This window comes from Lamprobacter modestohalophilus (assembly GCF_016583905.1).
Taxonomy (GTDB): Bacteria; Pseudomonadota; Gammaproteobacteria; order Chromatiales; family Chromatiaceae; genus Lamprobacter; species Lamprobacter modestohalophilus.
The window spans coordinates 1-57,671 of sequence record NZ_NRRY01000012.1 but is presented as its reverse complement, the minus strand read 5'-3'; the positions used below and the strand labels follow the sequence as shown (position 1 = coordinate 57,671).

Sequence of the window (57,671 nt, the reverse complement as noted above, 5' to 3'; positions counted from 1 at the left end):
CTGGGGATCTTGCCGCGTGGCAAAGGTGCCAACCTTGTGATGTATCTGATGCGGATCGAAGAAGCGCACCGCCGGCGCCATGAAAATTGCCCCCGCGGTGAGGTTCCAGAGCCGATGAAACCAGTTGAGCTGCCCGCTGCGATACTGATGGGTCAGCTCGTGGACAAAGGTACCGGCGCGATAGAGGCAGACACAGCTGACAACAAAGCAGAGCGCAAACACAAGACCGCTTGTCCGCAGGCAGAAGATGAAAGCGACCACGAAGCCGGTCATGGACAGCGTGAAATCGCCGAGATAGATCAGCGGATTGGCCTGGTAATATCGACTGTCGATCATCAATTGCCGCCTACTGATTGAAACCACGTTTCGAGCGAGCCGTTGAGCCATGCTCAAGACCATCAATATCCTGAGCACTGCGGCGCTGCCATGGCGCACCGGCACGGCGATCCTGGCACTGCTGCGTGCCCACGCTTTGGCCCAGCGCGGGCTCGATGTCTGCCTCTACCTGCCCTGGATTCCTCCCAAGCAGCAGTTGCGGTTGTTTGGCGATGCCGAATGCCGGGACAACGGAGGATTTCCGACTCCTTCAGCCCAGGCCAGCTACATTCGCTCCCAGTTACCGCAGCCAGCCTGCCCGCGCCTGCTGATCGAATTCTACCCGGCCCGCTACTGGGACGCGCTCGGCTCCATCCTACCGACTGTCGGATTACCGAAACGCCTGCGCCCCTGCGACTGGCTTATTCTCGAGGAGCCAGAGCACCTGAACTGGGCGCAGCCCTGGAACCGCTACCGCGAACGCGCAGCCCGCGTCACCGGCATCGTGCTGACCAACTATCGCTACTATTGCGAACAGGCGTTGCCCCGCTTGCCTCGGGTCGCGGGCTGGCTGGAGCGCTACAATCGCTGGCTGATCGAGCACCGCTGCGATGATGTCATCCTGCTGGCCGACATCCTACCCGATTTGGCCAAGGCCCAACGCCTGCTGATCAGCGGCATTCATCCGGCGTTCTTCGACCATGCGGGGCAAGCGGACAACCGCCAGAACCTCTATTTCATGGGCAAGCTGATCTGGGAGAAAGGCTTTCGCGAGCTTATCGATCTGCTTGCGGACGGAGTAAATCACTGTGCAGATCAAAGCGCAGATCAAAGCGCAGATCGCAGTATCGACGTCTTCGGCATCGGCCGCGACCGGGCAGCGATTGCCGACTATGCACGGGCACGCGGCGTACAGCTCAATTTCCGTGGACTATCCACCGCACCGGCGGCGGATATCGCGCGCTACCGGGTCTTCATCAATGCATCAAAGAGCGAGATGCTCTGCACCACCACGGCAGAAGCCCTCGGCCAGCGCAAGTTCGTCATCCTGCCCCGAGACCCAAGTAACGAGCTCTTCTATCCGTTTCAAAATGCCTTGTGTTACTCCTCACCAGAGGAGTTTCAGGCCTGTCTGCGCCACGCCCTAAGCCATCAGCCTGTCGCGGACCCACTGGAAGCCAGTCTCAGTTGGGATGCCGCTGTCGATCGCTTGCTTGACTATTATGAGCGCGGCTCTGGGCGCAACGATGAGCGCGGCCAGATGTGATCGAACTTGGGCCGGCCCTAAACCTAATCGCCTTGCCCGTTTGCTTTGCGCAGTGCGACACTGCGAAGCTGCTTTCCAGCCCCTGACAACGCACGCTAATCTCCGATGAGCGACGATCTCCATGCCTCCGATTTACTGGCTCGCGAAACGATCGAGAGTATGCGCGATGCGGTGATGTCGATCGATCGCAAGGGCGCCATCATCATGCTGAACCCTGCCGCGGAGCGGCTGCTCGGCATCAAGGCTGAAGAGGTCCTCGGTCGGAGCTTCGCGGAGACCTTTATCGACCGCGGTGATCTGGAAGGCCTGAACGACTGCGTTCTTGACGCGATCTACGACCCCGCCACACCCCACACCGCCGAGATCCAGATCGCAGGCGACGACAGCTCGGTCCTCCACTGGGTGGTGCGCACCAACCTGCTGGCTGGCGAGGCGGGCGAGCCGGTTGGCGTGGTCGCATCGATCGCGGATGTGAGCGAGCGAGTGCGTCTGCTCCAAGAGAACCTGGACGAGGTCCGAAACAGACAGCTGTTCGGCCGCTTCTTTCTTTACGCCCTCGGCGTCATGTCGATCGGCACCATCGTTAACAACTTCATCGCCCGCTCCATTGTTGACGTTGACGTCTATACGCCCGCGTTCACCTGGGGCTATCTCGTCGTCCAGTTTGTTCCGGCGCTCGTGATCATCCGGCTGATGGGATTGACAAGGCAAGACCTCGGCTTGAGCACTAACGGGCTCGGGCGCTCACTCAGAGAAGGGGCGCTGGCTTCATTCCTCTTCGCCGCACTGGTCGCAGCCATCGCGCTGACCCTGCATCATTTCGGCGCACTGCCGGGAAAACCGGGACAATTCGAGTTGTGGCCAACCCTTGGCTATCTCGTTCACAGCTTTGTGCAAGAGCTGGTCGCGCGCGGATTTTTGCAAACCACCTTTCAGCGCTTCCTCGACGACAGCAAAGGCTTCAAATCCGTCCTGCTCACCTCCTCGCTGTTCGGCCTGTTTCACCTACATTTCGGTTTCGCCGCCGTGATCCTCACCATGGTCAGCAGCGTCGTATTCGGCCTCTTCTACCTGCGAAATCCCAACCTGGCCGGCGTCACCCTATTCCACTTCATCGCGGGTGGCTGTGCCTTCTGGTTCGGGCTGTTGTGAGCTAACCGGAGCTCGATGGATCGGCGCCGATTCCGCCACGATCGGGTGAGAGCGATGGCCAATGGTCGCCAAGAATCAGATCACGGTCCCAAGGACAGCCTGGTGGAAATGCAACGTAGTCCAGTGACGTTTCAGCGACCGCCAAGTCGACCGCGTCTGGATAAGCACTTGCGATCAACGCTTCGAGCTGCGCGCCAAGGCTCGGATTCTCAGCCAAGAGGCGCTGGATTGAGCGGCGCTGGGTATTGATGGTCGCGCGCCAGGATTTTCGATACGGATAGTCCGTTTGATAGCGCCACTTCAGCAGATGCCCAATCAGCACGGCCAAACGGCTTTCCAGGGCGCGACGCTCCCGCTTTCCCAAGTCCTCGACCTCCTCGGCAAGATGCGCAATGTCGAGCTCAGTGAAACGACGACCGCGCAGTAGCCTCGCCTGTTCATCGGACCAGGCATAGAAGTCGGTCTCGTAGTCAGTCGTCAACGCTGCAAGGACTCCTCAATAGTCAGCTCTGGTGCTCAGCTTGGCGCTATCCTGTGTTGGACGCAACCTCGGACCACCGCTCTGATCACTCGCCAAGATAGACCTCGATCACACGCGGATCGTTCTGAACCTCATCCATGCTGCCCTCGGCCAACACCGAGCCCTGGTGCAGCACAGTGACACGCTTAGCGATCGAGCGCACGAAGTCCATGTCGTGCTCGACGACGACCACCGTATGCTTGCCAGCAAGCGATGTCAGTAGCTCGGCGGTGCGCTCCATCTCCTGATGGGTCATGCCAGCGACCGGCTCGTCGACCAGCAGCAGATGCGGGTCTTGCATCAACAGCATGCCGATCTCGAGCCATTGCTTCTGCCCGTGCGAGAGCACGCTGGCCTCACGCTGCGCTTGTTCCTGCAGGCCGATGATGCCGAGGACCTCGTCGATGCGATCGCGCTCTTTTCCCGTCAACCGAGCGAGCAGCGTCGGAAAGACGCGCTTGTCCGCCGCCATCGCCAGTTCGAGGTTCTCGAACACGCTGTGGTGCTCGAACACGGTCGGCTTCTGGAACTTGCGCCCGATGCCCACCTCGGCGATCTCGGGCTCGGTCAGTCGCAGCAGGTCGATCTTCTGGCCGAAGAAGGCGCTGCCCGAATCCGGTCGCGTCTTGCCGGTGATGATGTCCATCATCGTCGTCTTGCCAGCGCCATTCGGGCCGATCACGCAGCGCAACTCGCCGGCATTGACATAGAGATTCAGCTCGTTGATCGCCTTAAAGCCGTCGAAGCTGACGTTCAGACCTTCGAGATAGAGGATCGGACCATGACTGACATCCAACTCCAGATCCTTGGCGCGGATCATGAAGTTGAACTGCCGATCGCGCCGGGTCAGCTCCTTGAAGTCCTGCCCGAAGCCTTGCCAGACTTGCATGGGGCCACTGAAGTCGAAGGTGCGATCACTGTGGAGCAGATCCCGGCCCGATCCGCGGCCGGAGTCGCTGTTCGTGCTGTTCGCTTGGCGCCCTGCCTCACCGCTCGAACTGACTGCGCTGCCAGTGGCCGCATCGGCACGCGCGCCCGTTTCGCGATCTGGATGCGGTTCACTCACGGAGCTCATGCGCTCTTCTCCTTCAATGCCGTCGGCTCCGAACGACGCCGGCGCAAGGTCTTCAGCAATCCGGCGATGCCGGCGGGCAGGAACACCGTCACCAGCACGAACAATCCACCGAGCACGAACAACCAGGCCTCGGGGAAGGCGCCGGTGAAGACCGTCTTGCCATAATTGACCAAGACCGCACCGATCACGGCGCCATAAAGGGTCGCTCGGCCCCCAATCGCCACCCAAACCACCAGCTCAATCGAATTCAGCGGCGAGAACTCACCGGGATTGATGATCCCGACCTGGGGCACATAAAGTGCACCCGCCACACCGGCCAGCACCGCCGAGAAGGTCCAGATCGCGAGCTTGACTCGATCCACCCGATAGCCGATGAAGCGTACCCGCGATTCGGCATCACGCACCGCGACCGCAACGCGCCCCAGCTTGGAGGTCACGATCCAACGGCAGGCCCAGTAACCGAGCGCTAGCGCCAGCGCCGAGGCTAGGAACAGTCCGATCCGGGTGCCGTCGGACTGCAGATCGAAACCGAGCAGATCCTTGAAATCGGTCAACCCGTTATTGCCACCAAAGCCCATCTCGTTGCGGAAGAAGGCCAGCATCAGCGCATAGGTCAGGGCCTGGGTGATGATCGAGAGATAGACGCCAGTGACGCGCGAGCGAAACGCCAGCCAGCCAAACACGAACGCAAGCAGCCCAGGAACCAGCAGGATCATCAGCGCCGCGTACCAGAACTGATCGAAGCCCTGCCAGAACCAGGGCAGTTGCTGCCAGTCGAGGAAGACCATGAAATCCGGCAGCAGCGGGTCGCCATAGACCCCGCGGTCGCCGATCTGGCGCATCAGGTACATGCCCATCGCATAGCCGCCGAGGGCAAAGAAGGCGCCGTGGCCAAGACTGAGAATCCCGAGATAACCCCAGACCAAATCGACCGCCACCGCCAGCAGCGCATAGGTCAGATACTTGCCGAGCAGGGTCACCGTGAAGGTGCTGACATGCAGCGGATTACCCTCTGGCACCAGCAGATTCAGGATCGGTACCAGAACCGCGATCAGCGCCAGCACCGCCAGCATGATCTTGCCGCCGGTATCGCCCTTGAGTGGTTGCAACAGGCCCATGTTGAAGGTTCTCAATTCTTAGTCAGCCGCGGCACGGCCCCGCTGCGGGAAGAGTCCGCGCGGGCGTTTCTGGATGAACAGGATGATGAACACCAGCACCAGGATCTTGGCCAGCACAGCCCCGGCCCAAGGCTCCATCAGCTTGTTCGCGACACCCAGCGTCATGCCCGCCACCAGGGTGCCCCAGAGATTGCCGACACCGCCAAACACCACCACCATGAAGGAATCGATGATGTAGGCCTGGCCCATGTTGGGGCCGACATTGGTGAGCTGCGACAGCGCCACGCCCGCAACCCCGGCGATGCCAGCGCCCAGCCCGAAGGTCAGCGCATCGACGCGCGCCGAGCGCACCCCCATCGCGCGCGCCATGGCGCGGTTTTGCGACACCGCCCGCACCTGCAAGCCAAGCGCGGTGCGTTTGAGCACCAGCAACAGCAGCGCAAAGACGATGAGCGCGAAGAGCAGGATGTAGAGCCGGTTATAGGTCAACGCGAGCCCCGGATTCAGCTGCAGTGAGCCGCTCATCCAGCTCGGGTTCTGCACCACCACGTTCTGCGCCGAGATGGTCGTGCGCACCAACTGCTGCAAGATCAGGCTGATACCGAAGGTGGCGAGCAGGGTTTCCAAAGGTCGCCCATAAAGGAAGCGGATCACCGTGCGCTCGATGGCGACGCCAAAGGCACCGGAGACCAGGAAAGCCGCCGGCACTGCCACCAACAGCGACCAGTCGGTCAGCCCCGGCATCGCCTGCTGCACCAGATAGGTGGTGTAGGCGCCGATCATGATCAGCTCGCCGTGGGCCATGTTGATCACGCCCATGACGCCGAAGGTGATCGCCAGCCCAATCGCCGCCAGCACCAGCACAGACCCCAAACTCAAACCAAAGAACAGGGTCTCGATGCTGCTGTTCAGCTGGCGCTTACGGTCGATCGCATCCAACGCCGCTTTCGTCGCGGCGAGTACCCCAGGGTCTTGCTCCGTCTCCAACAAGCCGTTTAGCGCATTTCGCGCCTGAGGATAGAGATTGCCATGCAGCACCTCGATGGCCGCCAGGCGGCTGTCGATGTCCGGCTGTTTGAGGTCGGCGATGGCGACCACTAAGGTCAGCACCTCCGTCACCTGCTGGTCGTCTTCTGCAGCAAGCTGCGTGCGGACGGCGCTGATCACCGCCGGATCATCACTGCCAACCATCTCGCGCGCTGCCCGCAGGCGCAGCGCCGGGTCTGGACTGGCCAGGGTCAGCGCCGCGATCGATGTCCGCAAAGCGCTGCGCATCCGATTGTTGACCGTAATCTTGCGCACATCACGGCGCCCAACCTCGCCGAGGGCCTCGCCGCTCAGCGCATCGGTCAAGGCCCAGCCGCTACTACCTGCCGGCGCCACATAGACGATGCGATCATCGTCCTTTCGATAGTAGAGATCACCAGAAAGCAGGGCTTTCAGCAGCGGGATCGCGCGCGCATCACCGGTTTCGGCGATGGCTTGCGCCGCCGCTTCTTTGACCTTAAACGAGTTATCTGTCAGCTGGGAAACGCGTTCGTCGAACGCGGCGGTCAGATCGGATTCAGATCCTGGTTTGGATGCTGTTGCAGGTGCCGGTGCCGGTTCAGATGCAGATTCCGGTCCAGGCTCAGGCTCTGATTGAGGAGCAGCATCAGAGGCAACTGCGGTCTCGGTGGCTGGGCTAGCTGAGAACTCCGCTGTCGGGCTTGAGGCTGGATCGGTTGACTGATTGTCGGCCGCGCCTGTGGCTGTCATCAGCAACAGCAAGAAGCCAAGCGCCATCGCCAAAGCAGGGTCACTGCCGCCAAACACAAACCTAGACATAGGGCTCATCAACCGCGCGAGGTGATCTAAGGGGTGGACGCTGCCGCGTCATTCGGATCAGGACTGTCCGGCAACTGAAGTGACCAGCGCCATCCCTGGCCTCCGATCCAATGCGGCGTCGACACAAACGCCGGCTGCTCGTTCTAGTGTCTAGACGCCTCGATTTTCAAGGCTACTCGGTCGCGGCTTGCTCGCTGCCAAGGCATTTTTTCGTCTTGATATTATAGTTGCCGCAGTTGATCGGATCGGTCCAATCGCCGATCAGATCCTTAGAGCCTTCCAGATAGTCCGACCAGGCATCACCCGGCACCTCTTCCTCGGTCTGGTAGACGATCGCGAACTGACCGTCATCCTGAATCTCGCCGATCAGCACCGGTTTGGTGATGTGATGATTGGGCAACATCTTAGCAGTCCCGCCGCTAAGATTGCTGGTGGTCAAGCCAACAATCGCGTTCTCGACCGCATCGGTGTCGGTGGTGCCGGCCTTCTCGACCGCCTGCACCCAGAGATCGAAACCGATCTTGTGTGCCTCCATTGGATCGTTGGTGACCCGCTTTGGATCATCGATGAACCCATGCCAGGTCTCGATGAAGGCGTCGTTCTCATCGGTCGGCACGCTCATGAAATAGTTCCAGGCCGCCAGATGGCCGACCAGAGGGCCAGTGTCGATACCGGAGAGTTCCTCCTCACCCACCGAGAAGGCGATGACCGGGATGTCCTCAGCCGAGATGCCCTGATTGCCCAGCTCCTTGTAGAAAGGCACGTTGGCATCGCCGTTGATGGTCGAGACCACCGCGGTCTTCTTGCCCTCGGAGCCGAACTTCTTGATATCGGCGACGATCGACTGCCAATCGGAATGCCCGAATGGCGTGTAGTTGATCATGATGTCCTCTTCCGCCACGCCGTTCTGCTTCAGATAGGCCTCGAGGATCTTGTTGGTGGTGCGCGGATACACGTAGTCGGTGCCCGCCAGCACCCAGCGCTCTACGCCCAGCTCATCCTTCAGATAATCGACCGCCGGGATCGCCTGCTGATTCGGTGCCGCGCCGGTGTAGAAGACGTTCTTTGACGACTCCTCGCCTTCGTACTGCACCGGGTAGAACAGCAAACCGTTCAGCTCCTCGAACACCGGCAGCACCGATTTGCGCGAGACCGAGGTCCAACAGCCAAACACCGCGGCGACCTTTTCCTGCTCAATCAGACCGCGCGCCTTCTCGGCGAACAGCGGCCAGTCCGAGGCCGGATCAACCACCACCGCCTCGAGCTGCTTACCAAGCACCCCGCCCTTCTCGTTCTGCTCCTCGATCAGCATCAGCACCGTATCCTTTAGCGTGGTCTCGCTGATCGCCATGGTCCCAGAGAGCGAGTGCAGCACACCGACCTTGATGGTCTCATCGTCGGCCTGATCCGCTGTAGGTGCGGCATCTTCGGCGAGTCCGGACAGCGACGCGGTCAGCCCGAGCGCAATGCCAGCACTGAGCAGCAGGGGTTTGAAAGACGGGATCGAAATCATCCAGTGTCTCCTAATCATGGTGAGTCTTAGAACATCAGTGGTCGGCCAGAGCTGCCGCCTGGCGGCATTAAGCAAATGCCAGACCAGGAAAATAACCAACTGATATTGAAGGACAAGATCGACTCACAGGAGTGCGGACCGAGGAGCAATGCACCAAACCTGAGCAATCGCCCTCGCCTTGGTGCAGGCCCCTGCACCAGATTGGCAAGCCCCCGAGCTTGATGAACAGCTCCGTCAGGGGCGCAGCACCAAATTGAAATCGCGGAACGGCTCGAAATCTGGTCCGCTCGGCACCGGCAGCGGCGAAGCATCATAGATCGCATTCACGACAGACTGATCGAACATCGGGTTACCGCTGCTGGTCACGATCTGCACCTGATTAGTGATCACCTTGCCGCCCGGCTCGAGCTGCACATTGACGACGGGGGCATTGCCCTCCCAGGTACCCGCTGGGTGCACCCAGAACTGGCGAATGCGCTCCTGAATCGCCGGCACCCAGCGGCTGGCGATCTCCTCGCTCGGCGCGGTTGACGTACTCGATTCGGCAGCGTCGCGCGACGATGCGCTCGGCGCTGACCATCCAACATCAGGCAACAGGCCGGGCAGCAGACCGCGTGCGCCGAACAACATCAGCACCGTAAGTGCATTGGCGAGCAGCACCGCAACGAAGACCGTTACAAACAATTTTCCAGTGCCCATCAGTGGTCCTCTGTGAGTTCAAAGACGCGATGATCATCCCCAACTTCCTTCACAGCAACTAGCACAGCAACCAGCAACCGAGGTCCCAAGATCACCATGCGCATCCTGCACACCATGCTCCGCACCGGCAACCTGCAACGCTCCATCGACTTCTACACCAAACTGCTCGGCATGAGACTGCTGCGCCAGAAAGACTATCCAGCCGGTGAGTTTACCCTTGCCTTCCTCGGCTACGGCGACGAGTCCGAGCAGACCGTCATCGAGCTGACCTACAACTGGGGCGTCGAGCAGTACGACCTCGGCGATGCCTATGGCCATATCGCGATCGAGGTCGAGGATGTCTATGAGGCCGCCGAGCGCATTAAGGCGCAAGGCGGCGAGATCCTCCGCGAGGCGGGCCCGATGAATGCCGGCACCACCATCATCGCCTTCGTCAAAGATCCCGACGGCTATCCGATCGAGCTGATCGGCGCCAAACAAACCGCCGGCTAGATCAGCAGCATCCTCGCGGGTTGCGGCCTAGGCATCAGCCATGGAACGGGCCGCGATCAGCGGCGATCGCGCGCCCAGCTGCGGCAAAATCGCTCGACCCGCCACAACATTGCGCGCAGACTTCGGCATCCGTTCCCACCGAGTCCCGCGCACTTGGCCCATCCCGCCTCTTCCCTGCCGCCCGAACAACCACCCGAGCCCGCCGAGCAGATCGCCGCAACCCTTGCCGAACAGGGCTGGTGCGTCACCGATGGCTTCCTCGCACCACTGCACATCAGCCAACTCCGCCATGAGGCGCAGCAGCGCTGGCAGGCCGGGCGCTTCCGACGCGCCGGCGTTGGCCGCGGCGAGGATCTCGAGGTACGCGACGAGGTCAGAACCGACCGCGTCGACTGGCTCGACCCGAACGACCTCAGCGCTTCCCAGCGGCTCTATTGGAGCCAGCTTGAGCAGTTACGGCTAGCGATCAACCGTAGCCTGTCCCTCGGTCTCTACGAGCTTGAGGCGCACCTGGCCGTCTATCCTCCCGGCACCTATTATCGTAAGCACTTGGACCAGTTTCGCGGCATCGGCGAGCGCACACTGAGCTGCATCCTCTATCTAAACGATGCCTGGCAGGCGCAGGACGGCGGCGCGCTGCGTCTCTATACTGATCCGGATCGCCCTGAGCTGAGCGAACTGATCCTCCCCGAAGGTGGTCGCCTAGTGACCTTCTTCAGCGCCCGGTTTCTGCATGAGGTGGAGCCAGCAACACGCGAGCGCTTCAGCCTCACCGGTTGGTTCAAGCGACGCAGTTAGCCAGCGGCAGAATCACCGTCCATCCAGACTTCTGCAATGGCCAGCCAACCATTCGTGGCTTGCGCATCACCGTCGAAACGATTCTCGGCTTCCTCAGCGCCGGTGAATCACGCGAAGAGATCCTGAGTCAGTATCCCTCCCTCGAGCCTGCAGACATCGATGCTTGCCTGTGCTTCGCCGCCGATCGGCTTGAAGCGATCGCTTAGGCCGCCGCGCCTCTCAAATGCTGGAAGGCCTGTCTGGTCGCAGACCCGACAAAGGACAGTTGCGCGCTGTCAGCCTCCTCACAGAGGCTCTAGCAACCCCGCTCTGACCATCGCCGAATCAACTGCTTAGCCTTAAACTCACACCGGGCACGCCGTTTGCTTATCGACTCCTATACAGCCTAGCGCGTCGCACATGCGACGCCGTCAGACTTTACGGGGATCGAGACATGGTTCAAGCGGTAACCACTCTGAAGACAGAGCGGCGAAAGACAGAGAGCGGGTCAGCCGGCGGCTGTGCATCCAGCGGCTGCGGAAGCAGTTCCGACAAGCTCGCGCACCTGCCAGAAACCATTCGCGCCAAGGTCAACGACCACCCCTGTTTCTCCGAAGACGCCCACCATCACTATGCGCGCATGCATGTGGCGGTAGCGCCGGCCTGCAATATCCAGTGCCACTACTGTAATCGAAAGTACGACTGCTCCAATGAGTCACGCCCAGGCGTGGTCTCTGAGCTGCTGACACCCGAGCAGGCGGTGCAGAAGACCTTAGCCGTCGCCGCCGCGATTCCACAGATGAGCGTGCTCGGCATCGCTGGTCCGGGTGATCCGCTCGCCAACCCGGAGCGAACCCTCGCCACTTTCCGCGCGCTCTCTGAGAAGGCCCCCGACATCAAGCTCTGCGTCTCGACCAACGGCCTCGCGCTGCCGGAGCTGGTCGACGAAATCTGCCAGCACAACATCGACCACGTCACCATCACCATCAACTGTGTCGATCCCGAGATCGGCGCCAAGATCTATCCCTGGATCTTCTGGAACAACCGTCGCATCAAAGGGGTCAAGGCGGCGCGGATCTTGATCGAGCAGCAGCAGAAGGGCTTGGCGATGCTCGCCGAGCGCGGCGTACTGGTGAAGGTCAACTCGGTGCTGATCCCTGGCGTCAACGACGAGCACCTGAAAGAGGTCAGCCGCGTGGTCAAGGCCAAGGGCGCCTTCCTGCACAACGTCATGCCGCTGATCGCCGAGGCCGAACATGGCACCTTCTTCGGCCTGATGGGACAGCGCGGCCCAACCCATGACGAACTGCAGGCCCTGCAAGACGCTTGCAGCGGCGATATGGCGATGATGCGCCATTGCCGACAATGCCGTGCCGATGCCGTTGGCATGCTGGGCGAGGATCGTGGCGCTGAGTTTTCGATCGAGAAGATCGAGCAAATGGACATCGACTACACCGCCGCGATGGAGCGCCGTGCCGCGGTGCATGCCGAGATCGAGGCCAAACGCCAAGCGCAACGCGAGGCGAGCAGGCAGACGACGCAGACCTCAGGTGGCGAGGTCTTCGTGGCCTTCGATTCACTCACTCGCCGACGCCCGGCAGCGCCTTCGACGGAGCCCGACGCGGTGTCCGGCGCGATCTCGGCATCGGCATCGGCATCGGAAGAAACAACACCGCTCTCATCGCACCCAGCAACTCCGCTCGTTGCCGTTCGGACCGCCTCATCACGCGCCAAGGCACAGGCAAGCACGACCAGTCGCCCACTGCGCATCGCCGTCGCCAGCAGCGGCAGCGGGGTGATCAACCAGCACTTCGGGCATGCCCGCGAGTTCTTGGTCTACGAGGCTGACGCCCAAGACGTGCGCTTTATCGGTACGCGCCGGGTCCATGCCTACTGCACGGGTGATGAGACCTGTGGCGAAGCCGAATCAGCGCTCGCCGGCACCCTGCGTGCGCTCGAGGGTTGCGCCGCCGTGCTCTGCTCGAAGATCGGTATCGAGCCCTGGGACGCGCTCGAAGCCGCCGGCATCGCACCGAACGGCGAGCACGCGATGGAGCCGATCGAGACAGCCGTCGCCGCCGTCTACGCCGAGCTCACAGCAAACGGCGCGCTCAACCAGGCGGAACCCATGAGTGCGCTGAGCGCTTGAGCCAGCCCCAACCGAATCAGGAAACACCATGGCTTACCAAATAACCGATGGCTGCGTGAATTGCTGGGCCTGTGAGCCGCTGTGCCCAAGCCATGCGATTCAGGCCGCCAAGCCACACTTCATCATCGACCCAAGCCAGTGCAGCGAATGTGCCGGCGACTTCGCCGAGCCGCAATGCGCGAGCATCTGTCCGATCGAGGGCGCCATCCTCGATGCCAGCGGCATCCCAGTGAATCCGCCCGGTTCGCTGACGGGTATCCCACCCGAGCGCTGGAACACGGCCATGGCCGAGATCCGCGCTCGTTAAGCTGTTATCGGCCCCGTTTGGAGCAACGCCAGCGTGAGCAGCCCCGGTCCTGAACAGACGCGCGAGCAGATAGCCGTGCGCGACGGCAACGCAGTCGAGATCGCACCTGGCGTGCACTGGATCGGCGCATTCGATCCAGGGCTGCGCAACTTCGACATGATCCTGCGCACCGCCAATGGCACCACCTACAACGCCTACGCAGTGCGTGGCAGTGACGGCGTCGCGCTCATCGACACGGTCAAGGCCGAGCTGGCCGATGACTTCTTCGCCCGTCTCGAACAGGTGGCAACGCTCGACGAGATCCGCGTCATCGTGCTCAACCACCTCGAGCCCGATCACACCGGGGCACTGCCGGAATTGCTACGCCGCGCCCCACAAGCACGCCTAATCATCTCAAAACGCGCGCCAGCCATGCTCAAGGCCTTGCTGAAACCGACCGAGGATCAGTTCGACTACGAGCTGGTCGACACCGGTGACGAGATCAGTCTCGGCGACCGCCGCCTGCGCTTCTTGAACACGCCTTACCTACATTGGCCGGACACCCAATGCACCTACCTAGTGGAACAGCAAGTGCTGTTCTCTGGCGATGTGTTCGGTTGTCACTACTGCGACCCGCGCCTGTTCAACGACCGCGTCGGCGACTTCCGCTTCTCCTTCGACTACTACTACGCGCACATCATGCGGCCCTTCAAGGCGCACGTGCGCGATGCGCTCAAGCTGATCGAGCCGCTGCCGCTGAAGCTGATCGCCCCGGCGCATGGCCCGGTCCTGCGCGAGCGACCGCGCCGCTACGTGACGCGCTACCGCGAGCTCTCGAGCAGCGGCGGATCGTTCGATCAATCCTTTGATCAGCCCTTCGACGCAGGCGACCAACCCGCATCACTGATCATCTTCTATCTCAGCGCCTATGGCAGCACCACGCGCATGGCCGAGGCCGTGCAGGCCGGCGCCGAATCCGTCCCCGGCTTGCGCGTGTCGCTCTACGACCTCGAAGGCGGCGAGATCGCCCCCTTCGTCGACCTGATCGAGCAGGCCGACGCCCTCGCCTTCGGCTCGCCAACGGTCAACGGCGACGCCGTCAAGCCGATCTGGGATCTACTCTCGTCGCTAGTTGGGATCAGTCTGCGCGGGAAGATCGGCGCCGCCTTCGGCTCCTATGGCTGGAGCGGCGAGGCGGTGCCGATGATCGAGGATCGCCTGCGCGGCCTGAAGCTGCGGGTGCCAGTGCCGGGCCTGCGCCTCAAGCTGACGCCAACCGCCTCTGAGCTCGACAACTGCCGCGACTTCGGCCGCCAGATCGCCGAGGCAATGACCGGCGACGCCAACCCACCAGACACCGCTAAGCGCGTCATCGATTTCGCCGAGCTGAGTCCTTACCCGGAAGCAGGCGCCTCATCGTCCAAGCTGGCGACGCGCTCTGAACCCTAGAGAGGCTCAACGACAGAAGCGTCGCCAGACGGCGCCCGATGGTTCCACTCCACAACTCCATTTCAACCAAAACTCAAGAGGAATACACGACATGGCCAAGGCAAAAGTGACCTTTCAGGACATCGACCAGACCGTCAACGTCCCCGCCGGCATCCGCGTCATCGACGTCTCCGAGAAGATCGGTGCCGGCATCATCTACGGCTGCCGCGAGGGCGATTGCGGCACCTGCATGATGCACGTCGTCGAAGGCTGGAACAATCTGACCGAGCCTTCGGTGCTCGAAGAAAAGGTCTTGCGCGAGAACATGGCCAGCCGCCACGACCGCCTCGCCTGCCAGGCCCAGATCATCGGCGATTGCACCGTCAAGCCGGCCTAGCGCCACTTCAAGCTTAGCGTCGCAGCACTTCAGCTCATCCCTGCTCATCCCAGCTCACATCAACCCATCCAACGCGGAGCCCCGTCCATGGCACTCGTGACCTTTTCAAACCCAGACTACAAAGACAAGACCGTCTACGCCGTTGCCGGCAGCCACACCGAGACCCTGCTCAAGATCGCAAAGGAGAACAAGATCCCGGTACAATTCGACTGCCAGGACGGCGAATGCGGCCATTGCCTAGTGCGCGTGACCAGCGTCGACGACAAGGACCGCATGGGCTATTTCCTCACCGATAAAGAGCAGACGGTGCTCAAGGAACTCGGCAAGCTCACGCAGGAGCAGATCGACCAGCTGCATGTGGACGACATGCCGAGTGAATGGCGTCTGGCCTGCCAGATGATCGTCCGCGACGAAGACGTCCTAGTCGAGTACTAACCCATGTCCCCGTCGGCTTCGGCCACCTCAGCGCCCATCATCGAAGCGAGCACCAAACGGGTGCCCGCCGCTGGCGGCTGCTCAGGATTAGTGCCGGAGACAACGGCGGAGCGCTGGCGGCACTGGCTCTTGTCCCTTGCCGCCGGCCACCGAAACGACCGTCTTTTGGCCTCAATGCTCGCAAGTCAATGCGTGGGCCTCGGCGCTATGCCAAACTGGCTCGGCCTCAAGCCAGAGGCGTTCAAACAGCTGATCGCCTATCACTTCCCGGCACTGCGACAAACCGCGCTTCCGCAGCCGCAGCGCCAACTCGATCCAGAGCGGACCGACGAGCGGGACGAACTGGTTCGGCTCTTGCTTAAACCAACAGATGACAGATCCGATGGGCCCTCTCAACGCTCAAGCCTGAGGGTGCCAAACGCTCAGCCACAGCGGCAGCCGAGCCCGCAGCAGCGCTGGATGGCCGAGATCATCGCCGCGGGCAGTATGGGAAGCGACCACCTCTGGCAAGACCTCGGCCTCTGGAATCGAGCCGAGTTGAGCCGATTGATGGAACAAAACTTCCCGGCCGTTGCCCTGAAAAACGTCCACGACATGAAGTGGAAGCGGTTCTTGTACAAACAGCTGTGCGAGGCCGAGGGCATCTACACCTGCCGTTCACCCTCCTGCGAGGTCTGCGTCGACTACCATGCTTGTTTCGGGCCTGAGAACTGAATTCCTCCTGCTGGCCGAGAACGGCAGCGGCGATCAGATCAAGCGTCGTGCCATCGGCGCCTATCTGGGCCTTGCCGTCGGCGATGCGCTTGGCGCCACCGTCGAGTTCATGACACCGCGCGAGATCCGCGACCAATTTCGCGAGCATCGCGACATCAAGGGCGGCGGCTGGCTGCGACTGCGCAAGGGACGTGTCACCGACGACACCGAGATGGCGCTCGCGCTCGGCGACAGCATCCTCACTGCCGGCAAGGTCGACGCCCAAGCCGCGGCCGAGGCCTTCAGCAACTGGATGCGCAGCAAGCCCGTCGACATCGGCAATACCGTGCGCCGTGGCATCTCTCATTATCGACGAACCGGTGAGTGGGAATCCCCGGAGAGCGAGTTCGATGCCGGCAACGGCGCCTGCATGCGCTGCCTGCCAGTCGCTTTGGCCACGGTCGGCGCCGACGTCGACGACGTTGCCGAGGCCAATCGACGCCAAGCCCACGTCACCCACAACAACCCAACCTCCGACGCCGGTACCCTCTGCGTGATCCGGATGGTGCAGGCCGGCCTGCTCGGCGGCACGCGCAAAGACCTCAAGCTCTTGGCTGATGGACTGGTCGCCGAAGACCCGATCTACGCCTACGACCGCAAGCGCATCGAGAACCCGAGTGGCTTCATCGCCGACACCCTGCGCACCGTGTTCCAAGCGCTGTTCGCGACCGACGATCTCGAATCGGCGCTCATCGACGTCGTCAACCGTGGCGGCGATGCCGACACCACCGGCGCCATCCTCGGCATGATCGCCGGTGCCCTCTACGGACCTGCCGCCCTCCCCGCGCGCTGGGTGCGTACTCTCGATCCCGAGGTGCGTCAGCATTGCCTGTCGCAGGCCCAGCAACTGCTCAAGCTAGCGCCACTCTGTAGTGCGCGCGCGGCAGCTGGCTAACCCCCCTGCCCGAATCCTCTCCCTCGTCGTCGCCAGGCAGATCGAAGACACGCACATCCTTAGATTCGGCTTGCATGTCGTCTAATACCGGTCGAAGCCTAACGTTACAGGCTAACTCGGGCTGGGCTCCCCTAACGCTCATAATCGGTGAGTGCGGTGGCCTCGCTCGAGGTTGACACCAGGTTAACGTCAATCTCACGCGATTCATTTTCCGGGGTGGCGCCGCGCCATGATCGTTAAGCGCCGCGAGACTCAGGGTGAAATCGTTTGATCGGATCACAGCCATGCAGCCGACCTATTGTCTTTTATAAATCAATAGGCATAGACTATTTCATCAAGCCGACATCGTCACGCGGCTGGCGACGATGATAAAGTCCGCGCGCGCAACCTGTTCACAGAGAGACCTCGTCCTTGGCCACTCCCACGTCACCGCTGTTTTCCGGCCCGGCCAAGGCGCTCATCATCGTCGCCGCCTTCGTGGTCACGGTGGCCGGTATGCGCGCGGCATCCCCGATCCTCGTTCCGCTGCTGCTGGCCATGTTTGTGGCGAGCATTTGCGCGCCGGCCTTCTTCGCGATGCAGCGTCTGCGGATGCCGCCGTTGCTCGCGCTGATGACCCTGCTGCTGGCGTTGGTGGCCCTGTCGCTACTGACCGCGATTATCATCCAAGTGGGTATTGGCGATCTGCGGGATAAGCTTCCGGACTACCAGGCCATCGTTCAACGCCAATTCGAGGAACTGGTCATCTGGTTGAAGACGCTTGAGCCCGACATCGACGATGAGGAGTTCCGTGCGCTGTTCGATTGGCGCTCGGCCTTCGCGTTTCTGCGCTCATCCCTGACCAAGGCCACCGGCTTCGTCGGTCAGACCTTATTCGTACTCTTGCTGACGGCGTTTATCCTGCTCGAGGCGCAATACCTTCCGTGCAAGCTGCACGGCATTCCTGAGTTCTCGCCGGCGTTCTGGCGACAGTTCGATCAGATCCTCAGCGATGTGCGCCGCTACATGAGCATGAAGACCCTCACCAGCGCCATTACCGGCGGCCTGGTGCTGCTCTGGGTAATGGCGCTCGATGTCAACTTCGCGCCCTTGCTCGGCTTTTTAGCCTTTGTCCTGAACTACATCCCGATTATCGGCTCGGTGATCGCTGGTGTGCCGGGCGTCGCACTGGCACTGGTCGAGCAAGGCCCCGGGACAGCGCTGCTGTGCGCGCTCGGCTACATCGCCATCAATGCTGGCATTAGCAACATTCTGGAGCCTCGTTTGATGGGACGCGGACTTGGACTCTCACCCTTGGTGGTCATCGTCTCGCTGGTCTTCTGGGGCTGGGTGTTCGGGCCGGTCGGCATTCTGCTGTCACTGCCACTGACCAAGATCGCGAAGATCATCATGGAAGGATTCCCTGATTCACGCTGGGTGGCGGCCCTGCTCGGTGGGCCACCCACCACTGAGCCGCCAGCACCGCATCATCCGAACCTCAGGTGCCGGTAACTGCTGGAGGTGCGGACACAAGCAGACGGTGCGCAGATAGGTCATCAATCAGGCGCGGTCGCGATTAAATAGCCGCCGACGTCGGGGCAGCGCCATACCGAGTCTCAAGCCAAACAATGAGGTCGTTCAGCGGCATCGGATGTGCGATCCGATAACCCTGCAACAGGTCACATCCGATTGACTCGAGCCAAGTGCTCTGAGCATCTTGCTCAACCCCTTCGCCGATACTGTCGATGCCCAAGCCCGCGGCAAGTCCAACCACGGCCTTGACGATTTGAGCATCGTCCGGGTCCTCGAGCATGTCCTGCACAAAAGATCGATCGATCTTCAGCGCATCAACATCAAACCGTTTCAGATAGGTGAGTGATGAGTAACCGGTACCGAAGTCATCAAGCGCGAGGCGGACCCCAAATACACCAAGCTTCACTGCATTGTCTTGACACAACGCGTTGTCCAACAGGGTGCTCTCGGTGATCTCGACCTCTATTTGCTCGGGTCTCAGTACGAATCGCTCCAGCGTCGACTCGATCAGGGTCAATAGCTCCGGTTCCTGCAGCTGACGAGCGGAAAGGTTCACGGCCACCCGTACGTCCATGAACCCATGAGCCTCTAATGCCTTGAGCGCAGCGCAGGCCTCACGGAGTACAGGGCCTGTCAGCCGCGTGATGAGTCCGGTCTCTTCCAAGACGGGAACGAATTGGCTCGGTGGCACGGCCAACTCCCCTTGACGCCAGCGCATCAAGGCCTCGATGCCAACCAGACGACCGTCATCTGCTCGCACTTGCGGCTGAAAGTGAAGCACGATTTCTTCGCGCTCGATGGCCTGGCGAAGCTGGCCCTCAAGCGTAAGCCGCCGGCTAGCCGCCTCCTGCAGTTCGGTGGTAAAGAAATGGAACGCGCCGCGCCCGCTGCTTTTCGCCGCATACATCGCGACATCCGCATGCCTGATGAGTGTTTCAAGATCACTCGCATCGTCCGGAAAGAGCGCGATGCCCACGCTCACGGAGATGAAAAGCTCTCGCTCAACTAGGAGGAAGGGCGCATGCAACGCGTCGATGAGCTTGCCTGCGATCGCCTGCGGTGCCATGCCCTCGCGACAATCTTCGATGATCAATGTGAACTCGTCGCCCCCCATCCGGGCAAGCGTGTCGCAGTCTCGCACCGTCGCCTTGAGCCGCTTGGCTGCCAAGCGAAGCAGCGAATCGCCGACATCGTGACCCAAGGCGTCGTTGATCTCCTTAAACCGGTCGAGGTCGAGAAAGAACAGCGCGACGCTACCTTGTTCACGCTTCGCCTTGAGCAGTGCGTGGCTCAGACGGTCGTAGAAGAGGTTCCGGTTCGGTAGCCCTGTCAGCGTATCAAAGTTCGCCAGCCGGGTGAGCTGCCGTTGCACGCGCTGTTGCTCAGTAATGTCTTGGATGGTCCCGAAGCTAGCCTCTACCAAGCCATCATCTGATCGCTCTGATTCTCCCCTCACCAGCATCCTGCGCTGTTTACCGTCGCGGCCTCGGAGGCTGAGTTCAAGCGAGACGGGGGTCTCGAAGCGACCGTGCAAGACACTGGCGAAACGGTCGCGATCTGTGGGCTCCACGAAGGCCAGGAAGTCGTCGATCTGGGCGAGCTTAGCGGTCGGGGCTAAACCGAGCATTCGCTGCACGCCGTGCGACGTCTGGAGTACCTTCTGCGCCGGCCGCCATTCCCAGCTGCCGAACGCGGCGATCTCCTGCGCCCGATGCAAGAGTTGATTCGCTTTCTGCAAGTCTCTTGCCATGCGGTTGAGTGAGTCGGCTAACCGACCAAGCTCATCACTCGTTCGCTCGGGCAATTGATGACTCAGATTGCCGGCTGCGAACTGGGCCTTGATCACCCCTTGGTTCAAAACCTTGCTCCACAGTCAGGTATAAGATATTTACCATCATAAAATCAAAGTGTTACGTGGCGGTCTGCAACGCTGCCAGGCCGGGTGGACCAACCGGTGATCAAGGCCTGCAGAAATATTGGTTACTTCAACTGCCGAAGTGCTGCCGCCATGCATCCGTTCTTCCTCCCGGGAAAAGAAGAAAAATCTATATCCGTTGTTTCGGAATACGGTAGGACTCATGTTTTTTTGGCTCATCCGATCCCTTCACGGTGCCTAAGTGCGGCACGGCCCTCGGCGACAATAGGGGATTGTATTCCCGAGGCTGGGGTCGACGGCAAGCGGATGGCGGGAATCGACGTTGGGGCGAACGTCTGTGGGGCGAAAATCGAGCATGCATAGTGTGATGAGCATGATGTTTCGGGGCCTTCCGTCGCAGTATAGGCGGTTTTCCGAGCGCGGCGCGCGCGCAGCCGCAGACCAGCGGTGGCCTGTCGAAGTCGGCAACGTCGATTTTGCCCAGCGGCCGTTTGTGCTGCGGATTAACCCGGATCAGGACGCACTGGCGCAAGGTGCGCGCTCACACACGCATGAAGCCCTTGGGGAACACATACAACAGGAACCGAGGCAGCAGTTCCTCGCCGCTGAGCGTCATCACCCTGCCTTGCGCCGGTTGCCGTCGGCGTAATCGGTATTGCAGAAGCCGGTATTGCAGAAGCGCGCTCCTTCTCGCTCTAACAGCACTCGACCTCAAGCGCCTCAAGCATCGTCTCCAGCTCGGCCTCATCCCAACGCTCGAGCAGCTCGCGCAGGTGGTTCAGATGGCAATGGATGTGATAGAGCGCATCGTGCTTTGGGCCGTTGCGGCCCTCGAGCTTGGCCTCGAAGTAGCTCCAGAAGGGATCATCGCGCTCGCCGGCGCACATCGCCGTGCGTAAGGCGGTGACGAAGCGCTCTGCGTTACCGTCGCAGTCGATATCGCGGAAGCTGATATAGCGGTCAGGACGCTCGAGCACCTCAGCACCCCGCCTCGGCCGCACCCGTAACCGCATCCGCGGTCGCGCTGTCGTTGGCAGTAAAACCATCGGCAGCAAGCAGGTCGTCGATGTCGGCCTCGACGAGCTGGATGTCCTTCTTCTCGCAGTAACGGCGCTCCTTGTCGGTCGGCTCCGGAATCAGCGCCCAGCCGGCGGGCTCGCCGGCGGCATAGATCACATCCGAGAGCACCATGCGCTCGGTGTCGCGCGTTAGGCGCAGTCCGAGGAACAGGTATTGGCGCCCGACTCGGTATTCCTTGAGGAAGCGCGGTAGCCCGAAGCCACCCATCAGCTCGGTCAGATAGTCGACGAAATCGGCATCCGAGGCAATATAGGTGGCATCCGGGCGCGGACTGCCGAGCGGCTTGAATAGGATCGGCAGCGCCAGGTCGACTTGGTCCTGCTCGATCTCCTGATAGCGACTGCCATCGTAGGCATGGATGCGAAACCGGTAGTCGGTGCCAGCAATCCGTGAGATCCCGCGGATCAGCGTATGCGGCCGATCCGCATAGGACTCCTGTAGCTGGGTATCGCGGTTGATGTCGATGACGTAGTGCGGCGCCAGCTCGGCAAGCCAGTCGTGCAGCGGGGCGCGCGTCCACTGACGCTGGCCATAGGTGTGATCCAGGAACCGGTTGACCGCGCTCCGCCCGCGCTTTAGCTCGACATCCATGGCCGCGCGCGGGAACTCCCACATCAGTCGTTTCGACATCGGCCGGCCTTTGTTCATCGCCAGGATCAGGCTGTCGCTGTCGGCCGGCATCGGCGCCCCTGTCTCGCGCTCGACCACCGGCGCTAACACACCGGGACCGAGATAAGGGATGAGATCGCCGCGGCGCATGGCGCTGGCAAGATCGGAAAGTTCGATGGACATGAGTTTCCTTGGAGGATAGTGAGCAATCCCTAGTTGGCAAGCAAAGCCAATGCCAATGAACCAGACTACAAAGCTCGACACCGAGCGTAAGCGCCAACCAGCGTACAGCAGGCACCGCGGGCACTGCGGGCACTGCGGGCACCGCTTGCGAAGGCGACCTCATGGTGCACGGCTTGCTCAAGCCCGATCGCACAGGGGTGGGCCCGACGCGCGCCTGATACTGCTTGCGGCATCGCGTACTCAGTTTACTTCGCGCTCTGAGTCGCCCGCCGGACAATTCACTCCGCCCTGTTGAGTCCATCTTTTTAACGTGAATCTCAAGCGATTCATTGTCCGAGGCGCCGCCGCGCCATGATCGTTAGGGCCTGGCACCCGAAACCCTGCTTCCGGCTCCAAACTCCCGTTCTGGAAGCTGTTGCAAAGGCTGCAACGCAATCGCCTTGTTCGCTTTACGACAATCGCGGCAGCGTGACGATGCTCGGCAACCGATTCGCTAAGTTGCTGATCCATCGACAAACAGGGGCTCAGACGCCTGTCTTGACGCTCGGTGGCACGGTCTCTGCTATACGGCATCCATCAGCCTGTTGAGGGCATCCATCGACATGCCCATCAGCATGCATCCGTCAGCACACCCTCGCAAACGCTCAGCCACCGAGACCTTTAGGCATGAAGCAAAAAGATATCGCCGCGCTCTTGGACGAGCCCGCCTGTGAGCACAACACTAAGGCCAAGTCCGGTTGCGCCAAGCCCAAGCCCGGCGCCACGGCCGGGGGCTGCGCCTTCGATGGCGCCCAGATCGCGCTGCTGCCGATCGGCGATGTCGCGCACATCGTGCACGGCTCCATCGCCTGCGCCGGCAGCGCTTGGGACAATCGCGGCAGCCGCTCCACCGGCCCAACCCTGTACAAGCTCGGCATGACCACCGACCTGACCGAGCAGGATGTGATCATGGGTCGCGGCGAGAAGCGGCTCTTCCATTCGATCAAGCAGGCGATCGAGAGCTACGACCCGGCGGCGGTCTTCGTCTACAACACCTGCGTGCCGGCGTTGATCGGCGACGACGTCGATGCGGTCTGCAAGGCCGCGGCCGAGCGTTTCGGCAAGCCAGTGGTCTCGGTCGATGCGGCTGGCTTCTACGGCACCAAGAACCTCGGCAACCGCATCGCCGGCGAGACCATGGTCAAGCAGGTCTGTGGTGGCCGCGAGCCCGACCCGATCCCTGCCGGCATCGAGCGTCCCGGCTTCAAGGTGCACGATGTCGCGCTGGTCGGCGAGTACAACATCGCCGGTGAGATGTGGCGCGTGATGCCGCTGTTCGATGAGCTCGGCATCCGCGTGCTCTGCACCCTCTCCGGCGATGCGCGCTTCCACGAGGTGCAGACCATGCACCGCGCGGAGGTCAACATGATGGTCTGCTCCAAGGCGATGATCAACGTCGCCCGCAAGCTCGAGCAGGCCTTCGGTACGCCTTGGTTCGAGGGCAGCTTCTATGGGGTCGCAGACGTCTCGCAGGCGCTGCGTGACTTTGCCCGCCTGATTGCTGATCCAGACCTCAGCGCTCGCACCGAGGCGCTGATCGCCCGCGAGGAGGCGCGCATCGATGCCGAGCTCGAGCCCTGGCGCGAGCGGCTGCGCGGCAAGCGGGTGCTGCTCTACACCGGCGGCGTCAAGTCTTGGTCTGTCGTCTCAGCACTACAGGATCTCGGCATGAGCGTGGTCGCCACCGGCACCCGCAAGTCGACCGAGGACGACAAGGCGCGCATCCGCGAGCTGATGGGCGATGAGGCGGTGATGATCGAGGACGGCAATCCCCGCAATCTGCTCGATCTCTATCGGCAACAGGGTGCCGATCTGCTGGTCGCCGGCGGACGCAATCAGTACACCGCACTGAAGGCGCGCATCCCGTTTTTGGATATCAATCAGGAGCGAGAATTCGGCTACGCCGGTTACGACGGCATGCTTGAGCTGGCGCGGCAGATGTGTCTGACCATCGAGAGCCCAATCTGGGCCGCGGTGCGCAGCGCGCCACCTTGGCGCAGCGCCGGCCAGGGAGCCGCGGCCGATGCGCCGGCTGCGCAATCGCGCGCGAGAGAGACTGGAGCTAACGCCGTAAGTGGCGCCGGAGCCGATACTGGAGCCGGTGCTAAAACCGGAGCCAACACGAATGTCGCTGCGGCATCGTCCCTCACAAGCAGCATCGCAGCATCTCAGGCAGAAACGGAGGCGGCCCATGGCTGATTCCCAACCAAGCGCGCCGGCCACAGTGGCCAAGCTGACCCCATCGATCATCAAGCGCAACAAAGCCCTCTCGGTCGGGCCGCTCAAGGCCAGCGCGACCCTCGGCGCCACCCTCGCCTTCCTCGGCATGCGTCGATCGATCCCAATGCTGCACGGCTCCCAGGGCTGCACCGCATTCGGCAAGATCTTCTTCATCCAGCACTTCCGCGAGCCGATGCCAATCCAGACCACGGCCATGGATCAGGTCAGCACCATCATGGGTGGCGACGAGAGCATCGTCGAAGGACTGGCGACGATCTGCGCCAAGCACCAGCCAGCGTTGATCGGCATCCCGACCACCGGGCTGGTCGAGACCCAGGGCGCTGATGTGCCGCGTGCCATTCAGATGTTCCGCAGTCGGCATCCGGAGTACGCCGAGGTGGCGGTGGTTCCGGTCGCCTCGCCGGACTACAGCGGTTGTCTCGAGACCGGATTCAATAGCGCCGTCAAAGCGATCATTAACGCCCTGGTGCCCAAGGCCACCGCCGCTGGCACGCGTCCCGGGCGTCGGCCGCGGCAGGTCAATGTGCTCGCCGGCTCGGCGCTGACCACCGGCGATCTCGAGCATCTGAAGGATCTGCTCGAGCGTTTTCGGCTGCGCCCAGTGTTGCTGCCTGATCTGGCCGACTCGCTCGATGGTCATCTGGTCGACAACGACTACAGCGCGCTGACCATCGGCGGCACCCCGATTGATGAGCTGGCCACCCTTGGCGACGCGGCAGCGACGCTAGTGATCGGCGGCTCAATGACCGGCGCCGCCGATCTGCTCGCCAAGCGCACCGGGGTTCCGGATCATCGCTTCCCGCACCTGATGGGGCTGGAGGCGATGGATCGCTTCATCAGCACCCTCGCCGAGATCAGTGCGGAGCCAGTCCCGGAGCGCATCGAGCGCCAGCGCTCCCAGCTGCAAGACGCGATGCTCGATGCCCATTTCTCGATCGGCCAAGGCCGGTTCGCGATTGCCGCCGATGCTGACCTGCTGGTCGCCTTCTCGCAGCTGCTCGCGAGCATGGGTGCCGAGACCGTCGCCGCGGTGGCGCCAACCAACGCCCCGAGCCTCGCCGAGGTCGCCGCCGCACAGGTCAAGATCGGCGATCTGGAAGACCTCGAGCAGCTCGCCCGCGCCAACGGCGCCGAGGTGTTGATCACCAATAGTCATGGCACCCACACCGCAGAGCGCCTCGGCATCCCGCTGCTGCGCGCAGGCTTCCCGCAATTCGACCATGTCGGCGGCTGGCAGCGGCAATGGATCGGCTATCAGGGCAGCCGCCAAACCCTGTTCGATCTCGCCAACATCATGCTCGGCCTGCATAAGGGCGAGATCGCGCCCTATCGCTCACGGCTAAAGCAGTGGCCATCGGCTGAGCGCCAGGGCGGATCGTTTGACCCGTCGATTGATCCTGCAATCGGCGCGGCAGTGGCCTGAGACAGTGTCCCACGCCGGCACATTCAGCAAGCAGCCGCCGACAGCGCCACAGCCTGTGCGACGTCCGCATTGCTTGGCCTGGCCGTTCCTCACTGGACCCGAACGCAAGCCAACACCATGACCATGAAACGCCAGCTCAAGCTCGTCGGCAACGACGACACCGACGCGAACGCCATCAAGGTCGCCTTCGCCACCACCGACCGCAAACGCGTCAATCAGCATTTCGGCGCCGCCGAGGGCTTCGCGATCTACCGCGTGTCAGCCAGCGGCTACGAGTTGCTCGAGGTCGCCCAGTTCGGTCGCCTCGACATGGACGGCAACGAGGACAAGCTCGGCGCCAAGATCGAGGCTCTTGCTGGCTGCATCGCGGTCTATTGCCAGGCGATCGGTGCCTCGGCCATCGCCAAGCTGCGCGCGCAAGGCATCCAGCCGATCAAGGTCGCCCCAGAGAGCTTGGTCAGCAGCCAACTCCACGCCCTCAAGCGCGAGCTGCGCGATGGCCCGAGCGCCTGGCTCAAGCGCGCCATCGAGCAGCAGAGTCCACGCAGCGAAAGCCGTTTCGATGCCATGGCGACCGAGGCCTGGGAAGAATGATTCGCGAGAGTCTGAAAGGCCAAAGAACAAGTGGCTGATCGACTCCAGAAGTCAATTTAATAGCAATAAGACACAACGACATAGGAGAAATCTATGACCATCGAGACGCCCGAGGCCCCAACCGCAGCAACGGCCATCGATCCAAATGATCCGGTGCTGGGCACAGAATTCGCCATCGAGATGGTGCGTCAAGTGCGCGCCATCGACCCCTACGGCACCTACGATGATCTCTCAGCCACCGAGGTGCTCGAGCCCTACGTGCTGACGAAGGAAAAGAAGCGCGAAATCCCGATCATTGGTGACCCGGATGAGATTGTCGTCGCCCGCATTCAGGCCTTCTACAACGCCATTGCGGTCCTGATCGAGAAGGAGTGCCGATTGCGCGCAGTGCCCTTATTGCATCTGACCCACGAAGGCTTTGGACGGGTGCTGATCACCGTTGGCAGGCTCGTGGTACTGGATCGCTCTTTGCGCGACGTGCATCGCTTCGGCTTTCCCTCCCTCTCGAAGATGAAGGACGAAGGCGACAAGTTGCTCTCGGTCGCGCTCGAGTTGATCGGCGAGCACAGCCGGGTCGCTGGCCTTTGAGACAGCCCTTTTAGCCAACAGCCAAGCAACCGGGCAAGCCAATCAACCACCTCAGACACCCCGGCACGGCGGGGGTGTCGCGCGGAGGAACGGAGGAACGGATGAGCGAAGACGAGATCAAGGCCCTCGAAAAGGCCATGAAGAAGGCCAAGCGCATCGCCAGCGAACGCGCGAGCGAGTTGCACGACTTGGTCGAGGACCGCCTGCCAGCGGCCTTCGACGAGATCCCGGCCGTGGCACAAGCCACCTACGATGCCTGCCAGGCTTGGGCTGAGGCTAAGGCTCGGCTCGAGCAGGCGCAAACCGCCGATGCCTGACTGCTACACCCGGCACAGCAGGCATCAGTGCAAGTCTTGGCACAGCGCCCGCCGCATGGGCCAATGGCCCGCGCCGCTGGTCGTACCCGTCACGCCCTAAGCAGTCACGCCCCAAGCAGTCACGCCCTAAGCACCTATGGCCCTGAGCCCATAACGACACGGCCATTCCATCAACCACCTTGCGGAGCAAGCCAATGAGCACCATCACCGGACTCACCCGCGGCGGCGTCCAGTGGACCCCGGCCTTCATCGTCGACCTGAATCAGAACAACTGCATCGGCTGTGGCCGTTGCTTCAAGGTCTGCCCGCGCGACGTCTTCGAACTCGTCGATCGCGATGAGCTTGACCTCGGCGATGACGACGATTTTGATGACGACTTCGACGAGGCGCCCGGGATGGTCATGAACCTCAAGAACACCCTCGACTGCATTGGCTGCGAGGCTTGCTCGCGCGTCTGCCCGAAGGCCTGTCTGACGCACGAGCCACAGGCGATTGCGGCCTGACAGCACTTGCGCCTCGGCGGGGCGCGCCGTCGCCTGGCGAGCTGAGATCTCGCACCCGGCACCAGGGCATTTTCATGGCAGCGAAGGCGTTTACAAGAGCCGTCTCGCCTTAGCTCGCCTCCAAGGTCGGATAGTCCGTGTAGCCCTCGGCACCACCGCCATAGAAGGTCTCGGGATTCGGCGGTGTGAGCGGTGCGCCCTCGCGCAGCCGGCGCACCAGGTCCGGGTTGCTGATGAACGGCCGGCCGAATGCGATCACATCGGCCTCATCAGCGGCGATTGCCTGGGAAGCATCCTCTGGGCCATAGCCGTTGTTGAGCATCCAACAGCCGCTGTAGCAGGCCTTCAGGGCGGCATAATCGAAGGGCCGTTGGGCATCCTCTGGGTAGCGCGGTCCGCCGGTTTCACCTTGGATCACATGCACATAGGCGAGCCCGAGCGGGTCGAGCTGAGTCACCAGATGCTCGAACAACGCCTGTGGATCAGTATCGCGCGCGGTATCGTTGAATGTCGTCATCGGACTGATGCGGATGCCGACACGGTTCGCGCCCATCTCGGCGGCGATGGCTTGCATGATCTCGACCACCAAGCGTGCGCGATTGGCGATATTGCCACCATAAGGGCCAGTCCGATCGTTGACAGTGTCGCGCAGGAATTGCTCGAGCAGATAGTTATTCGCCGCGTGCACTTCGACCCCATCGAAACCCGCCTCAAGCGCGCAGCGCGTTGCATGGCGGTAATCTTCGATCAGCCCAGGGATCTCCTCATCGCGCAGCGCCCGTGGCGGCGAAACATCGACGAAGCCTTCTGCCGCAAAGGTCTGCGCATTGGGGCGGCGGTTGGTTGAAGAGACCGGCGCAGCACCGTCGGGTAACAGCGAGCTGTGCGAGATCCGGCCCACGTGCCAGAGCTGCACGAAGATGCGCCCACCGGCTGCATGCACGGCATCGGTGACCTGTTTCCAGGCCGCGATCTGATCGCCGTTATAGATCCCTGGGGTGTCGAGATAGCCTTGCCCCATTGGACTGATCTGGGTCGCCTCGGTGATGATCAGGCCCGCGCTCGCGCGCTGCTGATAGTACTCGACCTGTAAGCTGCCGGGCTTGAGACCGGCGACCGCGCGGTTGCGGGTCAGCGGCGCCATGATGATGCGGTTGGGCAGCTCGAGCGCGCCAACCTGGATGGGATCGAACAACGTCGTCATGGAGACTCCTTGGTGAGGGTGTTTGCGTCGCTCGGCGATCAGCTCCCGGTCACGACGAGCGAAGTACAGGTCCTCATCGGCCTGCTCTTTGAGCCGCAGCTTATCGGGAAAATAGCAGCTCATCAGCCCGATCCGTCATTCTTATCCTTTGCTGGCTGATTTTGATCAGCGCCCTTCGTTGAACGCGAAGGGGCTTCTGATGGCGCTGGTTTCGGTGTGATCTTGCGCGCGGCGCCCTTCTTGGCAACGGGTTTCTTAGCAACTGGCTTCTTAGCCACAGCTTTCTTCGCGACCGGTTTTTTGGCTACAGCCTTCTTGGTCACCGGCTTCTTGGCGGCCGGTTTCTTGGCTATAGCCTTCTTGGTCACCGCTTTCTTGGCGGTTGCCTGATCAACGGTCGCCTGATTGGTCGCCTTGGCAGTTGTCTTTCGAGCTGTCGGCGGTTTAGCGACCGTCTTTTTCGCGACCGCTTTCTTCGCGACCGTCTTCTTTGCAACCTGTTTCTTTGCCTGCGTCTTCGCGGTACCAGTCCGAGCAGTTCCCGCTTTCTCCGTCGTCTGCGGCGGCGCCAGTTGTTCCGGCTGTTCCGGCTGTTCCGGCTGTTCCGGCTGTTCCGGCTGTTCCGGCTGTTCTAGCTGCGGCGGCTGTTCCGGCTGCTCAAGTTTTTCAGAATGTGCTCGCTCCGGAGAGGCCGAACGCTTGTTTGGCTCGACCTCCGGCTGAGCATGGCGATCGCGATTGGGTGTTTGCGGCGATGCTCGATCTCGCATCCGCTCAGCCCGAGAACCAGGTTCTGGTTCTGGTTCTGGTGCAGGCTCAGCCGTATGCACATTCCAAGGCTCAGGCTCAACTCCCAATCCAGCTCCTAATGCAGTCCCAGATTCGGTATCAGGCTCGGCTCCAGCCCTAGCCGCAGCCCTGGCTAAAATTCGCTGAATCCAATCAGCAGCCCAGTGTCCCAGCCTGATCAGCACAATGACCCCATTGATCAGTGCCGAGATCACCGCCACCAGCACCGACCAGATAATCATCCACAACGGCAGATCGCCGCCAGAGGTCTGCGCTTGCCGCGCCTCTTTGGCCCTGGCCGACGCCATCTCGGAGGCGCTGCCAGCCCCGCCATGGCCTCGCACCTCAATACCGTCCTCGCCGCTACCGCCGGGGCCAGCGCCATGACCAGCGCCGCCGTTCCCACCCTCGAACTCAGCATAGCCAGCCGAGAGCATCCGCTCGCCGCTCTCGGTCTCGATCAGATAGAACCGCCGCGTCAGCGAGATACAGCCGAGCGGGATCACGATCACCGCCATCAGGGTCGCAACCCCGGCGCCGAACAGTAGGCTCACCGCCATGCCCTGAAAGATCGGATCATCGATGATCGCCCAAGCGCCGGCCATCAGCGTCAGCGAGGTGATCAGGATCGGGCGCATCCGAATCTCGGCGCCATCGACCGCCGCCTCGCGCACCGGCTTACCACGCGCGACCTCGATCTTGACGAACTCGACGATCAGGATCGACTGCCGCACGATGATACCGCCGAGCGCGATCATCCCGATCATCGAGGTCGCGGTGAACTCGGCGCCCATGACCAGATGACCGGGGATGATGCCGATCAGGGTCAACGGGATCGGCGACATGATCAGGCCAGCGATGGCGAAATCGCGGAACTCCCAGACGATCAGCCCATAGATCAGCAGCAGCGCGGCCATGAAGGCGATGCCCATATCGCGGAAGGTCTCATAGGTGACCGTCCACTCGCCCGACCACTCGAAATCGGCCACCGCATCGGTCGTCGGCGGCCCGATCAGCCCATCCGGCATCCCGCTCATCGACTCGCCCGGCCCCGGCGGGTCATAGCCCTCGAGCAGGTCTTCGACCGCGAACATGCCGTAGATCGGCGCGCCGAGCCGCCCTTCCATCTCGCCGACGACATACTCCATCGGCCGCAGATCCTTGTGATAGAGCGTCTGATCTTCCGGTTGGCGCACGAAGCGGCCAAGCTCGGCCAGCGGCACCATGCTGCCATCCGGGCCGCCGATCGGCAGGCTACCCAGCGCGGTGATCTCGGAGCGATACGAGAGCGGCACCTGGATGACGATATAGGTCGGCTCTTGCACCGTGCCGCGCTTCACATCGCCGACCTTGGTCGCACCCAGCGCCATCGCCAGGTTGCGATTGATGGTGTCGACCGAGATGCCGCGCCGCACCGCCTTTTCGGTGTCGACCTCGAAGCGCCAGGCGTCATAGGGCTTGATCAGGTAGTTATCGACATCGACCACGCCCTCCGCCTGCTCGAACATCGCCGTCATGTCCTGCGCGACCTGCCGCCGGATCGCGCTGGTCGGGCCATAGATCTCCGCCACCACGGTCTGCAGCACGGGCGGCCCCGGCGGCATCTCGACCACGGCGATCCGCGCACCAAACCGCTCTGCCACCGGCGTCAGCAGCGCGCGTGCGGCAACCGCGATCTCATGGCTACCCCGCTTGCGCTCATGCTTATCCTTGAGCAGCACCAGCAGATCACCTTCCCAGGCCTGCTCGCGCAGATAGTAGTGACGCACCATGCCATTGAAGTTGAACGGCTGCGCGGTGCCGGCGTAGGTCTGAATGGCCACGACTTCTGGCAGCTCCTTGAGCTTTTCGGCCAGCCGACGCACCACATTGGCGGTCTCCGGCAGCGCCGTGCCCTCCGGCATATTGACCACAACGCTGAACTCCGGCTTGTTGTCGAACGGCAGCATTTTCACCGGCACGACCTTGAAGTAGAACAGCGTGCAGACCAGCGCGGTCGTCACGATCGTGCCGATCAGAAAGGCCTTGCCCAGCGTCCGGCTCTCGATCAGTGGCATCACCAGCGGCCGATAGAACCGGCTGACGATCTCGCGCGTGCGCTGCTCGCGACGCTCGGCACTCGCCAAGGCCTTCAGCCGCGGGCGCACGCGCAACGCGAACCAGGGCGTGAAAACGAAGGCGGCGATCAGCGAGAAGAACATCGCCGAGGAGCCCAACACCGGGATCGGGCGCATGTAAGGTCCCATCAGGCCGCTGACCCAGCCCATCGGCAGCAGCGCGGCAATGATGGTGAAGGTGGCGAGGATGGTCGGGTTGCCGACCTCGTCGACGGCGGCGATGGCCTCGGCGATGCTGGTCTTGCCCTGCTCCAGCCAGTGCCGGAAGATGTTCTCAACCACCACGGTCGCGTCATCGACCAGGATACCGATGGCAAAGATCAGCGCGAACAGGCTCACGCGGTCGATGCTGTAGTCGACCATCCAGGCCCACCAGATGGTCAGCAGGATGACGACCGGAATCACCGAGATGACGACGATCGCGGCGCGCAGCCCCAAGCCGACCAGGCACAGGATGGAGACGATCACCGCCGCCTCGAACATCGCCTTCAGCAGTTCATTGACCTTGTCATTCGCGCTCTGGCCATAGTTACGCGTCACCTCGACCTGCACGTTGGTCGGGATCATCCGCTGCTCGAGACCGGCGAGCTTCTCGAGCACCGCATCGGCAACGGTCACGCCGTTCGCGCCCTCTTTCTTGGCGATGGCGAGTGTCACCGCCTGCGCGCCATTCGCCGGATGCTCGCCCTGATAGGCCGGCCCCGTCAGATGGGTCACGACCTGCTCGGTCTCCTGCGGCAACGGCCGCACGCGCGCGATGTCACGGATGTAGATCGGCTGACCGCCCTGGGAGCCGACCACCAGCCGTTCGATATCATCAGCATCCTGCAGAAAGGCCCCGGAATAGACCTTGTAGGAGGTGCCGCCGCCTTCGGTGGCGCCGGTCTGGGTCTCGGCATTGGCGCTGCGAATGGTCTGTGCGATGCGATCGAGCGTGATGCCATAGCCGGCCAGACGCTCCATCATCACCTCGACCCGGATCTGCTCCTCACGCCCGCCGACGACGAAGCCCTTGCCGGTATTCGGCACCGAGCCGAGCGCTTGCAGGACATCCAGCCCTAGGGTGCGCAGTTGGCTGTCCTCAACCTCATCGGACCAGAGCGTCAGGGTGACGATGGGCACATCGTCGATACTGACTGGCTTCACCAGTGGTGGCTGCACATCCGGCGGCATCCGGTCCATGTTCGCCTGCAGCTTGTCGTGGACCTTGACCACGGAATGACCCATGTCCTCACCGACCTTGAAGCGCACGGTGACGACGGCACCACCGCGCTGGGTGGCGGAATAGACATGGCGCACGCCGGTCAGCTCCATCATCAGCTGCTCAAGCGGCTGGGTCACCATGCTCTCGACCTGCACCGCCGACGCGCCCGGGTACTGGACGAAGATATCGATCATCGGCACCGAGATCTTCGGATCTTCCTGCCGCGGTGTGAACAGGAGCCCAAGCAGGCCGATACAGAGCGCCCCGATCAGGAGCATCGGCGTCACGGGGGTGTTGATGAAGGTGCGTGCAATGCGGCCGGAGAGACCGATCGAAGCCGTCGCCTCCGAGGCACTGCCCTGCCCCTGTGGATCGGCGTTTGGCGGTTCAGTCGCGCTAACGTTAGTCGATTGATTCATGCGGTGCGCTCGCTCTAGAAGCCGGGCACAGCATAAGCCCGATCGTGGCCTTGACCTGTCATGACAGACGGCTGCCACTATAACCGACAGGGCGATGGCGACAAGCCCCATCTGCGGTGCAAACCTGCATGCACGTGCTTTACCGCTGGCCCGCTCCGCAAGCACGCGGCGATTGTCTTCGATGCACATGTCGATGCACATGCGCGTGCCGCGATGTGCCGAACTGTGACAGAGTCGCTTGTTCGGTAATTAAGCATTTAGTAATATTAAATCATCTAGCGCAACTGCCTCGTTTCGAGGCTGGAAACAAAGATGATCATCGATGCACTGACCATTGCCGGTTTTGTGAGCGCAGCCAGCTTCCTGCTGATGCCGCTCATGATGGGACGAGAGTTCGTTCGCGTTCAGGCTCCCGACCAACTCAGCAGCGCAAGCATAACCACTCCGAGCAAGCGCCTCAGCAAACAGGCACTCGACAACCTGAACGCACTGAGAACGAGTCGCACTGCGACCAGCACTGAATACTGAAAATCGAAGCAACGCCAAACATCTCGTCGCTGGCCGTTGATCCGGAGATCAGTTGCTCTGACGAGGCTGTTTGGCAACTCGCTTGATGCGTCATCGCGCAAAATCTTGGAGGGCTGCGCTGATCCTTCGCGTGACTCAGCGGGTTAGAATTTCACCATCTTTGAAGACGAAGGTGACATTACCCAATTGCTTGTGCGGTGATACTTCACGGTCAGCCAGTTTGATGAGGGTTCCGGGATAGCAGGTAAACCTGACCCGGATTCGCGCTGACTGACATTGTTGTAATTCGATCTTCAGCTCCGCAAGCGCGTCATAATGGGCATGCTCTCGCTGATGGAGACTTTCACGCGCCTCGAGGAATTTCTGTTTTTTCTCCGCCGTGATCGGCTTGTTCTGCTTGACGAATTTCTCGACAATCGCCGTGAGCTGCTTGCGCTGACTCTCGATCTGATTAATCGCTTCCTTGATGTCGGCGATGCGCGTCTTGATGCCACTGCTTTCCCCAGCAATCAAGGTGGTCGACACATTGGCCATGGCGCCAGAAATCCCGATATCGATCATCTCTCGGGCGCGAATGACACCGCCTACAACGACCCCACGACCTGGCAACAACACCCGGGTGCCAGCCTTGATGCTGGAATGAAAGATCTGCTTTTGAACGATGATCTCTTGACCGGCTTCGAGCGTCGCATCCTGCACGAAACGCGCCTTGATCTGAGTGCCTGCCTTGAGATACGCATCATCGATCGGCCCTGCCGCGCTGTCCTTGCCATCTGAACCGGACTCCTCGGTGCTGGGGTGGTCGTCTCCGTGGCATTGTCGACGACCAATCACACCCCCGTTGACCTCGATCGCACCGCCGGCCTGGATATGCGCAGCCTCAACCAGGCCACCGACTTTGACATCGCCGAGCACCTCGATTTTCATGCCCGGCTCAACATTGCCCTTGACCTGAACACTGCCATCAAAGCGGATATGTCCGGTCTCGATGCCAACCTGCTCGAAATGCAGGACCTTTTCAACGTACGCACCCTGACTGTAGACCACCGGCATGCCGCTGGTGGCGGCGATCATGAGATGCTCATCCTCGGGATCAAGCTGAACGCTGTGATCCTTAGGCCTGAAGGCGATGTTCTTCCCGTCGCGCCCCTTGACCAATCGACCCGTCACCGTTCGCCCTGGCTTGCCTTCGGTGGCTGGATGATGCCGCACCAGCGCCTGGCCGGCCTCGATATGAGGAAAGTCCCCAAGCTCGAGAAAATCGACGTTTCCAGCCTCATCGACCTGGGGCCGACGATCGACAATGGTCTCGACCAGCGGCTCGAGCCAGGCATCAACACCATCAATGGCTAGCTCGCCAAAGGCGACGATCATGCCAATCGGTATCTGGGTCTCGCGGAGCTGCTGTCGGAGCGCCTCGCTCGTCAAGGCCTCAAGGCTGTCCTCAAGGAAACCGCGAACGACATTGGCATGCCTGAGGGCCTCATTGAGCGCATCAGCGGTCAGATCCTTGCCTTTGCCCTTGGGCGGATGAACAACCACGCCAGCCAGCATCTCATTGGCACTGACAAAGGCCTCGGGACGCGCATCGACGGGACCACCGAGACGCAGATCACAGGCCTCGTTGCGTTGCATGCAAGCACGCAGCGTCGCGAGTGTCGAAGGCTCGATGGCGTAATCGCTGACCTTGAGGCCCGCCTGTTCCATGAGGGCTCGAAATTGTGCCGGCGCAAGCGGTGACGGCGTGATCGCTTGCGGCTCGTAGCGCGCCCAGATATCGCCCGTTTCCGCCTCTTCACGCACACTGAGTCCAAGATCCTCGTCTGTACCTGTGGCTGGCTCCATGAAACTGCTCCTCTTGCTGTCTGCCAACTGCTTTTTGTTTTATTGTTGCCCGGCGCAGACATGCTGCGCGAAACCCGCACCCGCCTCGGCGTAGAGGTTGAAGACCAACTGCACACCCGCCGCCCGCAGCGCTTGCTCATCGTCCGGGTACTTGGCGATCGCGCCGATGGTGCCGGTGAAGCCCTCCTTGAGCAAATGCTCGGCCGCGAACAGATTCTCGGAGACCCGCGGCATCGCCAACAACACCAGACGCATATGACCATCGTCGAGATGCAGCCGATGCCAGAAATCGGCATCGGTCGCACTCCCCTGCACCACATAACGCCCATGCTGCTGGTGGCGCGTGATGGTATCAGGATCAGCATCGACCCCGACCGGCCGCAACCCACGCGCATGCACCAGCTCATCGTAGGCACCGCAGCCAATCCGCCCCATGCCGACCACCATGGCGTTGGCGTCGCCAGGATCGATCTCGGCCTCCTCCGGCAATCGCCGTCGGCGCTCGAGCAGGCGCAGCCAGCGGCTCAACACCTCGTACCAGACATGTGAGCGACTCACCGCCGGCGACGCGGCGATGAACGAGAACGCCAGCGCCAGCGCCATCACTGCCAGCCATTGCGGATCGAGCCAGCCGTTCTCGACCCCCACGGCGACCACGATGAGACCGAATTCGCTGTAATTGGTCAGGGTCAAACCGCCGAGAAAGGCGGTCCGCCCACGCAGCCCAAACCAGAGCATCAACTGCTGATAGAGCACCCACTTGAATGGCAGCACCAGCAGCAAACCGAGCGCGAACAGGATCATCACCGGACTTGGCAGTCCTTGCAGGCCAATGCTCAGGAAGAAGCCGACGAGGAATAGATCTTTGAGATCAAGCAAAGATTTAGACAGCTCGCTCGCCTTCGGATGCTGGGCGATCATCACGCCGATCAGGAGTGCCCCGAGATCACCTTTCATCCCCACCAGATCGAACAGCTGCGAGGTCCCGAGCGCCAGGATCAGCCCGAACAGCAACAGCAGCTCGCCATGCCCCACTCGACTCAACAGCCAGAGCAACAGCCGCCGCGCCGGGATCAACAGCAGCAGAAACACCGCCCAGAGGGTCGGGATCTTACCGGCGGAAAAGGCCAGAAACAGCACTGCAGCCAGGTCCTGAATGATCAGGATGCCGATGGCAATGGTGCCGTAGAGCGCACCCATCTCGCCCTTTTCCTCCAGCACCTTGACCGCGAATACCGTGCTCGAGAAGCTCAGCGCGAAGGTCAACAACAGCGCGGTGCCCAAATCGGCGCCGACCAACAGCGGCAGCCCGAGATCACCGATCGCGAGCAGCAAGGGAACGACGATGGCGAGCATGGCAACCATGTGCAACGCTGCAGTGCCCCACACATGCGGCTGCGCCAGACTCTTGAGCTTGAGTTTCAGGCCAATGGTAAACAGCAACAGAGTGATGCCAATGTGGGCCAGTTCTTCGACCAGGACGTCCTCGCGCGCACCAAAGGCGTGCAGCACGAACCCGCCCACCAGATAACCGACCAACGGCGGCAAACCGATTTGACGCGCCCCGAGTCCCAGCGCAAAGGCCAACGCGATCCAGACGATATCGAACATTCGAAGCCTTCTCCTCTAGGGCGGCAAGCGCTACCAACTCGCTCATCAACCGGCTCATCAACCGGCTCACCAATCGGCGAAACAGCCTGTATGGTAAGGGCTGCATTGATCTATCGCACGCGTCAAGCACGCGCCGTGCCGCTCGCGCGTTACGCTGGTCTTAAATGACCACTGGGTTACGCTATACTCCCGCTGTTACATTCGGCCGTCGCCGCCGCGATGGCCTCCAGCCAACCACTGAAGCGCTAAAGGGTTCCTGCATGTCTGACTACAATGCCGAGGACGTCCGCAACATCGCCCTCGTCGGCCACGCCGGTTCCGGCAAGACCACCCTCGTTGAAGCACTGCTTGCGAGCGCCGGCGCCATCGCCGAGCCCGGCAGCGTGGTCAAGGGCACCACGGTGTGCGATTACGATGCGATGGAAAAGGAGCTGCAGCATTCGCTCGACGTCGGCATCACCGGTTTTGCCGCGCACGGCAAGCACATCAACCTGCTCGACACCCCCGGCTATCCAGACTTCCTCGGCCGCACCCTCTCGGTGCTGAATGCCGTCGAGACCGCCGCCATCGTGGTCAATGCCGAGAACGGGATCGAGCCGCTGACCCAGCGCGCCTGGAAGGCGGCTGATAACCGCAACCTGTGCCGCATCATCATCGTCAACCGCATCGACGGCGCTGGTGTCGACCTGCCTGGTCTGACCGAGCAGTTGCGCCAGAGCTTCGGCTCTGAGTGTCTACCGATCAATCTACCAGCAGAGGGCGGCAAGCGCGTCATTGACTGCTTCTTCAATCCATCCGGCGAAAGCACAGACTTCTCATCCGTCGAAGAGGCCCACGGCCAGATCGTCGATCAGGTGGTCGAGGTCGACGAGGCGCTGATGGAGGTGTATCTGGAGCAAGGCTCGGAGCTGAAGCCGGAGCAGCTGCACGATCCCTTCGAAGAGGCGCTGCGCGAAGGCCATCTGGTGCCGATCTGCTACTGCTCGGCCGAGACCGGTGCCGGCATCCCGGAGCTGATGGAGATCCTGGTCCGACTGATGCCGAATCCGTCCGAGGGCAATCCGCCCCCCTTCATGTATGGCGAAGGCGCGGATATGAAGCCGGTCTCGGTGGACCCGGACCCGAGCAAACATGCGATTGCCCACGTCTTCAAGGTCATCAACGACCCCTTCCGCGGCAAGATCGGCATCTTCCGCGTCCATCAGGGCCGTATCGTGCCGAATAGCCAGCTCTTCATCGGCGATGCGCGTAAGCCCTTCAAGGTCACCCATCTCTATCGGGTACATGGCAGCGAGCTGATCGAGGCCGACGAGGGCGTACCAGGCGACATCCTCGCCGTCTCGCGCGTCGACGACATCCATTTCGACGCTGTCCTACACGACTCGCACGACGAAGACCACTTCCATCTGCGCAGCATCGAATGTCCGGTGCCGCTGTTCGGCCTCGCCATCAATGTCGCCAAACGCGGCGACGAGCAGAAGCTCAACGACGCCCTGCACAAGCTCGAATCCGAAGACCCCTGCTTCCACATCGAGCACAACGCCGCCGCCAACGAGACCGTGATGCGCGGCCTCGGCGAGGTGCATCTGAAGGTGCTGCTGCGCAGGCTCTCGGAACAGTTCCACGTCGAGGTCGAGACCAAGCCACCGAGCATCCCCTACCGCGAGACCATCACCGCCAAGGCCGAGGGCCATCACCGGCACAAGAAGCAGACCGGCGGCGCCGGCCAGTTCGGCGAGGTCTACCTGCGCATCGAGCCGCGTGAGCAAGGCAGCGGCTTCGAGTTCGCCGACGAGACCGTCGGCGGCTGCATCCCGAATCAGTTCATCCCGTCGATCGAAAAGGGCGTGCGCCAGGTGCTCGAGGAAGGCGCCGTTGCCGGCTACCCGATGGACGATGTGCGCGTTGCGGTCTATGACGGCAAATCGCATCCGGTCGACTCCAAGGACATCGCCTTCGCCACCGCCGGCAAGAAGGCCTTCATCGAGGCCGTGCTCAAGGCCAAGCCAGCGATCCTGGAGCCGGTCGTCAAGATCCGGATCACGGCACCCGACCACAACATGGGCGATCTCGCCGGTGATCTGTCTGGACGCCGCGGACGCATCAACGGCAGCGAGTCGAAGAGCTTAGGGCGCATCGTCATCGAGGGTGAGGCGCCGCTCGCCGAGTTGGAAGGCTATGAGTCGCGGCTGAAGTCGATCACTGGTGGCGAGGGGTCCTACAGCCTCGAGCTGAGCCACTACGCGCCCGTCCCGGCCAACGTCCAGAAGCAGCTCGCAGATGCCTATCAGCGCGCTAGCGACGATTAGGCGACGATTAGACGACGACCGCCAGAGCCGCTTCAGCCTATAACGGCCACTGACGGCTAGCCGCCGGTGGTCATATCCTCTGCGGTCGTTTCCTGAGCGGGTCATCGGTAACCCGCAAAATTGGGCGATGTCGGCGATCATGGAATGCGCTATCTCAACGAGATTCCCTACCGCGCCGATTCAGCCAGCCTGTTCGCCTCCATCAGCAACCGGCCTTGGGCCATGTTCCTCGACAGCGCAGCGGCCTGCGGTGGCGGCGGCCGTTGGGACATCTTGGTTGCAGACCCGAGCGCAACCCTGGTCACGCGCGGTGCGATCACCGAGATCTGTGATGCAACAGGTTGCCGCCACAGTGTTGATGATCCCTTCGCGCTCCTGCGCCAGGCGCTCAGCCTAGGTACCGAGGCCTCTGTCGACCACTCTAACGCCGGCCTTCCCTTCGTCGGCGGCGCCGTCGGCTGGCTTGGCTATGATCTCGCGCGCCGCATCGAGCGCCTACCGGTGCAGGCCATCGACGCTGAGGGGCTGCCAGAGATGGCGATCGGCATCTTCGACTGGGCGGTCGTCGTCGATCATGCCGAGCGTCGTAGCTGGCTCGTCGGCGCCGGTCGGGATACACGCACCCAGGCCCGCTGGCCGCAGCTGCTCAGGCAGTTCTCCGAGATCCTCTCCAGCAACCCTGGGGAAGCACCACCAGCACAATCGCTGGCCAGAGCACCGCTGCGCGCCTCCGTGCCACTGCGCGCTAGTGATCCACTGCACGCCAGCGAGCCATTACGCGCTACCGGGCCACTGCGCTCGAATCTCTCGCCAGCCGCTTATGCAACCGCCTTCGCGCGCATCAAGGACTCTATCCGCGCCGGCGATTGTTACCAGATCAACCTTGCCCAACGCTTCGCCGCCCGCGCCACCGGTGACCCTTGGAGCGCCTATTGCCGTTTGCGGCAACTGAACCCGGCGCCTTTCTCGGCCTATCTGCAGACCCCGTTCGGCCAGATCCTCAGCTCGTCACCGGAGCGCTTCCTCGCGCTGCGCGGGAGGCAGGTCGAAACGCGACCGATCAAGGGCACCCGTCCGCGCAGCGCCGATCCCCACGAAGACGCCGCACTGAAACGCGCGCTCGCCGAGAGCCCCAAGGATCGCGCCGAGAACCTGATGATCGTCGACCTCTTGCGCAACGATCTGGGCCGCGTCTGCCGCCCCGGCAGCATTCAGGTCCCAACCCTGTTTGCGACCGAATCCTATGCCTCGGTGCATCACCTGGTCAGCACCATTACCGGCGAGCTGCGCACCGACGAAGACGCCGCCTCGCTCCTGCGCGCCTGCTTTCCCGGCGGCTCCATCACTGGCGCGCCCAAGATCCGCGCCATGCAGATCATCGAAGCGCTCGAGCCGCATCGACGTGGCGTCTACTGTGGCGCCATCGGCTACCTGGGCTTTGATGGTGCCATGGACACCAATATCGCCATTCGCACCATCGTCCACAGCGCCGGACAGGTCCGCTTCTGGTCCGGCGGCGGCCTGGTGCATGACTCGGAGTGCGAACAGGAATATCGCGAGACCTTCGACAAGGCTGCACGCCTGATCGAACTGCTCGCGCCTGCCGCCGAGGGAGGTGTTGGTTGCGGCACTTACTGGCGTTGACTAGTATCAAACGCACGTCAAACGCACGCTGATCGACTGAGGGTCGAATCCCAATGTCTCAATGGCCAATCCCAGATGAACAGACCGCGAGCGTCGAGCCAGTCTCAGCCGACGGTCAGCTGGTCAGTGAAGCCGAGTACTGGCAGGACTGGTACAACACCGGTGATCTCAGCTACGAGTGGAACAACGGCCGCCTGGAGGAAAAGCCGGTGTCGGATTTCGAGACCTTTCAGGTGTACCTCTGGTTCCTAGAGCTGTTGCGCCACTACCTGCGGCTGCAGCCCATTGGCAAGCTGGTGGCGTTAGAGATGGGCTTCCGGCTGGCGCTCAGATCGGGCACGGTGATCCGCAAGCCGGATTTGGCCGTCGTGCTCGACACGAATCCGGTCGCGCTGGATCTGACCCATAGCTCCTACCATGGCGTCTTCGACCTCTGCGTCGAGGCCCTATCGACGGAAAAGCCTGCCTATGTCCATCGCGACCTGGTGGTGAAGAAGGCCGAGTACGCCGCCGGCGGTGTGCCCGAGTATTACGTGCTGCACCGCGAGCATGGCAACCTGGCCTTCTACGGTCGCACCCGAGGCAGCAGCGTCTACAGCCCGTTGCCGACCGAGGGCAGCGGTGACGATCGGCTAGTGCGCTCACGGATATTGCCAGGCTTCCAGTTTCGCGTCAGTGATCTGATCCGCCGCCCAGACCTCGACGCGATTCGTCGCGATCCGGTCTACAGCAGTTTCGTGCTGCCGGAATGGACGCGCGCCGAACAGGAGCAGGTGCAAGCCGAGCAGGCACGATTGCAGGCTGAGCAGGCACAAGCGCAAGCCGAGCAGGCACGATTGCGGGCTGAGCGAACACAAGCGCAAGCCGAGCAGGCACGATTGCAGGCCGAGCACGATCGCGACAAGGCCAGCCGCGAGCGCGATAAGCTGAGCCGCGAGCGTGACGAGGCCCTGGCAGAGGCCCGGCGCGAGGTAGCTGCCCGAGCGGCACTCGAAGCCGAGTTGGCCAGCCTGCGCAACAGATCGTCCTGATCCACGCCTATCCTTATACTGACCAGCCCGCGCGTCTTTGACCCCTCGGCTGCGCCATGTCAACACTTGAGTTTTGGAGATGATTCGATGCAAGCAACCCTGCAGGCCGTTAACACCCCGTCGGCCGCTTGGTCTCAGAAACCTCAGTCGCCCCAGTCGCCTCAGTCGCGATTGACGTGCCTAAGGGTCATGGCCAGCCACCACCCTCAGAAGAGGAATCGCGCGAGATTCACGTCAAGCGTCAATTTCGCTCTCGCGCTCAGCCTTGCCCTAAGCCTTGCGCTCAGCCTCGGGCTACCGACGATGGCCTTTGCCGAGGGCATCAGCATTGAGGATGCCTATGTGCGCGCTGTCCCGCCAGGCCAGCCTAACAGCGCCGCCTTCATGACCCTGACCAATGCGGGTGAGCAAGCTCGCGCCCTGATCGCCGCCGAGAGCGATGCCGCCGAGGTGCTGGAACTGCACACCCACCGGATGGAAGACGGCATGATGCAGATGCGCCAGATCGAGCAGATCGAGCTGCCCGCTGGCGAGACCGTCACCCTAGCGCCCGGAGGCCTCCATGTGATGCTGATCGGCCTGACCAAACCGCTCGCGCCAGGCGATCAGGTCGAACTCACCCTTGGCTTCGATGGTGGCGACTCACAGACGCTGAGCCTGCCGGTCAAACGCATTGACCCAAGCGCCATGCCAGCGCATCAGCACCATTGACGGTTGAGATCAGCGCTTCTGAATGCCATAGCGCTTGATCCGTGAGGCCAGCGTGGTCGGCTTCAGACCCAGCCGCGCTGCCGCGCCGCCCGGGCCAGAGACCTTGCCCTGACTCGCGGCAAGCGCCTGCTCGATCATCCGACGCTCCAACGCGATACGCTCCTGTTCGTTGCCAGGTGCTGCGGTTAGCGTTTGGCCTGGGCCTGAACCCATTAGGTTCGTCTCGCGAAGGCCTGAACCAGCCCGGTTCGTCTCCGACAGAGGCAACAGCGCCCGCTCAGGTCGACGCCCGGGCAGATCGATGATCAACCGCTCGCCGGTCGAGACGATCACGGCCCGTTCGATCAGGTTCTCCAACTCGCGCACATTGCCCGGCCAGGCATAGTCCTGCATGGCCACAACATCGGCGCGACTGAGCCGCAGTCCCTGACGCCCGAAGCGCCGCGCCGCCTTGGTCAGAAAGTGCGCAGCCAATAGCGGGATATCCTCAGGCCGCTGACGCAGCGGCACCGATTCGATCGGGAACACATTCAGCCGATAGAACAGATCGGCACGAAACCGCCCGGCCTCGGCCTCCTGATCGAGCCGCCGGTTGGTTGCCGCCACGATGCGCAGATCGACCTGCCGCGTGCGCCCCTCGCCAACGCGCTCGAACTCGCCCTCCTGCAATACCCGCAGCAGCTTGCTCTGCAGCTCGAGCGGGATCTCACCGATCTCGTCCAGAAACAGCGTGCCGCCATCGGCCAGCTCGAAACGGCCCACCCGCTCGGCCACCGCGCCGGTAAAGGCGCCTTTGACATGGCCGAAGAACTCGCTCTCGAACAGATCCTTGGGCACCGCGGCACAGTTGACCCGGATCAGCGGCCGATCGCCCCGCCGGCTCGCGGTATGGATGGCACGCGCGATCAACTCCTTACCGGTGCCAGATTCGCCGGTGATCAAGACCGGCGCATCGGTCGGCGCGACCAGCTCGACCTTGTACAAGACCTCTCGAACCGCACGACTATCGCCGACGATCTGGTAGTAGTTGCTCGCCTCGCGAAATTCCTCCTGCAGATAATCGTTCTCCAGCTCCAGCCGGCGCTTGAGCGCGGAGACCTCTTCGAGTGCCCTCTGCAGACGCTGTTCGGCCTCGCGTCGATCGCTGATATCGCGGAACACGACCACGGCACCGACCAGATGGCCGCGATCGACGATCGGCGTGCTGGTGTACTCCACCGGGAAGCAGCTCCCATCCTTGCGCCAAAACACCTCATCGTCGCGCCGCTGCACCGCGCCCTCGCGGAACGCCGCATAGATCGGACAGTCGTCATCGGCATAACCGCTGCCGTTGGCATGGCTGTGATGCACGCTCTGATGCATGCCACGCCCGACCAGCTCCGCCGCGCTCCAGCCCAACATCTGCTCGGCCGCCGGATTGATGAAGGTGGTGATCCCGTCCGCGTCAACACCGTAGATGCCCTCGCCCGCGGCGCGCAGGATGAGCCGATTCTCGGTCTCGATCGAGGCGAACAGCTGCTCGACCCGGCGCCATTCCGAGAGCCCGCTGCGCACATAGTCATCGGCATCGGAGCGGGCCTCACGCCGACGCTGGGTGACCAGATCGCGCGCCGAGATCAACACACAGCAGCGCCCCGCAAGCTCTAGCCGACGCGCCCGATACTCGACCTGGATGCGCTCGCCATCGCCGCACTGACAACCGAGCCCACGCGCCCAAGCCTCGCCGGTCTCGAGCACCTCTTGGGTGAAGACTACCAAGGCGCCGCGCTCGCCGGCGTGCAAGGCGCTCGGACGCATCGCCATCAGCTGATCCAACGGCCAGCGGAGCCATTCACAGGCGCGCGCATTCGCGGCGAGGATGGTGTCGGCAAAGGGGTCGAACAGCAGCAGCGCATCGGGATGTTGCTCGAAGAGCAGCTGGAAGGCGGCATCCTGAAGAATCATCGTCATCGACACTCAAATTACGAGATCTCGTCAAAATACAACGAAAACTCGTGAATAACGAGATCTCGTTACTGCTCGGCATCGAGGACAGCCGCAGAAGCATCAACTGAATCAGGCCACTAGCGGATTCCAGATGATTGGCACGGCATCTGCTTAGTCTTGATACAGATCAACCACGCTGGTTGGCGGAACGCAAGCTCAGCACTTGTCGCCAAGCTGCTGATCAGGCCGCCATCCTCTGCCCCAAAACCCTGCGGAGAACACGATGCCATATCAGAGCCTGGGCAATCCCTACGACCCCGATCTCGACCTCAGCCACGCGCCCGGCTGCGCTTGCAGCAGTTGCTCATCGCACACACAGCATCAACAGGCCCAAGCACAGGACCCGACCGAGCATCGCGCATCAGCGACGACTGCCGCGCAGCGACTCGCGCCCCAAGAGCCCCAAGCTCCCCTATCCCAAGAAGCCATGCTGGACCGAGTCATCGAGAGCGCCATCGTCCGCGGCGTCTTCGGCCACAACGAGATGAGCCGACGCAGCTTCCTCGGCCTGGTCGGCGGTGGCACCTTGGCCAGCATCCTCGGCAGCCTGCTGCCGATGGACGCCATCAAGGCCGCCGTGCAGGAGAGCGCCGGCCCGCTGGAGAAGACCAAGCTCAAGGTCGGCTTCGTGCCGATCACCTGCGCGACCCCGATCATCATGGCCCATCCACTCGGGTTCTACGAGAAATACGGACTGGATGTCGACGTGATCAAGACCGCCGGCTGGGCGGTTGCGCGCGACAAGTCGCTGGCCGGTGAGTATGACGCCTCGCACATGCTCACGCCGATGCCGCTCGCAATCAGCCTCGGCGCCGGCTCCACCGCCGTCCCCTACCGGATGCCGGCGGTCGAGAACATCAACGGCCAGGCGATCGTGCTGCACAACGATCACAAGGATAAGCGCGACCCGAAGGACTGGAAGGGCTTCAAGTTTGGCGTGCCCTTCGACTACAGCATGCACAACTTTCTGCTGCGCTACTACGTCGCCGAGCATGGCCTCGACCCGGATCAAGACATCCAGATCCGTGTCGTGCCGCCACCGGAGATGGTCGCCAACCTGCGCGCCGGAAACCTCGACGGCTACCTATCGCCAGACCCGTTCAACCAGCGCGCGGTCTGGGAGAAGGTCGGCTTCATCCACATCCTGACCAAGGACATCTGGGAGGGCCATCCCTGCTGCGCCTTCGCCTGCTCCGAGCAGTTCACCAAGGAGATGCCGAACACCTATTCGGCCCTGCTCAAGGCCATCGTCGACGCGACCTTCTATTCGCAAAAGCACGAGAACCGCAAGGAGATCGCCGCCGCCATCGCGCCGACCAACTATCTGAACCAGCCGGTGCCAGTGATTGAGCAGGTGCTCACGGGCCGCTTTGCCGACGGACTCGGCAACGTCCAAGACGTCCCAGATCGGATCGACTTCGATCCCTTCCCCTGGCATTCGATGGCGGTCTGGATACTGACCCAGATGAAGCGCTGGGGCTACATCGAAGGCGATATCGATTACCAGGGAATCGCCAAGGAGGTCTACCTCGCGTCCGACGCCGGTAAGACCATGGCCGAACTCGGCTATCCAGTCCCTGACACCACCAATGAGAACTACATGATCATGGGCAAGGAGTTCGACTGGACCCAGCCCGAGGCCTATGTCCAGAGCTTTGCGATCAAGCGTGGCTGAGTCGATCGAGCGCGGCTGACGATAGACCGACCCGACGGGCCGGCCGCTCAACCGGCCAGTAACCTGACACAGACTGAGGACCAACAATTCCATGCTCAAATCCGATACCTGGCGCGCCGTCCTTGTCTCGGTGTCGCTGCTCGTGATCTTTCTTGGGCTCTGGCAGCTCAGCACCCCGGCGCCACAGGCCGAGGAGGCGCTGAGCGAATACGAGCTGCTGATGGGCGGCGCCGACCAAGAGGCGCGCGTCCCCTCGCCGTCGGAAATCATCGGCCTCGCCATCCGCGAGCTATCGAATCCCTTCTACGACGCCGGTCCCAACGACAAGGGCATCGGCATCCAGCTCGCCTGGTCGCTGTACCGCGTGCTGACCGGCTTTGGGCTCGCGGCGCTGATCGCGCTGCCGCTCGGCTTCCTGATCGGCATGTCGCCGATGATGTACAAGGCCCTGAATCCGTTCATTCAGGTCCTCAAGCCCATCTCGCCACTGGCTTGGATGCCACTCGCGCTCTTCATCATCAAGGACTCCGAGACCTCCTCGATCTTCGTCATCTTCATCTGCTCGATTTGGCCGATGCTGATCAACACCGCCTTTGGCGTCGCCGGCGTGCGCAAGGACTGGGTCAATGTCGCCCGCACCCATGAGCTCGGGCCAATGCAGACCGCGTTTCAGGTCATCCTGCCCGCCGCCGCGCCGACCATCCTCACTGGCATGCGCATCTCGATCGGCATCGCCTGGCTGGTCATCGTCGCCGCCGAGATGCTCGTCGGCGGCACCGGCATCGGCTACTACGTCTGGAATGAGTGGAACAACCTGGACCTGACCAGCGTGATCTTCTCGATCCTGATGATCGGCATCGTCGGCATGCTGCTCGACCTGGCGCTGGCCTCGGCCACCCGCCTCGTCACCTACCAGGAGTGAACGCGATGCAACCGCACTTCCTCGAGATCAAATCGCTGGCCAAGCGCTTTCCGACCAAAGACGGCGAGCTGACCGTGTTCGAAGACGTCAGCTTCGGCCTCGAACGCGGTGAGTTCGTCTGCATCATCGGCCATTCGGGCTGCGGCAAGTCGACCATCCTCAATGTCCTCGCCGGGCTCGACGCGCCGAGCGATGGCGAGGTCCTGATGGCCGGCAAAGAGGTGCGCGGCCCGGCACTCGAGCGCGGCATCGTGTTCCAGAACTACTCGCTGTTCCCCTGGCTATCGGCGCTCAACAACGTGATATTCGGCGTCGCCGCTCGCTGGCCGGGGTGGAGCAAGACCCGCGTTCGCGAGCACAGCCTCCGCTATCTGCACATGGTCGGTCTCAAGGATGGCGCCGAGCAGCGCAAGCCCTCCCAGCTCTCTGGCGGCATGCGCCAGCGCGTCGCCATCGCCCGTGCCTTCGCCATCGAGCCCAAGCTGCTGCTCCTCGATGAACCCTTCGGCGCGCTCGATGCCCTGACACGAGGCACCATCCAGGACGAACTGCTCAAGATCTGCGCCGAGACCCACCAGACGGTGTTCATGATCACCCATGATGTGGACGAGGCGATCCTGCTCGCCGATCGCATCCTGCTGATGACCAACGGCCCACAGGCGCGCATCGCCGAATCGGTGCGGGTCTCGATCGACCGACCACGCGAGCGCGGCAGCATCGTCCACGATCCCGGCTACTACCCGATCCGCACCCATCTGGTCGACTTCCTGGTCTCGCGCTCGCACGAACTCTCCGGTTCCGCCAACTCGGGCGCACCAGGCTCCGGCCATCAAGGCCCGCCACGCATCGTCGACCCAGCTCAAGCGGCCCGCGGCGCAAGCAACGCCAAAGATAAGGCGTCAAGCAATGCAATCGCTCAGGCCACAAGCCATACCGCAGGCCATTCCACAAGCAACGCCAACAGCGCAACCGGTTACCGTGCAGCGGAATCAGGCTCGCTGCTGCGCGCCGTCAACCTCTAAACCGCAGACAAACACACAACGGCAAACAACGGCAAACAACGGCCAATCAAGCCAATCCGTCGACCATTGCGCACTTAACACCTGAACGAGGAAGCAATGGGGGCACAAGCGGGACGGAGCCAGCGCAGCGGTTCCATCAATCGCACCAATCCAACCGCCTGTGCAGCTTGTCATCAACCCGTTGCTTAGAAACCACTCCCAAGAACAAGGGGCATCCGCCAATGAACAAGACCGAGATGAAAACCGCCATCCTCGACGCCAAGCAGACCAAAGGCCTGACCTGGGACGCGATCGCCAAAGCCGTCGGGCTCTCCAAGGAATTCACCTGCTCCGCCTGCCTAGGCATGAACAGCCTGAATCAGACTCAGGCCGAGGCCTGCGCCGAGTCCCTTGGGCTCGGTCCCGACGTGGCCGCAGCGCTGCAGGCATTCCCGCACAAGACCTGGGATCAGACCGTCCCCACCGACCCGCTCATCTACCGCTTCTACGAGATCGTCGGCGTCTACGGCGAGACCATCAAGGCGCTGATCCACGAGGAGTTCGGCGACGGCATCATGAGCGCGATCGATTACAGCATGGACATCCAGCGCCAGCCCGATCCGAAGGGTGACCGGGTCGTGGTGACCCTGAACGGCAAGTTTCTGCCATACAAATCCTGGTAGTTGCAACTGATCAAGGATCAAGTGCAGGCGGCTCTGTTGGCCGTCACTCGTAGCAGGATCTGAGCAAAATCTGAGGTTTTGAGCAGTACGCCCTGGCGACGCCAGGGCGTAGATCACGGAAGATGGCGCCAGCCTTAGCGACCTAACGATGAGCGGCTTCCGGCCGCAAGCCCAGTGCAGCCCTTAGCGCAGCCCTTGCAAGACCTCACGATAGGTGTGCTCGCTGAACATACTCTCGGAGATGCGCACCGTCGGCTTGGTGATGCAGTTGTCCAGCACCTTAGTCGCATGCACCATCAGAATCTCCGGCTTCACGTTCACATGCGGCATGCCACTCTGCGCAAACTGGATGTTCTCGAACTCGACCATGGTCAGGTATTCAGCCGGCACCGTGTAGCCCTCCCAGACCTCGGCCGAGCGCTCCAGCTTCGCGCCCGGCTCGCCGCGCAGCTGACCGAGCATCGACTTCGAGGTCGCCTGGCCACTGCCGAGGGTCGAGAGACCGATGCGCTTTAGGATCTGCCAGCCGAGAACGCCCGGCGTCTCCTCGAGCATCTGCATGGTCTGCACCTCGCCCTCCTCGAACTCCGACTCTTTGCCGGGCCGCACCTGGTGCTCGGCCAGTACCATCACCGACTCACCGGTGTTGAGCGCATAACCCTTGACCGCATCGGCGTTGCCGAAACCCTTCTTCATCATCTGATTGCTCGAAATGAGCTTCGGCAGGGTGCTCTGGACGATGCGAAACACCGGCTCAACCGGCCCATCCAGCAGCATCCCGCCGCACTTGCCGCAGGCCTCGACGACGACGTCTTCGAACGTCTCGTGGAAATCTTCATGCGCCTCCCAGGAGTCCCAGTAGGTGAACTGGTCGATCCAGATGTGGGAGAGCTCAGAGCCCATGTCCGAGCTCGCCGCCCAACGCATGCCCATCGGGCAGGTGCCGCGCTGACGCATCAGATCGAAGCCGCGAAAGCCGGGTGTCAGCGCCGTCGCCAGACACATCTTGCTGCTGGCCTCCTTCATCATGCGCATCAGATTCGGATCATTCTTGATCAACACACGATTGATCGCGACGTACAGCGGCGACGCCGGCTCGGCATCGAATAGGGCTTTGATATCCATCGGTTTATTGGCCTCGCGAGAACAACAGGGTAGAGCTGATTGACAATTGTCAAGCTAGGCTACCACAAGCGGGATTGGCGTGAGCAGCCCGCGCCGCATCTGATGGCAAAAACCTGGGTTCTCCAGCCCCGAACACCTGTTGCTCGGACGCAAGACAGCCGCCTGATCCCATTGCTCCATCGCTCAGACCAGACCGTGTCGAACCTGAAGCAAATCAGGGCGCGGAAGGATCGGGGTTTGGCGGCTTCGGGTCAGTCGCTCGCTGATGCCAGCGGCGCTCTTTGGCCCAGGCGCTGAGCCAGGGCAGCACCTGCTCGGCTGGCATCGGGCGGGCGATACCATAGCCCTGGGCATACTCACAGCCCATCTGCTGCAGCAGCTGGCCGATCTCGAATGACTCCACCCCTTCAGCGAGCACCGGGCGCGGCAGGGTTCTCGACATCAGCAGCACGCCTTCGACAATCGCCCGATCCTCGGCATTGTCGAGCATGTTGAGCACGAAGCGACGGTCGATCTTGACGACATCGATCGGTAGCTGATGAAAGTAGGTCAGCGAGGCATAGCCCGTGCCGAAATCATCGAGCGAGAAGCGCACGCCGAGCCGCTTGCAGTCACGCATCACCACCGCCGCGGCCACTGCATTGTCCAAGCGCGCGATCTCCAGTAACTCGATCTCCAATCGCGCCGATCCCGCGGCAACCGGCTCACTGCCCAGTTCGCCGGCCTGCTCGCCATCCAGAGGGCCCACCTGCTCGCCCACCTGCTCGCCGGCCTGCTCGCCATCTTGACCGCCCGCCTGCTCGCCACCCTGCTCAGCGCTCAGTTGGCCCGCCTGCGCGCCCGCCTGCTCAGCATCCAGACCAAGCGCGCGCGCCAAGAAGGCGCTGAAATTCTGCTCCTGCAGCTGTCGCGGGCTGATATTGACGCTGATCAGCAGCTGCTGGCCTTGCTCGCGCCAAAACGCTTGTTGCATCAGGGCCGTCTTGATGACCCATTCACCCAGGGCAAACTCGAGCGGGCTATCTTCGATGATGGGCAGGAACTGATCCGGCCGCAGCAGGCCTTTGTGCGGATGCTGCCAGCGGATCAAGGCCTCGAGCCCATGCACCTGCCCGTCGGCGAGTCGGATCTTGGGCTGGTAGTGCAGGACCAGTTGATCCTGCGTCAGGGCCTGGGCGAACTCCTGATATAGCTGCCGCTGCTGTCGGGCCTGGTGGTCGTGGATCGGATCATAGAGATGGTAGCTGCCGGGGGCGCGCCGCTTGGCCTGGAACAGGGCCTCATGCGCATGCTGCAGCAGGGCGTCTGGCCCGGCCTGATCGATCGGGAACAGGGTCAAGCCGAGACTGATGCTGAGATGCAGGGACTGCCCCTTCACCCAGAGCACCTGCGCGATCCGCCGCTGGATCGCCCGCGCCCGATCGATGGCCTCGGCGGTGTTCGCCAGCTCAGTGAGCAGCAGCGCGAACTCATCGCTCCCGGCGCGCGCGACAAACTCGGCCTTGTGCAGTGCGCGCCGCAGCCGGCCGGCCAGCTCAACCAAGACCGCGTCGCCAAAGGCACGACCATCACGCTCATTGATGGCTTTGAAGTCATCGACGTTCAGATAACAGATGGCGACTAAGGACGACGCCTGCCCGTCGGCTTTGGTGAGCTCGCCGAGCCGCTCGATGAATTGCAGGCGATTGGGCAGACCGGTCAGGCTGTCGTGATAGGCCAGATGCTCGATACGCGCCTGCGCCTCCTTGTAGCCAGTGATGTCGGTGGCGATCTCGACCCGCACCAGGCGCCCGTCGCTCCAGCGCAAGGCGCGATCACGCAGCCCGTACCAGCGTTGGCTCTGGGTGTTGAAATGCTCCCATTCGAAGCAGCCGCTCGGCTCGCCGGAGGCATCGAGCAGTTTATCGTTGGTACAAAAGGTACAGGGCGACTCGAGCCCATGCAGCGCTTGATAGCACAGCTGACCAGCGCCATCGCCCCAGACCATCCTCGCGGTCTCGTTCATGAAGACCAGCTCGAAGGTCTCCATGTCGGTCACATAGACCGCCGCCGCCATCGCATCCAGTAGCTCGCTGACGCGCTGATGGGCGTCGCGCAACGCGCGCTCGGCACGTTTGCGCTCAGTGATGTCACGCCAGATGCCAAACAGGCAGGCGCGACCTCCGATACTGAGCGCAACACCCTTGACCTCGACGGTGAGGATGCGGCCATCGGCGGTGCGATGACGCGCCTCGAAGGCGTACTCGCCGCGCTCCTCGATGCGCGTCAGCCGTTGCCTGATCTCGTCGGCCTCTTCCGGGACATCGAGATCGGCGACGTTCAGGGTCAGGAAGGTCTCGCGGTCATAGCCATACCGCTGGCAGGCGGCGGCATTGATATCCACGAAGTTGCCCGCGAGGTCGACGACCACGATCGCATCGCCCGCGTGGTCAAACAGCTTGCGGTACTTTTCCTCGCTCTCCAGGAGCGCGTCATGGGTTGCCTGGAGATCCGCGGTGCGCGCCGCCACCTGGCGCTCGAGATCGGCATTGAAGGCGCGGATCTGTTGCTCCATGGCGCGCCGTTCGCTGATGTCCTCGACTACTACATTGATGCCAATCACCTCGCCATCGCCGCCCAACAGCGGGAGATAGTGCTCGAGGTAGCATCGCGTGCGGCCTGCTGGATCGTGGCTCGGGAATTGGATCTCCTGATCGCGCAGCGGCTCGCCGGTGGCGATGACCTGCTTCAGCCTTGGCTCGAGGGTTGCGGCCAAATCCGGCACCATCTCCCGCAGGCTGCGCCCGAGATGGGCGGCCACCGGATGCCCGTTGGAGCTGGCCAGGCGCTCATTGATGCGCCGATAGCGCAGCTCGGTATCCAACACCGCCAGTCCAATCGGCGCGGTATCGTAATAGCTCTGAATCTCGGCGAGCTGACGCCGAGCAGCATCCTCGCGTTCGAACAGGCGTTGCTCGGCCTGTTTGCGCGCGTGATGTCTTGGGTAACCCCAGCGAGATGGGTCGGCTCGCCCGCGGCATCGCAATAGACCCGGCCCAGGGCGCTGATCGAATGCTCGCTGCCGTCAACCCAACGCAGCCGGTACTCGGCGGCATAGTCTTGCCGGGTTTGCAGGCTGTGCTCGATCAGCCGCTGGACGCGCGTTCGATCCTCTGGATGGATGCGCGCCATGAAGCCGGCATAGCTGGGCTGCTCACCCGCCGGCAGGCCGAGATGGCGCTTGCAGCGTTTGGACCAGAAGAAGCGCTCTGGCTGCAGATGGTATTCCCAGACGCCCAGCTCGGCGCCATCGATGGCGAGGCGCAGCTGATCGCTGGTCAGCGCATGCCGCTCGACCTCAGCGGCAAGCTGCTCGGTGCGCTCCTCGACGCGCTGCGCCAGTCGCTGCTGCTCGGCCTTGGCGCGCTGCTCGGTGCGCTTGCGCTCGGTGATGTCGGTCGAGATGCCGATCAGGCCGATGATGCGGCCCTGCTCATCGCGCAGCGGCGCCTTGACGCTCCAGAAGGTGCGCGGGCGCTGGTTTGGCCGCGCGAGTGTCTCATCGAGGGCAACCGTCGCCCCGGTCGCCAACACGCGCTGATCGGTGGCGATCGCCTCGTTGCAGCGTTCAGGGGAAAACAGCTCCGGATCGGTCTTACCGATGACCTCATGCAGCGCCCTATCCAAGAGCTGGCAGGCGAGCTGATTGGCGTAGGTGTAGCGCCCTTCGAGGTCTTTGGTGTAGACGTAGGTACTGAGGTTGTCCAGCGCACCGAGCAGCGCCGGAAGCTCGATCTGACTGCGCTGAAGGTTCTCAGGCAGCTGTTTACTGTTGTCTTTCTTGCACTGCAGCATGTCTACCCTTGTTTTCCTAAGGCGACGTCCTTCCGGTCCAAGCACGAATGCGTTGCCGAGCATTCGATACCAAGTCCGTCTAGGAGGGTCTGGGCGCAGGCTCGACGACTGTTTTAACGATGGTTTTGACTACGACATTCTAGGCAAAATCATCACCCGAGTTCGAGATCTGCATCACAAGCGAGGGGTTGACAACAGCGGGCGGTCTCAGGGATCGCTCTTCCAGTTGATCATTATCAATCGCCCCAAGACGCGCCCTGAGCGAGTGCTGCGATTGATTGAGGTACAAACACAACCTCGTCGGTATCATCCTAATACGACGCCAGCGAGCGCGAATACTGTCAGCGGCTGCAGGCCGATCCCGAACTCGATCGTTCGCGTCGACAAAGGTCGCGATCGCAGAATCGGGTGTCTCGGAACCATCCAGAACGCGGTTCATGTGCGTCGCATCGACGCCCCTCTCGCGGAGCCAGCTGACCAGGCGATAAGGGATATGCACATCGCAGAGAATGCGCATCAGGCAACTTGGCGAACCTGCTCACCCGAAACGATGTTGCGTGCATACTCCAGGCAAGCAATGATATCCGTTCGCTCCAACTCCGGATGATCGGCAAGGATCTCGTCGATCGGCATTCCGGAAGCGATCATGTCCAAAATCACCTCTACGAGCCAGCGCATGTGGCGTACGCAGGGCTTTTCGTGGCAGATGTCTTGAGCTACCGTGACGCGGTGCGGGTCAGATATGTGAGCTCCAGCAAAATCAAGCGTTCCAATAGCATAGGCGCAAGGACTGCTTGCGCAATGCTGCAGTATCCGCTGTTGGGTAAGCCCGCTCAGGCGAAGGTGGTTAGGAAAAAAGGAATGATCAGCGCGTTGGTCAGGTCGATGAAGAAGGCCGAGACCAAGGGCACGATAATGAAGGCCTGATGCGACGGGCCATAGCGCTGGGTCACCGCGGCCATGTTGGCCATGGCCGTCGGTGTTGAGCCCAGGGTCACGCCGCCGAAGCCGGAGGCGACCACCGCGGCGTTGTAGTCCCGCCCCATCAGCGGGAACAGCACGAAGAGGGTCACCGTTACCGCGAGCGCGAACTGCGCGGCGAGGATGCTGAAGATCGGCAGCGCGAGATCGACCAATGTCCAGAGCTGCATGCTCATCAGTGACATCGCCAGGAAGGTGCCAAGGGCAATATCGGCAATCAGGGCCACGGCGCCAGTGCGTGACGGCCAATGCACACCGATCGCCGCATACAGTCGTGCAGGGATCAGGTTGGTCAGCAGGATGCCGGCGAACAGGCAGGTCACAAACAGCGGCAGCTTGAGGCCGAGCTCAGCGATCGCTTCATTGAGGAAGAAGCCCAGGATGATGGCGATATGGATGGCGAGGATCGCGCCTAGGAAATCGAGGTGGTTGATCCCCTGCTCGCGCTGCGCAGCCGAAAGACCGACCTCTTGGATCTCCTGCTCCTGGATCTCCCGCTCCTGATGATCCTGGTCGTGTTCCTGGTCGTGTTTCTGCGGGTCTGCGGGAATTGCGGACGGCTGCAGCTGATGGCGCGTGATCAGGAAGCGCGCGATCGGCCCACCCATCAGGCTCGCCAAAATCAAGCCAAAGGTCGCACTGGCGATACCGATCTCCATCGCGTTCTCGATGCCGAAACCGTCGGCAATCGAGGGCGCCCAAGCGATGGTGGTGCCATGGCCGCCGATCAGCGAGACGCTGCCGCCGAGCATGCCAACCGCTCCGGACAGGTCGAACAGCGAGGCGACACCGACCCCGGTGAGATTCTGCGCAAACATGAAACCGATGGTGATCGCCAGCAGGATCAGCAGCGGCCGACCACCGGCGAGCAAATCGGCCGCGCGGGCGTTAATACCGATCGTGGTGAAGAAGTACACCAGTAGCACATCGCGCGCCCGCAGCTCGAACTCGACCGCATAGCCGGAGCCGAGATAGACCAGCGCAAACAGCACCGAGAACAGCAGGCCGCCGGTCACCGGCTCCGGGATGCTCAGTTCACGCAGCAGGCCGACCTTGTCGTTCAGCCGTTTGCCGACGAATAGCACCAAGACACCAATGGTGACGGCTAGGAAGGAATCGATGCGGAGAATACCCTCAGCCAGTTCCATCAACAGCCCCTCTTGGTGGATGAAGCGCAGCGAGCCCGTGAAACGTCGCGCGCATCACGGACTCGCATGAGATCAGACCGACGTCTCTAAGGACTGATCCTCGAGGAAGGCGCGCAGCGTGTCCTCGCGATCCTTCTCGAGCGAGGTCTGCAGCACCTTACCCTTGCCGCGGAATTCAGACAATCCTTCAAGCACCTTATCCGCCGTGACCTTTCGCACCAAGACGAAGACCGCGGCGCAACCGGGCTGGAAATGTTCCGCCAGCCCTTTCATGAACTCGTCATTGATGCCGATATCGGTGAATTTTCCTGACAACGCCCCGGCGCCAGCGCCGATCGCCGCACCCAGGAGCGGATTCAGGAACAGAAGCCCGATCAGCATCCCCCAGAAGCCGCCACCGACGGCACCGGCACTGGTCAGATTCACCGCCTGATGGAGCTTGACCTTACCCTTCTCATCGCGGGTAGCGACGACGATATCCTCGATATCGATCAGGTAGGACTTCTGCATCTTAGCCAATTCGGCGCGAAGCTCGAATGCAAGCTCCTGATCCGGAAACGAGACCACGACTAAATCACTCATTGTTCTCTCCGATGTCAACCCTAGGCCATGTATAAATTAGCAGGAGATTCAATTGATTCTCATGCTTCCAACCATCACCAGACGCGGTTCGAGCTTAACAGCCGGCCTCAAAGGCGGCAACTATCGCGAACCGGTAGTGTTCTTGATCTGTACCGGTGATATTTTTTGATCAAAGAAAATTATATACTATTCTACTGTTAACGGTAAACTTTCGGGATCTTTAGTTATGGTACTTGAACCTGTTTGCTGCCCCCATTGC

48 protein-coding genes and 3 pseudogenes (1 of these 51 running past the window's edge) are annotated in these 57,671 nt (G+C 62.1%); 28 read left to right on the top strand and 23 right to left on the bottom strand.

All coding sequences use genetic code 11. From position 1 onward, the window contains the following. A protein-coding gene (locus tag CKO42_RS09455; protein WP_200242707.1) for a fatty acid desaturase family protein crosses the window boundary here: on the bottom strand, positions 1-336 show its 5' end (the start). The gene continues 597 nt to the left of window position 1, outside the view; only the first 336 of its 933 coding nucleotides appear in the window; the start codon lies at positions 334-336; its stop codon lies off the left edge, out of view. A gap of 49 nt (positions 337-385) precedes the next feature. Here CKO42_RS09455 and CKO42_RS09450 point away from each other — a divergent pair, with 49 nt between their 5' ends. Together CKO42_RS09450 and CKO42_RS09445 are read left to right on the top strand one after the other, a co-directional pair. Beyond that, positions 386-1,582 (top strand): hypothetical protein, encoded by a 1,197-nt coding sequence (locus tag CKO42_RS09450; RefSeq protein ID WP_200242705.1) that lies wholly within the window; start codon positions 386-388, stop codon positions 1,580-1,582. Positions 1,583-1,687: 105 nt separating this feature from the next. After that, positions 1,688-2,734: a type II CAAX endopeptidase family protein gene (locus tag CKO42_RS09445; RefSeq protein ID WP_200242703.1), complete on the top strand. Its 1,047-nt coding sequence runs from the start codon at positions 1,688-1,690 to the stop codon at positions 2,732-2,734. A gap of 1 nt (position 2,735) precedes the next feature. On the opposite strand, the gene CKO42_RS09440 is transcribed toward CKO42_RS09445, so the two are convergent. The 6 genes from CKO42_RS09440 to CKO42_RS09415 form a co-directional block, all read right to left on the bottom strand. Next, entirely contained in the window at positions 2,736-3,215 is a 480-nt protein-coding gene (locus tag CKO42_RS09440) for a DUF29 domain-containing protein (RefSeq protein ID WP_200242700.1), read from the bottom strand. Between the two features lie 85 nt (positions 3,216-3,300). Beyond that, a complete protein-coding gene (gene urtD / locus CKO42_RS09435) occupies positions 3,301-4,074 on the bottom strand; it encodes an urea ABC transporter ATP-binding protein UrtD (RefSeq protein WP_420844283.1) in 774 nt (257 codons plus the stop codon). Positions 4,075-4,325: 251 nt separating this feature from the next. Then, on the bottom strand, positions 4,326-5,447 hold the full coding sequence (gene urtC / locus CKO42_RS09430) for an urea ABC transporter permease subunit UrtC (protein ID WP_200242698.1): 1,122 nt from the start codon (positions 5,445-5,447) through the stop codon (positions 4,326-4,328). Positions 5,448-5,465: 18 nt separating this feature from the next. After that, positions 5,466-7,274 carry an urea ABC transporter permease subunit UrtB gene (urtB, locus tag CKO42_RS09425; protein ID WP_242479257.1) on the bottom strand — a complete coding sequence of 603 codons (1,809 nt, stop codon included), beginning with the start codon at positions 7,272-7,274 and terminating at the stop codon, positions 5,466-5,468. 172 nt (positions 7,275-7,446) lie between these two features. Continuing rightward, complete coding sequence (urtA, locus tag CKO42_RS09420) at positions 7,447-8,787, bottom strand: urea ABC transporter substrate-binding protein (RefSeq protein WP_207148694.1); 1,341 nt, start codon at positions 8,785-8,787, stop codon at positions 7,447-7,449. A gap of 234 nt (positions 8,788-9,021) precedes the next feature. Continuing rightward, a complete protein-coding gene (locus CKO42_RS09415) occupies positions 9,022-9,486 on the bottom strand; it encodes an energy transducer TonB (protein ID WP_200242694.1) in 465 nt (154 codons plus the stop codon). Positions 9,487-9,582: 96 nt separating this feature from the next. On the opposite strand from CKO42_RS09415, the gene gloA reads away from it, so the two are divergent. The 11 genes from gloA (at position 9,583) to CKO42_RS09360 (ending at position 18,589) form a co-directional block, all read left to right on the top strand. Beyond that, the gene (gloA, locus tag CKO42_RS09410) at positions 9,583-9,978 is read left to right on the top strand and encodes a lactoylglutathione lyase (RefSeq protein WP_200242692.1); all 396 of its coding nucleotides are present in this window, start codon (positions 9,583-9,585) and stop codon (positions 9,976-9,978) included. Between the two features lie 153 nt (positions 9,979-10,131). Then, the gene (locus tag CKO42_RS09405) at positions 10,132-10,776 is read left to right on the top strand and encodes a 2OG-Fe(II) oxygenase (RefSeq protein ID WP_242479256.1); all 645 of its coding nucleotides are present in this window, start codon (positions 10,132-10,134) and stop codon (positions 10,774-10,776) included. Next, positions 10,755-10,982, top strand: coding sequence for a DUF433 domain-containing protein (locus CKO42_RS09400; RefSeq protein WP_200242690.1), 228 nt, complete (start codon positions 10,755-10,757; stop codon positions 10,980-10,982). Before CKO42_RS09405 ends, CKO42_RS09400 begins: the two co-directional genes overlap by 22 nt. A gap of 227 nt (positions 10,983-11,209) precedes the next feature. Further along, the gene (nifB, locus tag CKO42_RS09395; RefSeq protein WP_200242688.1) at positions 11,210-12,904 is read left to right on the top strand and encodes a nitrogenase cofactor biosynthesis protein NifB; all 1,695 of its coding nucleotides are present in this window, start codon (positions 11,210-11,212) and stop codon (positions 12,902-12,904) included. Between the two features lie 28 nt (positions 12,905-12,932). Then, complete coding sequence (locus CKO42_RS09390) at positions 12,933-13,211, top strand: 4Fe-4S binding protein (protein ID WP_200242682.1); 279 nt, start codon at positions 12,933-12,935, stop codon at positions 13,209-13,211. A gap of 33 nt (positions 13,212-13,244) precedes the next feature. Further along, positions 13,245-14,639 carry an FprA family A-type flavoprotein gene (locus CKO42_RS09385; RefSeq protein WP_338034889.1) on the top strand — a complete coding sequence of 465 codons (1,395 nt, stop codon included), beginning with the start codon at positions 13,245-13,247 and terminating at the stop codon, positions 14,637-14,639. A 91-nt stretch (positions 14,640-14,730) separates the two neighbouring features. Then, positions 14,731-15,015 (top strand): 2Fe-2S iron-sulfur cluster-binding protein, encoded by a 285-nt coding sequence (locus tag CKO42_RS09380; RefSeq protein WP_200242678.1) that lies wholly within the window; start codon positions 14,731-14,733, stop codon positions 15,013-15,015. 87 nt (positions 15,016-15,102) lie between these two features. Beyond that, positions 15,103-15,450, top strand: a complete 348-nt coding sequence (locus tag CKO42_RS09375) for a 2Fe-2S iron-sulfur cluster-binding protein (protein WP_200242674.1) — start codon at positions 15,103-15,105, stop codon at positions 15,448-15,450. Between the two features lie 3 nt (positions 15,451-15,453). Beyond that, on the top strand, positions 15,454-16,164 hold the full coding sequence (locus tag CKO42_RS09370) for a nitrogen fixation protein NifQ (protein ID WP_200242670.1): 711 nt from the start codon (positions 15,454-15,456) through the stop codon (positions 16,162-16,164). Beyond that, a complete protein-coding gene (gene draG, locus CKO42_RS09365; RefSeq protein WP_200242666.1) occupies positions 16,139-17,098 on the top strand; it encodes an ADP-ribosyl-[dinitrogen reductase] hydrolase in 960 nt (319 codons plus the stop codon). The genes CKO42_RS09370 and draG overlap by 26 nt, the downstream gene beginning before the upstream one ends. Positions 17,099-17,509: 411 nt before the next feature. After that, positions 17,510-18,589, top strand: a complete 1,080-nt coding sequence (locus CKO42_RS09360; protein WP_200242650.1) for an AI-2E family transporter — start codon at positions 17,510-17,512, stop codon at positions 18,587-18,589. A 64-nt stretch (positions 18,590-18,653) separates the two neighbouring features. Here CKO42_RS09360 and CKO42_RS09355 read toward each other — a convergent pair whose 3' ends face one another. The 4 genes and pseudogenes from CKO42_RS09355 to CKO42_RS09340 all read right to left on the bottom strand — a co-directional run bounded on the left by CKO42_RS09355 (position 18,654) and on the right by CKO42_RS09340 (position 22,358). Next, positions 18,654-20,468: a bifunctional diguanylate cyclase/phosphodiesterase gene (locus tag CKO42_RS09355; RefSeq protein ID WP_200242635.1), complete on the bottom strand. Its 1,815-nt coding sequence runs from the start codon at positions 20,466-20,468 to the stop codon at positions 18,654-18,656. A gap of 562 nt (positions 20,469-21,030) precedes the next feature. After that, positions 21,031-21,234 (bottom strand): annotated as a pseudogene (locus CKO42_RS28480) (transposase); the annotation flags it as partial. After that, positions 21,182-21,463, bottom strand: coding sequence for a N(2)-fixation sustaining protein CowN (gene cowN, locus CKO42_RS09345; protein ID WP_338034888.1), 282 nt, complete (start codon positions 21,461-21,463; stop codon positions 21,182-21,184). The pseudogene CKO42_RS28480 and the gene cowN, both read right to left, overlap by 53 nt. A gap of 1 nt (position 21,464) precedes the next feature. Then, positions 21,465-22,358 carry an SIR2 family protein gene (locus CKO42_RS09340; RefSeq protein WP_200242624.1) on the bottom strand — a complete coding sequence of 298 codons (894 nt, stop codon included), beginning with the start codon at positions 22,356-22,358 and terminating at the stop codon, positions 21,465-21,467. Positions 22,359-23,024: 666 nt separating this feature from the next. Here CKO42_RS09340 and nifE point away from each other — a divergent pair. The 6 genes from nifE to fdxB all read left to right on the top strand — a co-directional run bounded on the left by nifE (position 23,025) and on the right by fdxB (position 28,063). Then, the gene (gene nifE / locus CKO42_RS09335; RefSeq protein WP_242479255.1) at positions 23,025-24,596 is read left to right on the top strand and encodes a nitrogenase iron-molybdenum cofactor biosynthesis protein NifE; all 1,572 of its coding nucleotides are present in this window, start codon (positions 23,025-23,027) and stop codon (positions 24,594-24,596) included. Then, positions 24,589-26,061, top strand: coding sequence for a nitrogenase iron-molybdenum cofactor biosynthesis protein NifN (nifN, locus tag CKO42_RS09330; protein WP_200242621.1), 1,473 nt, complete (start codon positions 24,589-24,591; stop codon positions 26,059-26,061). Before nifE ends, nifN begins: the two co-directional genes overlap by 8 nt. Before the next feature lie 117 nt (positions 26,062-26,178). Beyond that, positions 26,179-26,655, top strand: coding sequence for a nitrogen fixation protein NifX (gene nifX, locus CKO42_RS09325; RefSeq protein WP_200242618.1), 477 nt, complete (start codon positions 26,179-26,181; stop codon positions 26,653-26,655). A 93-nt stretch (positions 26,656-26,748) separates the two neighbouring features. Then, entirely contained in the window at positions 26,749-27,243 is a 495-nt protein-coding gene (locus tag CKO42_RS09320) for a NifX-associated nitrogen fixation protein (RefSeq protein ID WP_200242615.1), read from the top strand. A gap of 101 nt (positions 27,244-27,344) precedes the next feature. After that, positions 27,345-27,560, top strand: coding sequence for a CCE_0567 family metalloprotein (locus CKO42_RS09315; RefSeq protein WP_200242608.1), 216 nt, complete (start codon positions 27,345-27,347; stop codon positions 27,558-27,560). 194 nt (positions 27,561-27,754) lie between these two features. Next, entirely contained in the window at positions 27,755-28,063 is a 309-nt protein-coding gene (gene fdxB / locus CKO42_RS09310) for a ferredoxin III, nif-specific (RefSeq protein WP_200242605.1), read from the top strand. A gap of 109 nt (positions 28,064-28,172) precedes the next feature. On the opposite strand, the gene CKO42_RS09305 is transcribed toward fdxB, so the two are convergent. Both CKO42_RS09305 and CKO42_RS09300 read right to left on the bottom strand, forming a co-directional pair. Then, the gene (locus tag CKO42_RS09305) at positions 28,173-29,267 is read right to left on the bottom strand and encodes an alkene reductase (RefSeq protein ID WP_200242861.1); all 1,095 of its coding nucleotides are present in this window, start codon (positions 29,265-29,267) and stop codon (positions 28,173-28,175) included. Between the two features lie 122 nt (positions 29,268-29,389). After that, positions 29,390-33,796: an efflux RND transporter permease subunit gene (locus tag CKO42_RS09300; protein WP_200242594.1), complete on the bottom strand. Its 4,407-nt coding sequence runs from the start codon at positions 33,794-33,796 to the stop codon at positions 29,390-29,392. A 312-nt stretch (positions 33,797-34,108) separates the two neighbouring features. Here CKO42_RS09300 and CKO42_RS09295 point away from each other — a divergent pair, with 312 nt between their 5' ends. Beyond that, positions 34,109-34,324 carry a hypothetical protein gene (locus CKO42_RS09295; protein WP_200242583.1) on the top strand — a complete coding sequence of 72 codons (216 nt, stop codon included), beginning with the start codon at positions 34,109-34,111 and terminating at the stop codon, positions 34,322-34,324. Positions 34,325-34,459: 135 nt separating this feature from the next. Here CKO42_RS09295 and CKO42_RS09290 read toward each other — a convergent pair whose 3' ends face one another. Further along, the gene (locus CKO42_RS09290; RefSeq protein WP_200242580.1) at positions 34,460-36,169 is read right to left on the bottom strand and encodes a DUF342 domain-containing protein; all 1,710 of its coding nucleotides are present in this window, start codon (positions 36,167-36,169) and stop codon (positions 34,460-34,462) included. A 39-nt stretch (positions 36,170-36,208) separates the two neighbouring features. Next, positions 36,209-37,780 (bottom strand): cation:proton antiporter family protein, encoded by a 1,572-nt coding sequence (locus CKO42_RS09285; RefSeq protein WP_200242576.1) that lies wholly within the window; start codon positions 37,778-37,780, stop codon positions 36,209-36,211. Between the two features lie 260 nt (positions 37,781-38,040). Here CKO42_RS09285 and fusA point away from each other — a divergent pair, with 260 nt between their 5' ends. From fusA to CKO42_RS09265, 4 genes are all read left to right on the top strand, one after another. Beyond that, complete coding sequence (gene fusA / locus CKO42_RS09280; RefSeq protein ID WP_200242572.1) at positions 38,041-40,089, top strand: elongation factor G; 2,049 nt, start codon at positions 38,041-38,043, stop codon at positions 40,087-40,089. 144 nt (positions 40,090-40,233) lie between these two features. Next, the gene (gene pabB, locus CKO42_RS09275; protein ID WP_200242567.1) at positions 40,234-41,733 is read left to right on the top strand and encodes an aminodeoxychorismate synthase component I; all 1,500 of its coding nucleotides are present in this window, start codon (positions 40,234-40,236) and stop codon (positions 41,731-41,733) included. Between the two features lie 53 nt (positions 41,734-41,786). After that, complete coding sequence (locus CKO42_RS09270) at positions 41,787-42,764, top strand: Uma2 family endonuclease (protein ID WP_200242564.1); 978 nt, start codon at positions 41,787-41,789, stop codon at positions 42,762-42,764. Between the two features lie 303 nt (positions 42,765-43,067). Further along, positions 43,068-43,475: a copper chaperone PCu(A)C gene (locus CKO42_RS09265; RefSeq protein ID WP_200242561.1), complete on the top strand. Its 408-nt coding sequence runs from the start codon at positions 43,068-43,070 to the stop codon at positions 43,473-43,475. 9 nt (positions 43,476-43,484) lie between these two features. Here CKO42_RS09265 and CKO42_RS09260 read toward each other — a convergent pair whose 3' ends face one another. Next, positions 43,485-45,425 carry a sigma 54-interacting transcriptional regulator gene (locus CKO42_RS09260; RefSeq protein WP_200242557.1) on the bottom strand — a complete coding sequence of 647 codons (1,941 nt, stop codon included), beginning with the start codon at positions 45,423-45,425 and terminating at the stop codon, positions 43,485-43,487. 259 nt (positions 45,426-45,684) lie between these two features. Here CKO42_RS09260 and CKO42_RS09255 point away from each other — a divergent pair, with 259 nt between their 5' ends. The 4 genes and pseudogenes from CKO42_RS09255 (at position 45,685) to cynS (ending at position 49,742) form a co-directional block, all read left to right on the top strand. Then, complete coding sequence (locus CKO42_RS09255) at positions 45,685-47,136, top strand: CmpA/NrtA family ABC transporter substrate-binding protein (RefSeq protein ID WP_200242555.1); 1,452 nt, start codon at positions 45,685-45,687, stop codon at positions 47,134-47,136. 91 nt (positions 47,137-47,227) lie between these two features. After that, the gene (gene ntrB, locus CKO42_RS09250) at positions 47,228-48,058 is read left to right on the top strand and encodes a nitrate ABC transporter permease (RefSeq protein ID WP_200242553.1); all 831 of its coding nucleotides are present in this window, start codon (positions 47,228-47,230) and stop codon (positions 48,056-48,058) included. A gap of 5 nt (positions 48,059-48,063) precedes the next feature. Continuing rightward, positions 48,064-48,921, top strand: a pseudogene (locus tag CKO42_RS09245) (ABC transporter ATP-binding protein); the annotation flags it as partial. A gap of 380 nt (positions 48,922-49,301) precedes the next feature. Further along, the gene (gene cynS / locus CKO42_RS09240) at positions 49,302-49,742 is read left to right on the top strand and encodes a cyanase (RefSeq protein ID WP_200242549.1); all 441 of its coding nucleotides are present in this window, start codon (positions 49,302-49,304) and stop codon (positions 49,740-49,742) included. Between the two features lie 183 nt (positions 49,743-49,925). Here cynS and CKO42_RS09235 read toward each other — a convergent pair whose 3' ends face one another. From CKO42_RS09235 to CKO42_RS09195, 7 genes and pseudogenes are all read right to left on the bottom strand, one after another. Continuing rightward, the gene (locus CKO42_RS09235; protein ID WP_200242544.1) at positions 49,926-50,867 is read right to left on the bottom strand and encodes a sulfur oxygenase reductase family protein; all 942 of its coding nucleotides are present in this window, start codon (positions 50,865-50,867) and stop codon (positions 49,926-49,928) included. Positions 50,868-51,081: 214 nt separating this feature from the next. Further along, entirely contained in the window at positions 51,082-53,730 is a 2,649-nt protein-coding gene (locus tag CKO42_RS27265; protein WP_242479254.1) for an EAL domain-containing protein, read from the bottom strand. 134 nt (positions 53,731-53,864) lie between these two features. Further along, positions 53,865-54,701 (bottom strand): annotated as a pseudogene (locus tag CKO42_RS09215) (PAS domain-containing protein); the annotation flags it as partial. A 139-nt stretch (positions 54,702-54,840) separates the two neighbouring features. Further along, complete coding sequence (locus tag CKO42_RS09210; RefSeq protein ID WP_200242533.1) at positions 54,841-55,218, bottom strand: DUF5615 family PIN-like protein; 378 nt, start codon at positions 55,216-55,218, stop codon at positions 54,841-54,843. Then, positions 55,218-55,445: a DUF433 domain-containing protein gene (locus CKO42_RS27940; RefSeq protein ID WP_200242856.1), complete on the bottom strand. Its 228-nt coding sequence runs from the start codon at positions 55,443-55,445 to the stop codon at positions 55,218-55,220. Before CKO42_RS27940 ends, CKO42_RS09210 begins: the two co-directional genes overlap by 1 nt. Positions 55,446-55,534: 89 nt before the next feature. After that, positions 55,535-56,830 (bottom strand): sodium/glutamate symporter, encoded by a 1,296-nt coding sequence (gltS, locus tag CKO42_RS09200; RefSeq protein WP_200242531.1) that lies wholly within the window; start codon positions 56,828-56,830, stop codon positions 55,535-55,537. Positions 56,831-56,902: 72 nt separating this feature from the next. Beyond that, the gene (locus tag CKO42_RS09195) at positions 56,903-57,412 is read right to left on the bottom strand and encodes a DUF1269 domain-containing protein (RefSeq protein WP_200242529.1); all 510 of its coding nucleotides are present in this window, start codon (positions 57,410-57,412) and stop codon (positions 56,903-56,905) included. Between the last annotated feature and the right edge of the window lie 259 nt (positions 57,413-57,671).

Bases quoted from the DNA above. Each gene is read 5' to 3' on its own strand.
- CKO42_RS09450 (WP_200242705.1), top strand. From the start codon at position 386: ATGCTCAAGACCATCAATATCCTGAGCACTGCGGCGCTGCCATGGCGC.
- CKO42_RS09445 (WP_200242703.1), top strand. From the start codon at position 1,688: ATGAGCGACGATCTCCATGCCTCCGATTTACTGGCTCGCGAAACGATC.
- urtD (WP_420844283.1), bottom strand. From the start codon at position 4,074: ATGATCCGCGCCAAGGATCTGGAGTTGGATGTCAGTCATGGTCCGATC.
- urtC (WP_200242698.1), bottom strand. From the start codon at position 5,447: ATGGGCCTGTTGCAACCACTCAAGGGCGATACCGGCGGCAAGATCATG.
- urtB (WP_242479257.1), bottom strand. From the start codon at position 7,274: ATGTCTAGGTTTGTGTTTGGCGGCAGTGACCCTGCTTTGGCGATGGCG.
- urtA (WP_207148694.1), bottom strand. From the start codon at position 8,787: ATGATTTCGATCCCGTCTTTCAAACCCCTGCTGCTCAGTGCTGGCATT.
- CKO42_RS09415 (WP_200242694.1), bottom strand. From the start codon at position 9,486: ATGGGCACTGGAAAATTGTTTGTAACGGTCTTCGTTGCGGTGCTGCTC.
- gloA (WP_200242692.1), top strand. From the start codon at position 9,583: ATGCGCATCCTGCACACCATGCTCCGCACCGGCAACCTGCAACGCTCC.
- nifB (WP_200242688.1), top strand. From the start codon at position 11,210: ATGGTTCAAGCGGTAACCACTCTGAAGACAGAGCGGCGAAAGACAGAG.
- CKO42_RS09390 (WP_200242682.1), top strand. From the start codon at position 12,933: ATGGCTTACCAAATAACCGATGGCTGCGTGAATTGCTGGGCCTGTGAG.
- CKO42_RS09380 (WP_200242678.1), top strand. From the start codon at position 14,731: ATGGCCAAGGCAAAAGTGACCTTTCAGGACATCGACCAGACCGTCAAC.
- CKO42_RS09375 (WP_200242674.1), top strand. From the start codon at position 15,103: ATGGCACTCGTGACCTTTTCAAACCCAGACTACAAAGACAAGACCGTC.
- CKO42_RS09370 (WP_200242670.1), top strand. From the start codon at position 15,454: ATGTCCCCGTCGGCTTCGGCCACCTCAGCGCCCATCATCGAAGCGAGC.
- draG (WP_200242666.1), top strand. From the start codon at position 16,139: ATGCTTGTTTCGGGCCTGAGAACTGAATTCCTCCTGCTGGCCGAGAAC.
- CKO42_RS09340 (WP_200242624.1), bottom strand. From the start codon at position 22,358: ATGTCCATCGAACTTTCCGATCTTGCCAGCGCCATGCGCCGCGGCGAT.
- nifE (WP_242479255.1), top strand. From the start codon at position 23,025: ATGAAGCAAAAAGATATCGCCGCGCTCTTGGACGAGCCCGCCTGTGAG.
- nifN (WP_200242621.1), top strand. From the start codon at position 24,589: ATGGCTGATTCCCAACCAAGCGCGCCGGCCACAGTGGCCAAGCTGACC.
- nifX (WP_200242618.1), top strand. From the start codon at position 26,179: ATGACCATGAAACGCCAGCTCAAGCTCGTCGGCAACGACGACACCGAC.
- CKO42_RS09320 (WP_200242615.1), top strand. From the start codon at position 26,749: ATGACCATCGAGACGCCCGAGGCCCCAACCGCAGCAACGGCCATCGAT.
- CKO42_RS09315 (WP_200242608.1), top strand. From the start codon at position 27,345: ATGAGCGAAGACGAGATCAAGGCCCTCGAAAAGGCCATGAAGAAGGCC.
- fdxB (WP_200242605.1), top strand. From the start codon at position 27,755: ATGAGCACCATCACCGGACTCACCCGCGGCGGCGTCCAGTGGACCCCG.
- CKO42_RS09305 (WP_200242861.1), bottom strand. From the start codon at position 29,267: ATGACGACGTTGTTCGATCCCATCCAGGTTGGCGCGCTCGAGCTGCCC.
- CKO42_RS09300 (WP_200242594.1), bottom strand. From the start codon at position 33,796: ATGAATCAATCGACTAACGTTAGCGCGACTGAACCGCCAAACGCCGAT.
- CKO42_RS09295 (WP_200242583.1), top strand. From the start codon at position 34,109: ATGATCATCGATGCACTGACCATTGCCGGTTTTGTGAGCGCAGCCAGC.
- CKO42_RS09290 (WP_200242580.1), bottom strand. From the start codon at position 36,169: ATGGAGCCAGCCACAGGTACAGACGAGGATCTTGGACTCAGTGTGCGT.
- CKO42_RS09285 (WP_200242576.1), bottom strand. From the start codon at position 37,780: ATGTTCGATATCGTCTGGATCGCGTTGGCCTTTGCGCTGGGACTCGGG.
- fusA (WP_200242572.1), top strand. From the start codon at position 38,041: ATGTCTGACTACAATGCCGAGGACGTCCGCAACATCGCCCTCGTCGGC.
- pabB (WP_200242567.1), top strand. From the start codon at position 40,234: ATGCGCTATCTCAACGAGATTCCCTACCGCGCCGATTCAGCCAGCCTG.
- CKO42_RS09270 (WP_200242564.1), top strand. From the start codon at position 41,787: ATGTCTCAATGGCCAATCCCAGATGAACAGACCGCGAGCGTCGAGCCA.
- CKO42_RS09265 (WP_200242561.1), top strand. From the start codon at position 43,068: ATGGCCTTTGCCGAGGGCATCAGCATTGAGGATGCCTATGTGCGCGCT.
- CKO42_RS09260 (WP_200242557.1), bottom strand. From the start codon at position 45,425: ATGACGATGATTCTTCAGGATGCCGCCTTCCAGCTGCTCTTCGAGCAA.
- CKO42_RS09255 (WP_200242555.1), top strand. From the start codon at position 45,685: ATGCCATATCAGAGCCTGGGCAATCCCTACGACCCCGATCTCGACCTC.
- ntrB (WP_200242553.1), top strand. From the start codon at position 47,228: ATGCTCAAATCCGATACCTGGCGCGCCGTCCTTGTCTCGGTGTCGCTG.
- cynS (WP_200242549.1), top strand. From the start codon at position 49,302: ATGAACAAGACCGAGATGAAAACCGCCATCCTCGACGCCAAGCAGACC.
- CKO42_RS09235 (WP_200242544.1), bottom strand. From the start codon at position 50,867: ATGGATATCAAAGCCCTATTCGATGCCGAGCCGGCGTCGCCGCTGTAC.
- CKO42_RS09210 (WP_200242533.1), bottom strand. From the start codon at position 55,218: ATGCGCATTCTCTGCGATGTGCATATCCCTTATCGCCTGGTCAGCTGG.
- gltS (WP_200242531.1), bottom strand. From the start codon at position 56,830: ATGGAACTGGCTGAGGGTATTCTCCGCATCGATTCCTTCCTAGCCGTC.
- CKO42_RS09195 (WP_200242529.1), bottom strand. From the start codon at position 57,412: ATGAGTGATTTAGTCGTGGTCTCGTTTCCGGATCAGGAGCTTGCATTC.